We start from the raw sequence: 57,671 nt of genomic DNA on the forward strand, positions 1-57,671 counted from the left end.
TCCTTCAATGAGAGTTCTTATTACGTCATCCATCTATCCAACGCCGCAGGCTCCAAAGATCGTGGGCGGCGCGGAAATATTCGTGCGCCGACTTGCCGAAAGCCTGGTGGACAAGGGTGACTGCGTGGAAGTGATCCGCGCCGCGTCCGCTCCCAACCAAACGATGGAAACGTGCAACGGCATCGACGTTTATTCGGCGCCGGTAAAGAATGTGTATTTCCCGTTCAGCAATCCTCATAGCGCACCGGTTCGGGCGGTCTGGCATGCGGTGGAAGACTGGCAGCAGACCTCGCAACTGGTTGCCGAACGCATACGAGCCTTCAAGCCCGATATCCTGCACTCCAACAATCTCTCGGGATTGACGACGGGGGTATGGAGAACCGCTTCGGACCTGCGCGTTCCGGTTCTTCATACCCTTCACGACTATTACCTGACCTGCCCGCGGTGCTCTCGCTTTTCGAACGGAAGCGCGTGCGCTCACACCTGCGTCAGTTGCAAGATCTTGACGGTCAACCGGCGCAGCACGACAAAGCATCTCGACGCGGTTGTAGGCGTGAGCCAACGTATCCTTGATATTCATACCCAGTTCGGGCTGTTTGGCGATACGCCACTGCGCACCGTCATTCGCAATGCTTCGACCGCCGATGTCGGTGACAAGGCCCCGGAACGTCCCGACGGAGTGGTTACCTTTGGATTTATCGGAAGGTTGACGCAGGAGAAGGGCATCTACAACCTCGTCCAGGCGGTTGCGGCAATTCCATCGCACCTGATGCGGCTTGTCGTCGCCGGCCATGCAACGGAAAGCCAGCGCGCGCATATCAAATCGCTGGCGCCCAACGCCCGAATTGATTTCCTGGGTTTTGTCGCGCCCAGGGAATTCTATGAACAGGTCGATGTCGTGGTGGTTCCGTCAGTCTGGGAAGATCCAAGCCCGCTGGTGGTGGCCGACGCGCAGGCGGCCGGAAAACCGCTGCTCGGGACCCGCTTCGGCGGAATACAGGAAGTGATCGAACAGGATGTTACGGGATGGCTGACGGCGCCCGACCCCGGGTCTCTGACCAGGAGCCTGTTGCAAATCATTGAATCCCCGCGGCAGATTTCCGATATCAGCCAACGGTTAAGAGCCGGACTCAACAAATGGACCTTCGTCGACGTCGTTGCCAGATATCGCGATGCATTCGAGCACGTCAGGCAATCGCGGGGAATGGCCAGATCATGATGGTCCCGGCCATAGCGGCTGAGAGCTACGCCCCGGCCCGATACCCGGGCCGGCCGCCAACTCGCGCCGGTCTGAAATGATCCGCCTCCTCGCGTTCGGCGGCTATGTCTTCCAGAGTGCGGCCGCCATCGCACTCATTTTCGCCATCAGCCATCTCCTGCCGCCCGCCAGCTATACGTCGTTTTCGCTCGCTTTGGCGTCAAGCCAGCTGTTGTGCGTATTCATGTTCGAATGGCTGCAACTTGCCGGCGTTCGTTTTCTCGCGGCGGCTGAGGGTGAGGACGCCGCAAGATTGCGGTCCTCGTTGTTCGCCGCGGGATTATTGAGCGCCGCGGTGCTGGTTTCAGTCGGTAGTGCCGCCTCACTGATCGGCACGCTCGCGCCCCGCGTCGTCGCGCTTGGGCTGGCAATCGCGGTTCTGCAGGGACTCACCGACATGTATTTCATGGCGATCCGCGTATCGGATCGGCTTGGTACGGCGGCCTTCCTCCTGATCCTGCGAGCCAGCCTCCTGCTTGTCGGCGCCGTTGCCGGCGCGAGCATTTACGCAACGGCGGAAGCCACTCTGCTCGGCATCGTATGCGGCCATGCGACGTCCCTGATTGCCGGCCTGTTTGCGCATCGCACGCCGCTGCGATGGGTACCCTATCGTATCATGTTGACGGACTGGATGGAGTTCTCCCGCTACGGAATGCTGGCCGCCGGAGCATCGGTGATCCATCTCTCCGTTCCGGTGATGATCCGCTTCATCGTTGTCAGCAGTTTGGGAGCCGCAGCCTCCACAGCGACCGCCGCCTTTCTGATGGCGATCGATTTGCTGCAGCGGCCATTCTCGGTTCTCGTGGCCGCGATACACACGGTGAGTTATCCTGACGTGGTGATCCAGTTCGAGCGTGGCACCGACGAAGAGGCGCGGCGGGCGACGTCCCGGTTGCTCGACTTCATTCTATGCGCGACAACAGTCATGCTGGGCGGCCTGATCGGCTTCCTGCCGGATGCCAGCCGGCTTTTCGTTCCGGCCGATCTCCTGACGAGCTTCATGGCGGTGGCGCCGGCAGCCGCCGTGTTTTACTTTCTTCATACCCATCTCCAGGCCACGCTTGCGGTGATCCCGCACTTGAGAAAATCCGCAACCAGGCTCGTGGTGGTCGCTGCCTGCCAACTGGCGCTGGTGTCGGTTGTTTCAGCGATTGCAGCCCGGCTGGGCCTGTCGATCGCCGCTCAGGTCGCGAGCGCCGCCGTTGCAACGGCAATCGTCATATTGTGCGGCAGTGGTCCGATCATTCGTTTCGGAGTGGTCCCGAGATGGCTGCTGCTAGGCGCATCGCTTGTTGCAGCCATCCTGATTGGAGCTTTCGCGGCAGCTCCCTCCGAACCCATGCTCTGGCTGGCCGGCAAAATTGTCATCGCAGCCGTGGCCGTCGCGCTTGTCGCCTGGCAGGGCGACTTTCTGTCGGCCAGAAGCGCGGACCAACATCCGGACAAAGCTTGACCCATCACGTCAGAGCGTAATCTTCCCGGCCCTTCCCGGCTCGTTGCGGCAGCGCCGGAGCCAATCCGTAGATCTGCAGCGTTTGATCGACCATCGGACCGACACCGAAATTCTGCTGGGCTCGTGCGATGCAGTTTCGTGCCATCGCCTGCCGCCGGGCGGGATCAGCCAGCTTTTCGATCGCCTCGGCCAGGGCATCCACGTCCTCGAACGGAACGACAAAACCGGTTTGTCCGTTGATGATCTGATCCGAGGCACCGCCGGCCGGCGTCCGGACCGGGACCAGCCCCGTCGCCATCGCTTCGGCAACGCCCAATGGAAACCCTTCAAACCGGCTGGGAAGCACAAACACGTCGGCGGCCCATAGCGCCTCTCGAACGTCGCCCATGAAACCCAGAAATTTGAACGTCTGATTATCCTTTTCATCGCCCGCATAGGCGAACGATTTGATCTCCTTTTCGCGGTCGGCGCCGCCGCTCCCGACAAAGAAGCACTTCAAATCGAGCGGCGGGGGATCGCCGCGGTCGCGCAGCTTTCGCGCCGCCTTGATCAGCAGGTCGTGTCCCTTGACCCATGCGAGACGGGCCGCGAGCAGACACATGAAGTCGCCTTCTGCCAGACCGAATTTTTCCCGAGCTTGCTGCCGGTCAGCTGCCGAAGGCGGACAAAAATGATCGGTGTCAACGCCGCCATAGACTTTTGCAATTCCATCCTTGCGAAGCAAAAGATATCGGCTGAGATGCTCGCGCGATTCTTCGGACATCAGGATCAGCTTGTGGGGAAAGAAGGCGTTGAAGAACAGGATCTGCTTCAGGCTGAACTGCGACTTCGGCGCGTTCTGGGCATTTTCGATATTGCCGAGAACAGACGGGTGATAGGTTGCAACGCAGCGCGCTCCCGTCAGGAGAGACAGCAACTTGCCCCACAACAGCATGCCGAGACCGTGGACGTTGATGACCGTAATCTTGCGTTCCCGGATCAGCTTCAGCAGCCGAAAGAATATCGCCGGCGACGGCAGCTTGCTCAGTCCGGGGATCTCATGCCACTCCCTGACGGCCGCGGTCAGTTTCTTGCGCTTGTATTCAGACTTCTCGTCCGAGCGCACTTCGCCGGAAACCAGATAGATCTGCACGCCACGACCTTGCAGCCCGGTCGCAAGCGTCTCGCAATACGAAGCAATGCCATCGTTGCAATTCACCACTTCAACCAGAAACAGGACATTGGCGCTGCCGGAAGCGACCTTGGTCATCGATTTATCTCTCTGCTCGATCTCGTGAAACATAGGGCGGGTTCTTAGCTTGGAAATCCGTCCTTATCGATGACGGATCTCCCTCGTACGCCTGCATTTTATGAGTGCAAGATGCGGGCCGAACGCATAGCCAATTAAATGCCTCGCGAATTAAAGGCCCGGAATTGGCGGTATACGCCGGCCGGCCTCCCCCTCAAAGCCCTCTTTTTTCCAGTTCGGCGGCCTCTTCCGGCGAGAGAGGAGCTCCCGCAAACCGGGAAACGAGGTACATCGCGATCTTCGGCGTCTTGAGATCGTACATCAGGCCGAACCGGTTTTCAGGCGGGGCTTTTGAGGGTTCATCGAGCAGTTCATAGATGCTGATGCTCTCGACGACGACGTCCTTTTGGTCCCGGAGCGCGGTGAGCGTGTCGTTCAGGCTCTTCAGGCAGCGCTCCGTCATATGGTCGCCGGGCTTGTTGCCATAGTCCGCTTTGTAGATCTCGCCGCAATTGATCTCATTGAATATGACAGGCCTCTTATAGGTGGCCAGTTTCTTGAACAGGTTGAACCGGGGATTGCGGCCATTCCAGGCTCTGTTGGGGTTCTCTCCCAGCACCTCGTAATAGTGGTAGGAAATCACATCGAACCCGACCCCACGCGCGGCCATGAAGTCCAGGAAACCGAACATCGTCGATGTCGTATTCAGGACCTTGCGCAAATGAAGTCCGTTTTCCTTGTTGATCTTGTCGATCGCGTCTGACGCCCCGCGCAGGACGGCTGCCCAATCTTCCATGATCGGCTTTTCAAACTCTTCCGCCGAGCCGCCGCTGCCAAACAATCGCTTGCCGTCCGGACCCTGCGCGATGAGGTTTATCTCGTTCTCCAGTTCCCAGTCCTTGATATCGTGCTTGAACTGGTTGACGAAATCGTAGGTCCGGTTGAACCCCTGGCGATACAGCGCGTCACGGTCGCCCTTCGGATAATTGCCCGCATCCGTGCGATCGCCCCACCGGAAGGCAAAGCCGAACACGGGGTGCAGCGTTATTCCGTGGGCTTTGGCCTGTGCGATCGCACGCCGCAACATCGGGGCTTCGGTCGGTTCGGTGTCCTTGGTCAGATTCACACCTATCCTGAATTGCGTCAGGCCGCGCTCTTTCATGACCTTGAAGGCGGGCCCCAAATTCGCCCTGATGGCGGATGGCCCGTTGGTACCCCACTCCAGGGCGTGCGCGGGCAACGAACTGATCGCGGCAGCAACCAGGACAAGCAGCGAAAGGCTCAACTTCCGCGCGATGGTCGCTGCGGCCGTCCGCTCAAACCCAGTCGCCCTCACAACATTCATCATAATCACCTTCTGTGATGCCTTGTTCTGTGAAGCCTTGGCTTTTCGAGACAAAAGCAAGGACCATGCGAAACCCGATCCACGCATGCCGTTGCTGCAATTTGCCGCGGTAAGGCGTTTGCTTTAGCGCGCCGCAAAAGTCGGGTCCAGTCCGGGAACCGAATGCAAATGTGGCCGGCAACTGGAATTAAACGACCCATTTAATCCGATCGTTTGACCACAACGCGCCAAAACCATGCCCTTTCAGCGCCGTGAGTAACATCCGCGGCAAATTCCCTATCCGCCGGATGCGACGTGAAAAACCAACCTCCGATTAACCGTCACGGATAAACCCGTATTATTTCGATCTCGACCACTCACGACGTGCATGATTGCCTGCCTGGCAAGCAGCCAAGCATTCCAAGTAGGCAGCGCAAGGCAGCCGCCGCCTTCAGTCCGTCATCATGAGAACAGACCACGCTGCCACGATCGAAGCTTGCCGATTCTGGTTCCCATTCCAGACGTCGCGCAAACCGTCGGGAAATCCTTAGCAATGAAAAATCCCCTTGTTGGTTCGACTTTTATCCAAATCAAATACTCAAAAAAGAAAACTGGCGGCTAAATCTCGCACAAATCTCCCCTTCCAACAGCCGGGCAATAAATGACCACATCCGCCGATCAGACTGTCCTCTCCGCAAGTTCCTTCGTGAGTTCCATCGGCGTCAACACGCATGTGGGGTATTCCTGGGGCTCGTACGACAATCTCGCCTTGCTGCAGGACAGCCTCGAGTATCTCGGTGTCACGAAACTGCGCGACGGGCTTACCAACATTCCGGACGCACAACCTGTCCTGAATGGATTGGCTGCGGACGGATATAAATTCGATCTGGTTATTCCGTCCGGCGTACCCGCCGGCGGCAGCGCCGCGCTTCAGAAGTACCTGGCCTCGGTGGAACAGTTCAGCACAGCTCATGCGGGAAGCGTTATTGCGCTGGAGGGCCTGAACGAGGCCAATCTTCAGGCATTCAGCTACAACGGCAGTTCCACCATCGAAGCCGCGGCCCAGTTCCAGGCGGCCTATTTTGCCGCCGTGAACGGCAATGCCGCGCTTGCCAACATCGCGGTCTACAATCTCTCGCTGGGTTACAATGACACGGCCGACTACGCCAAGCTGGGCGACCTGTCGGGCGCTTCCGACTTTGCGAACTCGCACGCCTATGTCAGCACGAGTTCGACGCCCCACGCGGCGCTCCAGTTATTGCTGGCCAACGCCAAGTCCGTATCGTCCGGCAACCCGGCCGTCATCACCGAGACCGGCTATACGACCCAGAGCGATACCCCCTACATCGGCGCCAGCGAAAACGTCCAGGCCAAGTCGATCCTCAACACCCTGGTCGATGCCTTCAAGGGCGGCGTTGGCACGACGTATCTCTATCAACTGCTCGACGCCGGTGCGAGCGGCGTCAGCAACGATCCGGAGATGAATTTCGGCTTGTTCAAAAGCGACGGTTCGCCGAAGCTGGCCGCCACCGCGGTCCACAATCTGACGACCATCCTGAGCGATGACGGAACCGGTGGCCACCAACCAACCACGCAGCTGGGCTACTCACTCAGCAACATGCCCGATACGGGCAACAGCATGGTCCTCGGCAAGAGCAACGGCGCCTACGAACTGGTGATCTGGGCCGAGCCGAAGGTCTGGGACGACGCCACCGACACGGAAATCTCCAACCCTTCTCAACCTGTCACCGTTAATCTCGGAGGCGTGCACCATACGGTCAGCGTCTACGATCCGTTGAGCGGCTCGACCCCGATCGCGACCTATACCGACGTCAGCCAGATCACTGTCCCGCTCAGCGATCACCCCTTGATCATCGAGATCGACGCGCCGGCGTCGCCTGCGCCAGAGCCGCTGCCGACCGATGTCAGCGGGACGGCCGCGCAAATCGCGCTGCAATTGTCTGATTTGAACACCAACGAATCGCTCCAGACGATTACCCTGACCGATACTCACGTGCTTCCGGTCGCGTCCGAATCGACGATGAAGTACATGATCTCGCATTACGGCAATGCGCTTTCAGCCATCCAGGGCGGCTATTCGTTTTCGGTTACGACCTCCACCAGCGCCTGGAGCGTAACCAAGCTCTTCGATTCCTCCGCCAACCTGCAGTCCACCACCACGTCCAACTTCACCGGCGGGTTCATTACCAGCAAATCGACGGTATTTGCGGACGGATCAACCGATAGCACCCTTTATACCGCGGGCGTGGCCACGCAGCAGGTCAGCGTCGATGCGGCGACCGGTTCCAGGGAAACCAAGACGTTCGATCCGGTCTACGGCAAGCTCACCGCCGACCTGGTGCAGCACACGGATGGTTCATCCTCGAACACGCTGTATTCGGCCGGCGTCAAGACCAAGATGTACGTCACCAACGCCGACCGCAGCCATGACAACACCTATTACAATGTCACCGGCCAGAACTATACCACCCAGACCCAGCACTACAGCCCGACCGGACAATTGATCTCGGATAGCCGCTGGCACGCCGACGGCTCGCTCGCGTACACCCAGACAATCACGGGCGACGGCGCCAGCAAATTGACGACGCTGTATGACGCCACCGGCCACAAGACCACGGTCATCGCCTGGAACTCCTCAGTCACCACGACCGGTAAGTACGACTTGTCCGGCAATCTGGTGCAGGAGGTCGTACGCACGGTCACCGGCGATGTAACGACCTCCAACTACAAGGGCGCCGTGCTGTCTTCGGTCTATATCGCCAGTTCCAACGGCACGAAGGAAGCGAAGATCTACGACAGCGCCGGTCGCCTCACCAGCGATCTGATCCAGAACAACGATGGCTCGTCCTCGAACACGCTGTATTCGGCCAACGTCAAGACCAAGATGTACGTCACCAACGCCGACGGCAGCCAGGACAACACCTATTACAACATCACCGGCCAGTCCTATACCACCCAGAAACAGCACTACGATTCAAAGGGCGTATTGACCGCTGATACCCGCTGGCACGCCGACGGAACGCTCGACTACACCAAGGTGATCAGCAGCGACGGCAACAGCAAGGTGACGACGCTGTATGACGCGGCCGGCCACAAGACCACCGTGACCAGCTGGAATCCGACCGCCACCACGATCGACAAATACGATTCGTCCGGCAACCTGGTCCAGGAGATCGTGCAGACCGCTACCGGCAACGTCACGACCTCCAACTATAACGGGTCGGTGCTGTCCTCGGTCTATATCGCCAATGCCAACGGCTCGAAGGAAGCGAAGCTTTACGACAGCGCGGGCCGGCTCTCCAGCGATCTGGTGCAGAACAAGGACGGCTCGTCCTCGAACACGCTGTACTCGGCCGGCGTCAAGACCAAGGTGTATGTCAGCAACGCCGACGGCAGCGACGACAACACCTACTACAATATCACCGGCCAGAGCTATACCACCCGGACCCAGCACTACGATTCGAAGGGCGTCATGACCGCGGAAACCCGTTGGCATGCCGATGGCTCGCTCGACTACCACCAGGACGTCAGCAGCGACGCCAGCAGCAAGGTGACCGCACTGTATGATTCGACCGGTCACAAAACCACCGTGATCCGCTGGAATGCGGCCGCCACCAAGACCGAGAAGTACGACACGTCAGGCAGCCTGATCCAGGAGGTCGTGAAGACCGCGGCCGGCAACGTAACGACCTCAAACTATAACGGGTCGGAGCTGTCCTCGGTCTTTATCGTCAATGCAAACGGCTCGAAGGAAACCAAGATTTACGACAGCGCCGGCCGGCTCGCCAGCGACCTGATCCAGAACAACGATGGCTCGTCTTCGAACACGCTGTTCTCCGCGGGCATCAAGACCAAGATGTATGTCACCAACGCCGACGGCAGCAACGACAATACCTACTACAACATCACCGGCCAGGCCTATACCACCCGGGCCCAGCACTACGATGCCGCTGGCAAAATGACGGCGGACACCCGTTGGCACGCTGACGGCACGCTCGAATATCGCCAACTCATCAGCGGCGACGGCACCAAGGTCACGGATCTCTACGACAGCACCGGGCACAAACTCACCGAGATCACACATCATCCGGATGGGTCCATCGTGACGGACAGCTACAACGCATCGACAGGTGCGTTGGTTCAGGACGTCGTCAAGACGGCCGGGGGTGACGTCACCACCACGAACTATTCGGGCGGCGTCGTCGCCTCGATCTACGTCGCCAACGCGGACGGCTTCAAGGAAAGCAAGCTGTTCGACTCGGCCGGAAACCTGGCCAGCGATTACGTCCAGAACACGGATGGCTCGTCCTCGAACACGCTGTACTCGTCCGGCGTCAAGATGAAGATGTATGTCAGCAACGCCGACGGCAGCGATGACAACTATTACTACAACATCACCGGCCAGACCTACACGACCCAGATCCAGCATATCGACGCCGCGGGCAAGATCACCTCTGACACCCGCCTGCACGCCGACGGCTCGCTGGATTACAAGCAGGTCATCAACTCCGACGGCAGCAAGGTGACCGATCTGTACGACAGCGCCGGATCCAAAACCCAGCATATCCTCAACAACGCCGACGGCACCAAGGACGTCTACAAATATGCCGTCAGCGGCAACCCCGGGGCGACCCAGCACGAAAGCTACACCGCGGGCGGCACTCTCCTGCAGATCGACCTTCAGAACAGCAATGGCACCCACACCGTCACGGCCGTCAGCGCCGGTCAATCGATACAGGGCGGAAACGGAAACGACCTGTTTTCAGCCGCCCCGGGATCGACGACAATCGTCTTCGACCATGGCAATGACCAGATCAACAGCTTCCAGGCCGGCGCCGCGGCCAATCACGACACGATCAAGATCGCAGCGTCGCTGGTGGCCGATTACAGCCACCTTCAGTTTACGCAATCAGGCGCCGACACGCTGATCCACCTGTCAGCCACGGATTCGATCACGCTGAAGAATGTTTACGCGACCAACCTCGATCACAGCAACTTCCTGTTCGTCTGAGACAGCCGGTGCGCTCTCACGTGAGCGCATCGGTTCTCACAAAGCAGGGTCGCGGCGGATTGAGCGGACAAGCCCCGACCGACGGGGCTTTGGAACTCGAGGCAGATAGCCGGGCCGGGTTACGCCCGGCCGGGCGTCACCGAGCCGGTGAAGATGATGTCCTCGGCCAGCAGAGGCAAACGCCGCAGCAGCATCGTCTTCATCATGCCGGCCCGCTTGAACGTCGCCATCTGGATCTCCTCCGGAGAAAACCCGGCATCCAGGGCAACCTTTGCGATCGTGTAAGGCGTAAAGAAGAAGCGATGGTCGGAATTGATCGTTTCGGTGTTGTTCAGGATTCCCTTGATGTTCCCGCCCCTGAACGCATTCGGCACGGTAATGACGATTTTTTCGACGACGTCACCATAGTTCTCTCTAAATCGGCCGAGAAAGGACACCGGATTCGGGATGTGCTCGACGACTTCACCGAACAGGGCAATATCGAATTTCCGTCCGGAGATCTGGTCAATCTTCTGGCCGGACGTCACATCGCCGGACACCATGTTGTCCAGCCCGGAAATCCGACTCGCCTCCCGCACCGCGTCCGCATCGATGTCGACACCGACCGTATACTCGGAGCACTCCGTGATCAGACCATGGAGCCAGTCCCGGTGATCGATCTTCTTCTTGATGAGAGGAACGTGGTCGCAGCATCCGACATGAAGAACCCGCTTGCCGCGGCACATGTCGATCAACACGTCACTTCGGTACCTGACACCCGTCTTGCCGCCGTAAGTCACGGCCATATTCTCGTTGAACTTCGTGCCTGCAAGGTATGGATAAATACCCGTAAAGTCCGTCATGATTGACGACATGCTGATCTCCTCGTCGACTAACCCCCAGTGAACGATCGTCGATCAACGCCACAACTGCGATTTTAACAAGGCCGTCGACGAAACCGAAAATGATCTCTTGACCCGAGTGGCGGCGTATCCTTGCTAGCCGCCGCATTACCTCTAGGAAGAAGACGATGCGGAACGCATCGACTTGGCCGGAATTCCCGCGACGACCGCTTTCGGCAAGACATCCCGATTGACGACCGAGTTTGCAGCTACCGTTGCACCTTCGCCGATTTTGATGGGTCCTATGATGACAGCACCGGCATAGACGACGACACCGTCTGCAATGCGCGGGCAGCCCGGCTGGTTCCAGGCACGTCGCCCCAGTGTCACGTTATGATAAAGCATAACCGCACTCCCGACATGCGAACCTTCCCCAATCACGACCCCGGTCGGGTGTGGAAGCTTCAGTCCCGGGCCGATTTCCGCGAGCAACGAGATATAGCAGCCACGTCGCGCCAGGGAACGCACGATCAGCCAGGCGATACCGTGCCCCCAACGCGTGTTGAAGCGCAACCATTTGGCAGCACGCCACCAGGTGATCACCGTAAAGCCCGGATCGGTTATCAAGGCAACCGCGGCAGCAACGACGCCGGAATTCCCGGTGTTCGCCAGCAAATCTGCCCGCCACGCAGCCTGGGGAGGCTCGCGCCTCACCATTTTATCTGGTTCGACATGTGCGTTCATATCAAGGATCTCTCACGTCGCCGAGGGAACGTCCAGCGGTTGTGCTTCAATTGATCGGCCGAGCAACGATCGCACGCTGCCGCGAATCTGATGCCTGAATGCGACGTAACAGGACAGCACGACCACCAGATACAGACTGGTTGCAAGCAGCCAATGCTTCATGCTTGTCACATCGGCCGACGTCACCGCGAGAGCCACGATGGTCCCGGCCAGGGTCGCGATGGTCGCTGGAAGCAGGGATTTGACGATCGACATGAAAGGCAACCCGGTATTTCGGCTGCCAACCACCAGCATAAAGGTGCACACGATAATCGCCGTGACAAGGTACACGATAGCAACGGCCTTGAGACCGAACGGCAGCGCCACCACGAACGACAGGATCATGGCGATGCTGTTGGCGCTGCTGATCCAGAACTGCAGACGGGCCTTGCCGCGCGCGAGAAGAATCGGACCGGCATAGGCCGCAATGGACTGCGCAGCCCCCGCCGGCGCAAGCGCGCTAACCAGCGGCAATACGTCCTGCCAATGCGGCGAAAGGAATGTCGTCACCGGGTAGTAGAGCCCAAACGTCAGATAGATCATCGCCGGGAAGGTAATCATCGCCGTCACACTCAGCATCGCGCAGATCGCCGCGTTCTGCTCTGCGTGCCGCCCGTTACCGGACATACGGCTCAGCGTCGCCATCAGGACACCGCCGCCCGGCCAAGAAAGGATCATCAACGGAAAGATCATGAACTGAAAGGCCAGGCCAAAGAGCCCGACCGCGGCCGCTCCCAGCTTCGCACCGATCAGCAGATTGCCGATGTTGCGCGCGGCGAAATTGAGAATGTTCGAGGCCAGTATCCAGCTCCCGAAGGAAAGCATCGAACCGACGCCACGCCATCGGAAGTTGAGCCTGATCTGATGCCGCGTAATCGCGTAGAACGCGATCGCGCGAATGATCTGCATCAGGACGTAATATGAAATCAGCGCCCAGATCCCCCAGCCCAGAACGGCTCCGAGGACGCCCACGGACGCGGCGGTGATTGACGCGCCCGCCTCCACCATCGCCACGGTCTGGTAGCGCAACGCGCGCTCGAGCACCGCGCGCGGTCCGAGCGCCGCTATGGAAAGGACGACCGAGACGGACAGCGCGGTCAGCACGCCCGACAGGCCATCCATCTTCACGGCCCCGGCCAGCGGCCCCGCGACAACCGCCAGCACCACCGCACAGCCGATGCCGATCGCCAGCATCATGGTCACGGCCGCTCCGGTCTCCTCGCGCGAGAGCGAGCCTCGCTGTATCATCGCGCTCGACAAGCCAAGATCGGTGAGAAGGGCTATGAAGGCGACAAACGGCAGCGAGAAGGCGACCAGACCGAATTCGGCCGGGGTAACGAAATAGGTCATCAGCAGCGTCATCAGAAACTGGACGACCGATTTCACGATGTTCACGCCGGACATCGAGAGCAGATTTTTCAGGATCATGAAGTCATCCGTACGTTGTTCATGCAGCCGACCCGGAAAGCGCGCCGGCACAAGCAAAGGTCCGCTCCACGTCTGGCGAACGAGGTCGTGATCGTCGGGGATGGAGGTCCGGAAGCCGACATCATGCCTCGACCCTCTTGGGTACACGACCGATCGTTCTGAAAAACGTCAGCAATGGCCTCTCGACCAGCAGGTAGAATGCCACGCCTACCGCCACGCCCCCCGCTGCAACCATCACGAACAGCAGTTCGTTCGGAATACCCAGCGCTTTCAGCTTGGTCGCGGCTTTGGCGAAACCCGAAAGCGCCGGAAAATGAACGAGGTAGATCGAATAGGACGCCTCGCCGAGGAATATGAGAACACGCGGTAATCGCAGCGCCGTCTTCGTCTCGAGTACGACCCCGCCCAAGATCATCAGCATCGCGCCGACGCCGTAGCACCAGGTCGAGATCGCGTTCTTCAAGAGGCCACCGTAGGCAACGGCTATCCATGTGCCGCCGAAAAGGACGATCCCAAGCGTCAAGCAGAGCTTCGGAGATACGGTGTCCCGGCGATCGAACAGCCAGTACGCCAGAATCCCCAGGCCAAAGAGCACATGAGCGGGATGGAAGACAAATGCGAGCGGATAGACCGGGAACAATACGGGTTGCACGAAAGACAACGCCAGCCAGACCGCCCCCGCGATCCAGCCGATCCTGGGGTTCCAGATCGCAACCGCAAAGATGGCGTAGAAGATCATCTCGTGGCGCAGCGTCCAGACCACGTCGATAATCGGCTCGTGCTCTATCGGCAACAACAGGAAGGACGAGAATAGGTCATAAAAGCTCAGATCTGCCTTCATGAGAAGCACGAGAGGAATGACACAGATCAGGGCGACCCAAAGCGCCGGATATATTCTTTGGACGCGACGCCAGACGAAACGGAGGGCGTTGTCGCGATCGCCAAAGTCATTCGCATGCGCCAGGAAAATGACAAAGCCGCTCAAGACAAAGAAATACATGACGCCGGAGTCTCCGGCGTTGAAGATCGGGAATACGTTCTCACCGAGGTACTTGGGCTGGGCCAACGTCCTGGTCGTGTGATGACCCACCACGGCGAGCGCCGCGAAGGCGCGTCCCAGCTGCAAGGTGTCCAGACTGCGTTTTGAGGCCAGCTCCGTCATGCCAGATGCCCCGCTCCATCGGGCGTCCGAAACAGCCGACGTCGAAACGCCGCGTCCAGAAAGCGCCGAAGACGCACCTCGAAGAGCTCGTAACTTATCCCTCCGGCGATAAGTGACAGAACGAAGCCCAGAACCGCAAAGGCAGCAGAGAGCAGCCACAGATCCACGCCGCGTCCGGCAAGATTGGCTCCGATCATCTGCAACGGAAAAAGGGCGAAGGGATGCACCAGATAAAGGCTGTAGCTGATCTTGCCGAGATATTGCAGCGATGGCGCGCTCAACGCCGCCGCAATGCCGGAGTTTTGCGCCAACACCATTCCGAACAGCAGAAGGCCGGGAACGAGGCCGACAAACGGGTGCAGATACTCGATTGATAGATACATCGCGATGCCGCATACCGCACCGGCCAGCAACCCGGTCCACCCCCGCAGCCGGATCGGCATATCCACGGCGCTGAACAGCAGCCCAACCAGAAAATACGCGGCAATCGGCCGAAACCATATGCCCGCCAGAGCCAGCGCTATCAGCGGCAGCGCCAGCATCCAGTTTCTCCGCCGGGCCACCGCTACGAAAACCGCGGCGAACAGAATGTAGAACGCCCACTCATAGCTCAGCGTCCAGGCGTTCTGCTGGCCGATCGGAAGCCCCAGGGCATCGGGCAAGAACGCAAGGTTGACGAAGAACAACTGGACGTAAGTTCCAACATCAATCCCCTTGAAGAATTTGTAGCCGACGATCGGGCCGATGGTGAACAGCGTCAGGTGCAGGATGACGAAGACGGGAAGAATGCGAAGACATCGATCATAGAAGAATTTGGCAACGCTGCGGTGGCGCACCAGGCTGGCCGGAATCAGGAAGCCGCTGATCATGAAGAACAGTTCGACGCCATGTCCGCCCATATTGATGGTCGATCCCAGCCACGGCCAGATCGGCGCCATGAAACCCGCAAGCAGCGGCATGTCGTAGAGATGCACGATCAGGACACTTAGCGCAGCGATGCCGCGCAGTCCCTGGACGGCCGGGAGGAAATCCTGCTTTGGAGCGTTCACCTCTGCTTCCTCCCACACTGAAAAGGAGGCCGGGCAGAACCACGCGCCGGCGCGTGCGAGAAAGGCACTATCAGCGCCGGTGAGTGCCACGAGTCTTTCATCATGCCGGCCGCGATGCCAGGCCATCGATGCCAGGCGCTATCGGTGCGGAAATCGCGAGATCCTGATCGAGCGCGCGTCGCTTGGCGAACATCTGGCTAAACGCGGCACCAATCATGATCAACCCGCTGGCGGGTCCATAGGCCAGCACCGTGATGGTAAAGAGGTTCATTGCGATCGTGCCGGACAGTTTGTAGATGTCCTTGGTCTTCGAGACCGCGGCGATCGCGAAGACCATGAACAGGACGAAGATCGGGCCGAACATCAGATACGTGCCGATATAGAAATTATCGACCGGCACATAGTAGCTGAGCTTGTTCGAAAACAGCTGCTGCGGATAGTTGAAACAGCCGAGGCCGCAACCGGTCACGAATCCCACCGGCATGAGCTCTTGCATATACACAAACGGCAGCTGCCAGCTGTTATTGATGCGATCCTGAAGGCTGAAGAATCCCCGGGAGATGCTGGTGAGGCCGTCGCCCGCGAAGAAGACCATCAGCACGACGGGAACCAGGATCGATGCAAAGGAGAGCATCGCCATCCGGCGCAGCATAGGAAATCTCTCGCGCTCCGGAAGCATTCGAATGATAACCAGGCACAGCAGGTACATGATCATCACGCCCAGCGTGGTCTTGCTGGTCGTGAGCTTGATGGCGTAGAGGCCCACCGGCGCCCAGATGCAGATCCACAGCATACTCTTGCGAGCCGACGTAAACACGAAGGTAATGAACACGAAAAACGCCGCCATGGTGCTGTCGGCGGCGAACCCCGCCAGTCGCGCTTCCGACGCGGCCCACCAAAGTCTGGTCGCCTGACGCGTTGCTCCCAGCGTTTCGTAAGCAAAACCGACCCACGGAAACTGCACGCGCGATGAAAGGAAGATGCCGATAATGGTAATGAAGAAGATCGGGTGGATCAGGGCAAGAAGCTGCTTGTACTGATTGAAATCACGCCTGCAAAAGCAGAACCCCACGAACACCGGCGCGATCATCTTGAACGACGACGCCATGCCGGCGAAGTAGCCCAGAAAGACAAATCCGACGTACAACGCGAACGCGATGTACAGCAGCGTGAGGACAGCGATCAGGCTTTTGCCCTTGATGATGTAGCGCTGGATAAAGGCCAGAATGCACATTAGCGCAAAGATGTCCGGCAGAAACCACAGCACGTCCAGCTTGGTGAGACTGAGATAGTAGCGCAGGGCGCCGGCAAAGGCGTCGCGATAGAAATACATGAGCAGCGCGATCGCCTCGACGTTCCAGATGCCGATTTCCGGCAATTGGCTGTTCAGAGGCAATGGCTCCGGAGCTTTGAAATCCGGACTCGCAAGGGATGACGACGACGACCGGTTCGTCATTGCCCCCCTCCTTCGGCCGTCGCGACGACGCGAGGCCTGCGGGCCAAAAGTCCGACGATGGCTTTCGAACCGGGGATCTCGATATGCGCATAGGTCAGGTTCGACAGCGCCAGAACGGCCACGACGTAGCCCGACAGCAGTAGCGATGCAGCTATTCCCGAACCGAACTGATCAATCATCGGGAAGGTCCGCATGCCAACGCCACGCGAAAAATACTCGATCAGTACGAGCACGAGCGCGTGCACCATGTAGATCGAATAGGATCGCTTGCCGAGCCACACCAGCGGCTTGACCGACAGCAGGTTGGGCAGCCTGCGTCCGGGGAACGCCATCAGCGACCCGAGCAGGACGGCGAATATGACCGGCGCGAGAAAGCTCAGCATCGGCTGCATTCCGACCACGCAGACAATGGCGATGGCCGCGATTGCGGCCCCGATCTGCCAAACCGACTGCACGAACGGGCGCACGGCGGAAGGCACCGACGCCACCGCTCTGAGCGTCAGCACCCCGAGGAAGAAACTCAGTATGCAGCGCGCGATGCCAAAGGTGTGAAAGTCCAGCGCATATTGTCGAAGAACCAGCAGGATAAGGGCCCAGCTGGCCACCGACAGAAACAGCGACAACACATAGATAATGCGAACGTCGCGGAATTTTTGCGCCAGGACCACGACGCCGCCGAACACGAGATAGGTATAGAATTCGGCGCTGATGCTCCAGCTTGGCCCGTTCCAGCTCAGATAATCAACGAATCCGATCGCGTGCAGCAGGAGCACATTTAAAAAGAACGAATAGCCGTTGTTGACCGCCATCTCGGGTGGCGCGAAATGAATGAGGCCGGTGCCCACAAGGCCGAGCTTCATCATTCGAAACGAGAGGAATGCGAGCAACGTAACGACGTGGAGCGGATAGATGCGGGCGAGCCGGCGCACGATGTACTCGCGAAACGCGAAAGTACCGAAGCCGCCTTGCACGTAACTCATCGAAATCACGATGCCGCTCAGAACGAAGAACAGATCAACGAACAGCCAGGCGTTATGGAAGAACGCAAAATCGATCCAGGCCCTGTTCGGCAGGACCGCGGCAAGCGGTTGAGAAATAACAAAATGATGGACCACGACGCACAGCGCGGCGATACCGCGAACGCTGTCGAGCGGGACATAATGTTCTTTGGAGCGATGGCCCGTCACGATCGAATTATGTCCGAATTGTTGCGATGCAGCATAGTGCCTCTCTTCCGGTTTCCGTTCAACCCGAACATTAAAAAACCAGCAAAGAAAACTCGGCGCCGCATGGCTGATCCGCAAATAAATGCTCTCGCCAAAAAGCGGCCGCATTTTTAATCGCCATGCCCGTTTAATCGTCTCGCGTGACAGACCCGGAATAAATACGCCCCCGAACAAGCAGCGCATTTTCAATCGGCCTGTATCGGCATGGATGCCGCCGCGAAGGCAGCGCTTTTTAGACCGTCGTGAAGCCTCGCATCGCTGGCTCTTTGGAAGTCAGATCGATAAATTCGGGAACCTTGGACCAGCCCGGTAGGCCGCCGCCGTTTACCGCGCCCAAGTTCCAGTCAGTTCGGGAATGGGGTTTGGCACCTGCCGTCGCATAAGGGATCAATCAGGAAAATTCTGGGCGGAGCGTCCAATCTCGTCGCGATAGCTGTTTTCGTGCTGGCGCCATTTCCGCTTGGATCGGCGGATTTCGTCTGGATCTGGATCTGGATCGTCTTGCTCGCGCTCAGTCTGTTGACGGCGGATCTGGAAGCCATCGGCAGCGCGGATTTTCGCCTGTTGCTGCCGCTGTTCATGACGGTGGTGCTGATCGGCGCCATCGTCACGCTGCAAACATGGCCCGATCCGCTGCTGGGACGGACGAATCCCGTCTGGAAGCTGCCGCTCGATCTTCTCGGCGCCGATGTCCCTGCTCGCATTTCGATGACCGCAGCCGGTCCGTGGCTCGCACTTGGCTCCCCGCTGCTGGTGTCGCTTGCGTTCGTCCGCGCCTTTCTCCTTGCGGCCGATGCGCCAGCGGCTCAACGGCTTCTGCGAATATTGGCGTGGGCGGGTTTTCTCTACGCTTGCTACGGAATCCTGGCGCAGCTTGCCGACCCGGATACGTTGTTATTCAGGCGAAAGGAGGCCTATCTCGGCTTCGCCACCGGCACGTTCGTCAATCGCAACACCGCCGCGACATTCTGGGGCAGTTGCGCCTTGCTCTTCCTGGTGCCCCTGTTGCGCTCGATACATCGCGGAGACCGGCGCGCTGCCCCGCCGTCAGATCGGCCGCTCGCGTTGCTCGGGCACTATCTCGCCACACCAGCGGCTCTCGCTGTCGGATTTGCCGTCTGCACGCTGGCGACGGCGATGACGGGATCACGCGCAGGGCTGCTGCTGTCGATCTGCGCGTTTCTGCTGGCCGGCATGCTCTATTTGTGGCCGCTTGAGCTCGGCACTTTTCGACGATGGGCGTTGCTGGCGGGAGCCACGGTCGCTGCCGTCCTGGTTCTTCAACTGATCGGCGGTGCGGTGGCAGGGCGGATTCTCACCTATGGCCTGATCGACGATCAGCGGCTGGCCGCCTACCGTGCCGCGATCGCAATCGTCAGCGACCATCCGCTGTTCGGCGTCGGATTGGGCAACTTCGAGGCGGCTTTTGCCGCCTACCGGCCCGCCGAATTAGGCAGCCTCGGGATTTGGGACCGCGCCCACAGCACGCCGCTGGAACTCGCGGTCGAAATGGGCTTGCCGGCGACCATCCCGATCGTGGCGACCGTGCTTTGGTACGTTTACCAATTGTTCCGGGGCAGCCTGCTGCGGCGGCGCGATCGCTACATCCCCATTATCGGAGCCAGCGTCGCCGCGCTGGGGCTACTTCACAGCAGCATCGATTTTTCGCTGCAAATAGCCGGTTACGGTGTTTTCTTCGCCGCGATCACCGGGGCCGCGCTGGCGCAGTGCCTGCCGTCATCATTGCGAAAAAACGGTGGCGGAGCTGTGGCGAGTGAATTATGATTTAATTTAAATCGGCTGTTTTTAATTGCGGTTGGGCAATGACAATGCGTTTGGTGGGTTTTTGTCTCGTGATGCTGGTGGCCGGCGGAACGGCCCCGGTTGCCGCGGCACCGGCCGGTGGCGGATGCGTCCCGAACTCCTCGCTGGTGTCGGCAGAGCGCGCCACATCCTTTCTGGAGAACCCTGAAGCGCTGCTCGCCCAGTTCAAGGACGGTCAGGGCGGCCTCGCCTCGCAAATCCGCGACATGCTGATGACCCGGCCCGAGACGCTTGAAGGCATCGCATCGCTTTCCAAGGCCAGTTCCGCCGATCAAAGCCGTGCGATCGGCGCCGGTCTCGGCACCGCCGCCGCCGTGTGCGTGCTGACGCAGCCGGCCTTTGCCCAGCAAATCCAGGAAGTGGTCCTGAAGGCCGAGAATCCGCCGCTGATTCAAGCCTTCGTGAGCATCACGGGGGATATTCCGACCGAGGCGATCACCGGAGCAGATCCGAACGGCGACACCACCGCCGGCGGCGGACAGGGCACCACATCGACGCCGTCGCCGGGCGCCGTGTCGAGCAATAACAGCACAACTTTCGGCAGCGGCGCTGGCGCGAGCACCAGTACAACGACGCTTTTCACGACAGCAGCGGCCGGAACGCCGTCCGTTCTGACGCCGGTCAGTCCGACCAATTGAGGCCCGTGGAACGACTTGGTGAAACGCCTGGATTGATCGCGAATTAACCAATATCGATCAGGCAGATAACGTCATCTGCGGTTGGATTCAATTTTAACTATCGGCGGAACCTAAACCCAACAACTCCGTGAGACACCGTACCTGCGTCAAGAAAAAGAATGACGGGGGACGACATGAAACTGCTATTTGCACCGATGCTGGCGACCGCAATTGCATTTGCCGGTGGCGCCGCCAGGGCCGAAACCGACGCCTCGACCGACGTGTCGCGGACCAACCGAACGGCCTTCATCGAGGAATTCGACAACACGCTCGCGCCGCTCCAGTTCGTGAAGTTCTGCCTGAACTACCGCGCTGAATGCGATGCGGAAGCCGGCGTGCAAGCGTTGCCGGCCGCCGACCGCGCCATGGAAATGCTGCGCGACGTCAACATTTCGGTTAACGAAGCGATATCGCCGCTGCGCAAGTCCACGGATCCGATGACCGCGCGCTGGACGGTCTCCCCCGCCGCGGGCGACTGTAACGACTACGCGGTCACCAAGCGGCACCAATTGATAGCGATGGGTTGGCCGCAGAGCGCCCTGCGCCTTGCGGTCGTCCTGACCGACAGCGGTCAGGGGCATCTTGTACTGGTCGCGCGGCTTACCGACGGCGACGTCGTTCTCGATAATCTGTCGCGCGACGTCCGTCCCTGGAATGCCATGGGCCATACGTGGATTTCGATGCAGTCGAGCGCCAATCCGCGGTTTTGGGTTGCCGTCGGCAGCCACGGCCAGCGCCTCCAGGCGAACCGGCTTGCATCCATCAGGCCGCAGCTTCAGTGAATATTTATTGATAACTCACGGCTGGTTGCCCTCCCGTGAGCCTGCGCCCGCCATCGATGGCTCCAAGCCACGGGCGGGTTGCAGTTCGTTTCACACGCGCGCTTTATTGGATTATATTCTTATTAATACCTCAAAAATCCTGCCATCCTGAGGCATCGGCGGCCGCCCAGGCCCGCTTCTGGATGAAGGCCGTTATCGGCTGCCGGACGGACGGCGCATTTCGCTGGTCCGGAATTTGCTAGTTCCCCAAAAGTCATGGGGATACTCTTTTGCACTGCACAAAAAGATGACACAGTTCTTTGCCATCATTGCCTTGAACAGGTGATTAAATGCCTGCAGATGTGATTAAACGCCTGAACCGGCGATTAAACACTGAACCGGCGATTAAACCGTATTTTCCCCACCAGCCAGCGGTACATGAATGAACGGTATGTCCTTGATTCGACGACAGACTCTCGTGGCTGGGTTTAGGCTTCTGGCAGGCATAGCGCTGCTCGTGGTGATCGCGGCACCATGCCATGCGCAATGCGCCGCGCTGGCTGAGCGCGTCCCCCCGCTGGCCCTGCAGGCCTTCAGCGCCTCGCCCGGATCGCTGTTGCAACAGCTGCGTAACGACAAGGAAAAACTGGCGGGACGGCTTAGCGGATACCTGATCACCGATCCGTCACTGCTGCCTGCCGTGGAAAAGCTGGTGAACCAATCATCGGACAAGGATCGCGTGGCAATCGGCTCAGGTCTTTACCGAGCGGAGGCACGCTGTCTCACGACCAAGCCTGAAGCGTCTCGGAAGATCAATGATTTCGTGCGCAAACTGGGAGACCGCGCGGTCTTGATCGGCTACTCGGCCGAGTCCGAGCAGTCGGGCGCGGCGGCACCGACCGAGGCTGCGAAGCCAGGCAATACCGGTTCCGGTCTGCTGACAGGTGAATGGAACACCGAGATATCAGATCCGTTTGCCAAGATACCGGTCCCGCTCAGCCAATCCCGCTACAACTGAGCCTGCAGATGTATCAACCCAGAGACCAGATCCAGTCGCTCAAGAAGTACGGCATAGAAATCGGCTCTACGACGCTGAGCGTCGAGCGTGCCGTTGATATCGTGCGCCGGCAGTGGCCGCTGATCGCCTCGATCGTCGCCGGCACACTGGCGCTCGTCGTCATCTACCTGCTGACGGCAACGCCAATGTATACGGCGAATGCCCGTATCCTGATGGATACGCGCCAGACCCAGGTGCTCGACAAGGATACCGCACTCAACAGCAACCTGATCGACACCGGATTTGTCGACAGCCAGGTCGAGATCATCGGCTCGGAGGACCTGATCCAGTCGATCGTGCGACGCCTGCGATTGACGGAGGACCCTGAATTCAACGGGTCCGATCCCGGAATAGTGGCGATCATTATCGGCAAGACGCTTTCCCTGTTCGGGTCCGACGGGCCGCCCTCCAAGGAGCGGATCGAGCGCGCAGCCGTCGAGGCGGTGCAAAAGAATCTCAAGGTCGAACGCGTGCTCACGACCTACGTTCTGTCCCTCAACTACCGTTCCAAGAATGCGGACAAGGCCGCCCGAATCGCAAATGCGATCGCCGACGCCTACATCGTTGGCGCGCTCGAGGCGAAATACCAGTCAACCAAGCGGGCCGGCGAGTGGCTGCAGCAGCGCAGCGCCGAACTGCGCGAACAGGCGACCGCGAGCGACCGCGCCGTCCAGACCTTCAAGACAGAGAACAACATCGTCGGCACCAGCCGCGGCTTGATGACCGAGCAGCAGCTGTCGGACGTCAATACCCAGCTCATTCAGGCCCGCGCGGCCACTGCCGAAGCCAAGGCGCGTCTCGACAGAATCGAGGCGATTTCGGACAAGGATCTGGCTCAGCCGACCGTCACCGACGCCCTCAACAACTCGGTCATCACCAGGCTTCGCGCCCAATATCTCGATCTGGCGGGCCAGTATGCCGATTGGTCAGCGCGCTATGGCAAGACCCATCAGGCATCGGTCAATCTCAACAACCGCATGGAAGAGCTGCGCAAGGCGATCGCCGACGAAGTCCGCCGTATCGCCGACGCCTACCGAAGCGACTACGCCATCGCCAAGAGCCGCGAAGCCTCGCTTGAGGAAAACATGAAAGGACTGGTCGCCCAGGCCGGCAACACCGGTCAGGCGCAGGTAAGGCTGCGTGATCTCGAAAGCGCCGCCGATACCTATCGCAACCTGTACAACAACTTCCTCGAGAAGCTTCAACACGCGACGCAAAACCAGAGCTTCCCGATCAGCGAAGCGCGCATCATCGGCACGGCGGTCAAGCCCGACAAGAAGAGCTCGCCCAAAACCCTGCTGGCGCTGGTCGGTGGCCTGGTCGGCGGACTCTGCTTCGGATTCGGCGCGGCCTTCTCGAAAGAGCTCATGAGTGACGTTCTGCGGTCTCCCAGCGAGGTCGAGGACGAACTCGGCGTGAAGTGCCTCGGCGTGCTCCCCGATCTGCGTCCGCAGAAGCCGGTTGGGAAAAAGGCGCGCCTGCTGCTGCCGATCGATAATTCTGCAGCGAAGGACAAGGACGATTCCCTCTCCCACTATGTCGTCGACCACCCGTTTTCGCGCTACGCCGAAACCTTGCGGAACATCAAGGTTTCCATCGACGTCGCCCGGCTGACCCGCGACGTCCGCGTGATCGGCATCGTCTCTTCGTTGCCGAAGGAGGGAAAGACCACGGTTGCCGCCAATTTTGGTCACCTGATCGCCTTGACCGGTCACCGTACCCTGCTGATCGATGGCGACCTGCACACCCGCTCGCTGACGCGCGAACTGGCACCGAACGCCAAGACCGGCTTGCTGGAAGCTCTCAGGGATCCCCAGTCGCTGGGTCAGCACATCAAGCGCAGCAAGGAAACCGGGTTGGATTTCCTTCCGTCCTTCGTCGTCGCGCGCATGGTCAATTCGGCTGACGTGATGGCGTCCAAGGCGATGACGGATATGCTGGCGACGGTGCGCGACAGCTACGACTACATCATCATCGATCTCGCGCCGGTGATGCCTGTGACCGACGCCAAGGCGATCAGCCACCTCCTTGATGCGATGGTCTATGTCATCGAGTGGGGCCGGACGACGCGCAGCGCGTTGCAGGAATCGCTGGCCAGCTCGGAGGCCATCCAGAAGAAGCTTCTCGGGGCGGTTCTCAACCGGGCAAACCCCAAGATGCTCAAGCGTATCGAGGCCTATAAGGGCTCACACTACAACAGCTACTATGTCGAAGGCGCCTGACGCGGCGCTGCCGTATCGGCCATCCCGCCGCCTCCATCGCCGGCTCATGCTGAGCGCCAATATCCTTCTTGCCGCCGGCGCACTGGTTTGGGCGGCGCGGGTAGTTTCCGACATTGGCGATCCGGCGGTTCCGCTCGTTGCCAGCCGCCTTGCACGCGGCGAGAAGTACGACCCGACCCTCATGCGGGGAATGATTGCCGCAAACCTCCCGGCCGCCGAGCGGCAATGCAATTCGAAGACGCTTCGCGAGTTGCTGCTCCTGCAGATCGGACTAGCCGATGAAACGGTGCGCAGCGCCGATCTGCTGCAGGCCGACGCCGACACCGCCGGCGTCAACTCGCAAAGCAAGGCGCTGATTGCGTGCGCCCCCACCGAATCGCTTGGCTGGCTCGGGATGTACTGGTCCAGCATCCGCCTGGAGGGTTTCGGGCCGCGCGCAGTGGCGCTTCTTGACCAGTCCTATCGCCAGGCGCCCCACGAGGCCTGGCTCCAGCTCATTCGAGCGCCATTGGCGCTGCGGAGCTTCAACGCCCTGCCACCCGCCCTGCAGGACGCGGTCGTACAGGATTTCGAAGACATTTTTCAAGCCCGGCTATATCCAAGCGCAGCCATACTCTATCAAGGGGCAACCGCCAGTGCCCAAGCGAAGCTGCTCGACCGAACCTGTGCCGCTGCGGAAACCGAGCGGCTGGTATTTCTTCATTTCGTGTCCGAGAGCGGATTGCAGATCCGCCACCGTTGCTATCCGGCAGGTCCCGCGCCAGCCGTCGATGTCCGGCGACCGTGAAACGACGTTGCGGGCTACGGCTTTGCGGCACCCCATGCGACGGGCGCGAAATCGTTCAGGCTTCGCTCATTGGATGACTGGCCCTTGAACATCAGCAGGCCGCGGCTTGTGGCGACGATGTCGCCGGCGCGTAAACTGTCATCCTCCAGAATTTTTTGGAATGCTTCGCGGGCAACGTCCGCATCGGACGGCGTGGGCTGGGCAAAACTCCGCCCTTCACGCCTTCTTTCCTCGATGCGCCGGCGTGCGGCCTCAATATCGGCAAGCCACTGTTCGCGAGACATTCTGGGCTCGCCGGGCTGTTCCGACTCCGGCTCAACCTGCGCCATGACACCGGGCGGAAAAACGCCGCCAAGGACCAGTGCCGCAATCAGGACCCTGAATGATGCCAACAGCATCGGAAACTCTTAGACCAAGAGCCCCGAAAGGCAAAGTCGCGGAATCAGCCGGGCGCGGGACGCATCCCGTCCCGCTTAATACGCATCCTGATACATCATGACCATCGCGGTCCGGATGATAATCCGCATATCCAGCCAAATGCTCCAGTTGCTGACGTACCAGACGTCATACTCGACGCGCTTTTCCATCAGGTCGATGGTCGGCGTTTCGCCGCGGAAACCGTTGACCTGCGCCCAGCCCGTCAAGCCTGGCTTCATATGATGGCGATACACATAATTGCTGATCACCTGGTCGTAATAATTGTCATGGGCCACCGCATGCGGTCGCGGACCGACCAGCGACATTTCCCCGCGCAGCACGTTCCAGAGCTGCGGCAATTCATCGATGCTGGTTTTTCGGAGGAAGCGGCCAACCCGGGTCACCCGCCTGTCCTGCTTGGTCGCTTGGGTAACGGTGTGGCCGTTCTCCGCAACGCTCATGCTGCGAAACTTCCAGATCTCGAAAGGCTTTCCGTTGAAGCCGCGGCGGGACTGCCGGAAGATGATGCTGCCCTCTGAATCGAGCTTGATCAAAATCGCTGAGATGATCAACAGAGGCGCCAGCATCAAAAGGGCAATCGAGGCGAGGCCGATATCCAGACACCGCTTCTGCGCGCGTTCGAATATCGAGAGCGGCGGCCGCTGGATTTCGATCGCCATCGTTCCGCTGACGGGCATGAACGGCCGCGAAACCAGATCTGCGATCGGGAAATCAGGCAACAGCCGAATCGGCTGCGGAACCTGGCGCAATCGCTGACTCAGCTTCTGAAGCATCGGCAGTTCGTTCCAGTCGATTGCCAGTAGAAACTCCTCGGCGTTCGTCGTGCGCGACTGCCGAATGATGTTCAAAATCTCGGCATCGAGGGCCGCGTCATCCTGCGTCGCGTTCAACACGAAGTGACGCACGACGTCGAAGCCGTTCTTGCGCAAGTCCTTGAAGCGATTCGAAGTAAAATCGAGCGGTTTCAGGCTGAGCAGCACGACCCTGCGGTCAATCAGGTGACCCTTTGCCAGCGAAGACGCCAAGCCGATGCGCCACGCCGCCCGGTGCGCGCCCAGGCTGACAAGTCCGGTAATCGCGAACACGATGGTCGTACCGCGCGAAAGGCTCGTCGTCGATTTCAGCAGAAAGGCGATGAGAGCCAAAATCGCCAGCGACATCATCCAGACGAATACAACCTTGCGCGCCTGCCACATTCCGTTGAACAGACGATGGCTGTCGTAGACGCGCTGGAAAAAAGCGATGGCGACGAACGCAACACCGACGATCAGGCCCGCACCAATCGTCGCTTCCTGGTCGGCCGGCGTCCCCATGAACTGGCGGTATATGACGCCCGCCGCGAGATAACTCAGCAGGATCAGCAGAAAATCGCCACTGATGAGGAAAATCTGGAAGGGGCGCTGCAGGGATGCGCCACGGCTCGCGATCGTCGCAGAGACGTCTTCGGAACCATATGTTGTTGCAGACATCTCAGGCCCTCGTCACTTCCATCACTGCAACCGCCGAAATCGCCGCAACCACCGAACGTTCTGATTTAAATAACCGGAGGGCAGCGAGCGATGCCGATTAAATCTCGTGGAGGGATTTCCGACAACGCCTTGAGAGAGTGCTAACCAATCGAAGCGAGAGTGTGGCACCGCACCCAAAAAAATCAAATGTATTTTTGCATTGCGTCAATGCGGCAATTAAATGATCAGTCCATGCTATTTAAATATTCAATATGCGCGCCATATACGCAACGGACCATCAAAAACAGGGCAATTTTTTCCTACCCCGTCACAATCCTGATAATCGCGTCATTATGCTGATAATTATGTGACGCCGGCGCAGCACGCACTTCGTGCGCTTATCGAGATCGCGTTTCGGCATCAATGCGGGGATGGGCCAATTGGTGCCAGGCCCAGGAGGACCTCACAACCGTTGCCAGATCCGAGCAACCGGGACGAAAATCGAGATCAGCGCGAGCTGCCGACGGATCCGCGACCAGAATCGGCGGATCGCCGGGCCGACGCGGCTTTGTCACCAGTGGAAGGTTAAGGCCTGTTTCGCGCTCGATGGCCGCCAGCACCTGGCGCACCGAGAATCCAGAACCCGTACCGAGATTGTAGCGGCCGCCCGGAGAGCCCTTCAGCAGGGCATCGAGGGCACGAACATGCGCTGCAGCCAGATCCACCACGTGAATGTAGTCACGTATCGCCGTACCATCCGGGGTATCGTAATCGTCCCCGAAAATCGCAAAGTCGCTGACATGGCCTTGCAGGGTCATCATCGCGCGGGGAATGAGATGGGTTTCCGGATCACGCAGTTCGCCGATTGATCCCGATAATTCCGCACCACAGGCGTTGAAATAGCGCAGACAGAACGAATGCATGCCATAGGCGGTGCGATAATCCGCCAGGATTTGCTCGATCATCCATTTCGAGACGCCGTAAGGGTTCACGGCGACACCCGCGGCGCCCTCACTGATCGGATCGCGACCCGCATTGCCGTAGACCGCTCCGGTACTCGAAAAAACCAGGCGGCGGCATTTCTGTTCGAGCATCGCCTTTAATAGCGACAATGTTCCGCAAACATTGTTCAGATAGTATTTCTGGGGCGCAGTGACGGATTCACCCACTTGGCTGAATGCAGCAAAATGCATCACGGCGACGACCTCGTGGGACGCGATCGCTTCGGCTACTCGCGGCGTTTCACTGACGTCGCCCTCGACAAAAGGACCCCACTTCACGAAGCTGCGGTGACCGGTCGACAGATTATCGAAGCATACCGGGACGTAGCCGGCCTCCGACAAAGCCTTGCAGCAGTGCGCGCCGATATAACCGGCTCCTCCGGTCACGAGAATGGCGGGGCCTTGGGACACTGGTTTCTCCACGAGAGCAGTACTTGGACAGTACTTCGATTCAGGCGCGCGATAGTTGGCTTCAGGCTGACGTTGGCGTTCAGGCTAGCCTGCTGCTTTCGTTTGGCGCCCGACGCTCTGGTACAGGAATCCCCTGCCGGTCAGATCGTCCGGATTGTATACGTTTCGCAGATCGATCACGACCGGAGCCGCCATCTCCTGCTTTAGCCGATCGAGATCGAGGGCTCGAAATTGCTCCCACTCGGTCACGATGACCAGTGCGTCGGCGCCCTCGGCGCAGCTGTAGGCATTTTCGTGATACTCGATGTCAGGCATCTCCAATCGGGCCTGTTCCATGCCCACCGGATCGAACGCCCGGACCGTCGCGCCCAAGTCGCGGAGCGCCGTAATCAGCGGGATAGAGGGGGCCTCTCTCATGTCGTCGGTATTGGGCTTGAAGGTCAAGCCGAGGACAGCAACCGTTTTTCCGCGAAGGTTGCCGCCGAACGGCGCGGCGACTTTGCGCGCCATGGCGCGTTTGCGGGTGTCGTTGACCGAATTCACCGCTTCCAGAATCCGCAAGGGGACGTCGTAATCCTGCGCAGTCTTGATCAGCGCACGGGTGTCCTTGGGAAAACACGAGCCACCGTAACCAGGACCGGCATGAAGGAATTTCGATCCGATGCGGTTGTCCAGGCCTATGCCGCGCGCAATCTCCTGAACGTCCGCGCCGACCTTTTCCGCGAGGTCGGCGATTTCGTTGATGAAGGTGATCTTGGTAGCCAGAAATGCATTGGCCGCATACTTGATGAGCTCGGCGGTACGGCGCCCGGTGTACATGATCGGCGCCTGATTCAGATAAAGCGGCCGGTATATCTCGCCGATCACCTTGCGCGCGCGCGGATTTTCGGTGCCCACGACGATGCGGTCCGGATGCTTGAAGTCACGCACGGCCGCGCCTTCGCGCAGAAACTCCGGGTTCGATGCGACGGCGACATCGGCCGAAGGGTTGACCTGCTCGATGATTCGCTCGACCTCATCGCCCGTGCCAACCGGGACGGTCGACTTCGTGATGATGACGGTGAAGCCCTGGACGGATTTCGCAATTTCACGCGACGCCGCATAAACATAGCTGAGATCCGCGTGACCATCGCCGCGCCGCGACGGCGTGCCGACCGCGATAAAGACAACGTCGGCTTCGCCTACCGGTCCCGCAAGGTCGGTCGTGAAGACAAGTCGGCCTTCGCGCGCGTTGGTTTGGACAACGCGGTCAAGATCGGGCTCGAATATCGGAATTTCGCCGCGCTGTAGCGATGCGATCTTGGCCTCGTCCTTGTCCACGCAGGTGACGTGGTGTCCAAAGTCGGCGAAACAGGCGCCCGAAACCAATCCAACGTATCCCGTTCCCACAACAACAACGCGCATGAGCTGAGCACTTTCTTTTTCCGGTATTTAATTCCCGACAGCGAAGGCTTTAAATTAACCATGGAAGCGGGTCAAACCTGCGTCTTCGATTTGAAGAGTCTGCCCGATGTCCTGGCGCCCGGCGCCAAATCCGGGATTGTCCTGCAAACGCAGCACTCGCACGAAACAAAAGGTCTGGAAGGAAGCGACGCCGGAAATTAAATACGCAACGGCGATCGATTCAACTCGATCCAGAAAATTTACCGCGCTGCGTGCCCGTCGGTGGGCATCTCCCCGGCAACGGGCTGGGATCAGAATTTCAAGCAATTTCAATGGCTAAATTAAGCCAATTTTAGGGGGGCAGCGTTAGGAAACACTGTAGTTTGTATGGAGTAGGTGGTGTGACCACACTGGCCATTTGCAGTACCTTGATTGGATTGGTTCTTGGAATTCGCTTCCGGTTTCTGGTTCTGGTGCCCATTCTTTTTGTTGGATCGGTTTCGCTGGCGGCGATTTCGATGACACAGGGCCAGACCCTGCTTCAGGCAATTTCGGCGATAGCGGTTTTCGCAGCGCTTCTGCAGGTTGGATACGCATGCTCTGCGCTGCTCAAGTCCTTCGCAAGGGCTCCCCGCGCCAACAGGACGGTGCCCCATGCTGCCGCCGGGGTCGTCGTTGTCCGGAAGTCCTGATCCTCGCTAAGGGGCGATTGCGCGTCCACCACAGGACGCACCTCAGCCAGCCTGTCCCCGCGGCCTGATCCGGCGCGCGTCAGTGAGACAACGCCGTTGGGCGGCTTGCGTCGAACACCCGGGACTCCCTCGGCGTCCTGCCAAACCTGTATCAGGATGATATATATTCATCCCAGGCGATTAATGCCAAGGTGAGGATTCGCGTGGCCTCGGGCCCGGAACGCCTTTGAGAGTATATTATCCCGATGTTGTCAGCACTGCGCCACGCGAAGCCGTTGGCGAAGCCAAGGTTGCCGGACGGGGTTCGCATCTACGCCATCAGCGACATTCACGGCTGCGCGCATCTGCTTGATCAAATGCTCCGGGTCATCGACGCCGACGTTGCACACAGCAGGCCACGTCACGCGATAGAAGTCTTCATGGGCGATTACATCGACCGCGGGCCGGATTCGCGCTCGACGCTCGATCTCCTGATTGAACGTTCGCAACGCGGAAACGCGGTCTTCCTGAAGGGCAATCACGAAGCCTTTCTTGACGACGTCTTTCGCGATCCTGGCCGCATGGGGAATTGGTTTCAGGTCGGCGGTCTGGAAACACTGATGTCCTACGGACTTTCCCCGCCGGTCAATCCGGACGCCCACGAGCAGCATGAATTAATGAGAGAGCTATCCGAGGTCATGCCGGCGCGCCATCGCGACTTCCTGGAGCGCTTGCGTCTCAACTTCACGTGCGGCGATTTCTTTTTTGTTCATGCAGGTGTTCGACCGGGCATCCGGCTGGCTGAGCAGCGGGAGGAAGACCTGCTTTGGATTCGAGAGGATTTTCTGCAGCATAAGAGGCGGTTCAGCAAATATATCGTTCACGGTCATACACCGGTTCGAAGTGCTGAGATTTTGGATAACCGCGCCAACATAGATACGGGGGCTTACGCCACCGGGAATTTGACCCTGCTCTCGATTCAGGGTTCCAGCCTGCTGGCAGTCTGAGCATCGCTTCCGGGCGCACTGCCGTCCAAGGCAATTACGGATGGCCAGCTGTCGCGCCGTCCGGGATCGTCAGCCTTTGGGCTCGCCGGATGCGCCGATGGCAGATCAAGGCAATGGTTGCGATTGGCGCCCGACTCATGCCGACGGAAACGGCATCCCCATCAGGGAACTGCGGATTGCTCAGAAGTCAGGCTGGGAAGCTGAGCGTTCTTCAATTACGATTAAAATAATCACGCGCGAAGCCACGGCTATCGGGCGGGCAAAAAAGCGGGAGGATGTCCTATGCGAGTTGGGATCGAGATCAATTTCGCCCTTTGGGGCATGATCATTTGTGCTGTCATCGAGGCGCGTCAGACCTTCGCGCTCCTGTAAACGCCTTGGATGCAGGCGGCGCCCTGGATTGCAGGCGGCGCCTCGCAGGCCTGCTCCAAACGAGCCCGGCGCGAGGTTCCTTGCCGCCGATCCGCGCGATCAATGGCGCTTGGCAAGGCGTACATGCCTCGAATCAGAGCCGGTGGCCTTGAGGCAGAAGCTGATACTGATCCAAGGCAGCAGGCGAGCGCTGGAAACGGCGCAGCGGCCCGCGCCCCGCTTACGTGGGGGACTTGAAGTCCGGAAACCGGCTAAGCAACGCGGCCTTCAAGAACTTGAAATGGGCTATCGTTGTCGCAAGTTCCTGAAGCCGGCGTTGTCCGTTGGAGATCTCGTTGCCGAACAAGGTCTGGTGGTGGCTGTCGAGTGCGTCGCGCTCAAGGTACTCGTCGGTGCCATTTCCGAATGTCACCGCAGCACGGGCCAGCACGTCTTCGACGCGGCGGCTTAGGCCCGATTGCTCCTGCTCCGCCTCGCGAATGGAAGTATCCAACGCGCCCAGAATGGAACTCACCCGTAACCGGTCGGTGTCGAGATCACGTCCGGCCGACCGAACCCTGAAATCCCGGTCGCCCGATCGATCGCCAGCATGCTTTTGCGCGCGGGCCCGTGAGAGCAGCTGAAACATAGTTTAATGCCCGTCCCGTTGGCGCCGCCACGGCAGCATAATGCCCTACGTCACTCGAAGCTGGTTAATAATGATTTAATTCCGGGGACAGCTCTGTGGGCATCGGGCGTCTTCCCTTCAAATGTCGTTGATCTGAGGTCCGGCTCGCACGATCGCGGCAAGCATCGATGCCACTCAAGGTCCCCGTCGGTTCACTGCTCGGATCTGCGCAAGCCGGGATCTGCCGGTCCATGCCGTCCATGCCCATGCTCGCGATGAAGGACGCGATCCTGCTGCTCGGGGAGCTTTCGCCATTCGTCCCGCGAAATTTTTCGTTCATGGCCTTCGACGCGGACGATCAAGAGCTCACCGTCTGAGCGAACAAAGGACGCGACCTCACCGTCCCACAGCTTGGCCAGGAAAATGTCCGCCATTCACGCTCCCATAACTCCGATCGTCCGCGCAGCCCGTCTTGCAGCGCCGACACTTTGATAGTTGATATTTGACATGCCTGCCGCTCGCGCGCGTGGCGCCGATGGAAAGCGATTCGATCGAATCCGAATTCACCCGGCCCTGCATCCTGCCGGTCGGTCAGGAAAGAAGCCAGGTTACCAGGTTCAAAAAGACGGAGCCCAGAAAGTACATCCACACCGCCATTACCAGCAGAATCAGCCCAAGGAATCCTCCCGTGAAAAACTTCTCTTTGGCCCTGACAACAAACGGGATTCTTTCCGGCCGCTGCAGCATTTTCGCGCGCTCTTTTTGTTTGGAGAATTGAGAACGAGGTGATGAACTTGATCAGCTCGTGGCACACCCTCTAGTGGCGCACTGTGTTCAGTAAATGTCGATCGGCTCGGTGATCAAATAAAATCTGATTCTCAATCCAAATGTGGCTTGGGCAGTTGAATTCTAAAATTTGGTCGGAGTAATATCGATTTAAATACCGGGAGCAGGATGACTCCCGCGATATGGCATCTCAGTCCGTTAGCCTTCTCCTCGACGGACAAAACTTCCCGATATTCGCGGATCGATCATGCAGCAGGCGTCCTTGAGCGACAGATATGTGGATTTTGCCAATCACTGCCTGCAGCTGGCCGCCACGACGACCGATGAACAGTCGCGCCGGATGCTGCGCGAGATGGCAACCGAATGGCTCGAACTGGCCGAGGTGGCACTGGCCGGCTAGGCCGTCGATCGGCGAGGCGGCAAGATGATTTCCAGCGTTCGGCCGGCTCGTTTCGCGCCCACTGGCTGCGCGCTCGACGCAGTTACCACTGCGCGGCAGGCGCAGCGTATGAGCCGGCTGATTTGCGATCCGCCGAATGACGTCCGCGGCAGCGAACGTGCGTTGGGGCCGAACTTCTGCTGCGGTCTACCGGGTGCTCGCGCGCTTGCGCTTGACGCGATCAATCAGAAAATCATTCATCTTCTTGCCGGCCTTGAGCTGCAAGACCATCCAGCGCGGCTGCTTGCCTCGACCGGCCCACGTTTCGGACGGGTCGGATGGATTCTGGAATTTGGGAAGCACCGGAGGATATTTTCGGCGAGCGGCTCGCCGTTCCGCCACTTGCCGATCCGGCCGTTTGATTTTCGCCATCATGCCGCTGTTCAGCTTCGCAAGGCGTTGCTCCAGCTCACGTTTTTCGCTCGTTATTTTTTCGGCCAGGATATTGCCGACCTGCTCATGGAGAGCCCACAACTCATCCATGGAAAATGACGAGAGATTGAATTTGCGAAGCTTCATTTCTTCTCCCTGCAATATTTTTTCTGGCGACTTATTTGTTCGCTCAGGTGTATTCCCATTCAACACTTCGCAAAATTACCACATTTGATTATGGGAAATACGGGGTCGCACCGAAAAAATTTTGCGCAGGAGGCAGTTTGGAGGACAAATTTGCCCGCCACAACATCCAATGGTTGCACTATTATTAATACTGCAACCCTTGGACTAGCTGAAGCCGGTGCAAATCGGAATCGGGCCCGACATCGTCCCGATCGGGCCATTTGAATACCAGTGAGTCCGGCACCGGCATTCAGGCGTGCGCGACCGGTGTGCGGCACCCGAAAAGGAGCGCTGCAGGGTTTGGCGTCCATGTGACCGGACCTGTCGGCATGCACCTCGCAATCGCGTGCGGGAAAACGCGTCCCCCGACTTCAGCGACGATCGAACGATGCCCTAACGCATTCGCCAGCTTGCGCGAAGCCTGCCGGGCTCCAGAGGCGCCAGCGCTTGCCGTTGTCGAAGCGATATCGCCCGGCGCAAGGCCAGATTCTCCTCGAGCTGCTGGGCGAGTTGCAAGCGCGTCTCGTAGATATTGCGGAGGGAGGAATCCTGCAGCTGAATTTCACGTCCAAGGTGTTCACCGACGGAAAAATCCTGTTCGTCATCACATAGCATTGGTGAACTCATCTTCTATTCCACTTTGTTTGGCGGGTTGTATTGGCGCATAGTTACGACAAGAAAGAGACAGGCATGCGGTTCCGCGTCACAGAAAATAAAATGCATGTGATGTGCTGGGACGGATCTGACGACAGCGCATTTGACCTATGCAATCAGCGGAGAGGAACTGTGGCTTTCAACTCACCTTTCCGCTGCGAGCCAAGCACTCCAGCCGGTTTCGTGCTTGCGATAAAGCTCCAGCCAGCGCTTTTCTTCGGGCGTTGTTGGTTCGTCATCAAAGCTCCACGCGCCATTGCCTGAGTGGGAATCGAGCGAAAGTTGATCCAGCCGTTCGAACTCACTCGTCTCCTCCACCGTCAGTCCGATGAGGGTGCAGGGTTGAGAGGCACTGGCTTGATATCGTCTCGGAAAGATTCGTTCATTACTCATGCGCACCACTCCCACCAAGCGGCCCGCGCGATGCTAACCTGTTCGTGCACAGGTTTCGTGGTGAAAGAGTCGTCTGTCGTCGGAAGATTTAGGCAGCGCATTGCTTCTCTCATGGGCGATGGAGTTTGGACGGACTGTCAGCATGCAGCGTGCCGCGCGTGCGCACGGAGATGGGCCTGCGCGAATCATTCGCTGGCTGAGAGTTTGCACGCTGCGGTGGCGCAGCAGGCACGCCTTGAGACGATTCCGCGAGTCGCCTGCGTATGGCGGCCACCGATTTGACGCCGCGCGATTCGCCCGCACGAGAATGGCCCGATGGCCGGGATCGGCGACCCGACCCTCGGGATGGGCGACCCCAAAGAAAAACCCTTCCAGATCCATGACCTGGAAGGGCTAACTTGGTTGCGGGGATAGGATTTGAACCTATGACCTTCAGGTTATGAGCCTGACGAGCTACCGGGCTGCTCCACCCCGCGTTAAACCGTTGCGCGCCTTCCAGAAAACCGAACCCGAAGCGAAAGCGGCCAACGCTTTTGGGCGTCGATCGATCCCGTCCAGAGGCTTCCTGAGAAGGCAACCCGGGCAATGCCCCTGGGTGCGAGGGGTATGTATCAACGCAAGCCTGCTTTGGAAAGGCCCATGGTGCGGTTTTTGAGGTTTTTGTGACGCTAAAAACGGCACGAAACGGCCTCGGGAAGCCGCCCTTGCCATCAAAGGCGCAAAAGCGGAACTTTGGCGAAATAAAAGTCCACAAAAACTTCATTATTGGGGGCGGCGCGTGACGGATACCTTCGACTTCGTGGTGGTGGGCGGCGGCTCGGGCGGCTGCACGGTGGCGGGACGGCTTTCGGAGGACCCACAGACGTCGGTGGCGCTGCTGGATGCCGGCGGCAAGAACGACAATTGGGTGGTCACCACGCCGTTCGCACTGGCGCTGATGGTGACCGGCAACATCAACAATTGGGCCTTCAACACCGTGCCGCAGGCCGGCCTCAACGGCCGCATCGGCTATCAGCCGCGCGGCAAGGGGCTCGGCGGCTCGTCCGCGATCAACGCCATGGTCTATATCCGCGGCCACCGCAGCGACTACGACCAATGGGCCTCGCTTGGCAATTCCGGCTGGTCGTTCTCCGACGTGCTGCCTTTTTTCAAGCGCTCGGAAAACAACGCCGATTTCGGCGGCGAATATCACGGCAAGGACGGCCCGCTCGCCGTCAACAAACTGCGCACCGAAAATCCGGTGCAGCAGATCTTCCTGCAGGCGGCGCAGGAAGGCCAATTCCGGATCCGCGAGGATTTCAATGCCGAGGACCATGAAGGCCTCGGCATCTACCAGGTGACGCAGAAGAACGGCGAACGCTGGAGCGCGGCGCGCGCCTACATCCATCCGCATATGAATAGCCGCGCCAATCTGCGCGTCGAGACCACCGCGCAATCCACGCGCATCCTGTTCGAGGGCAAGCGCGCGGTCGGCGTCGAATACCGCCAGGGCAAGGAGTTGAAGCAGCTTCGCGCCCGGCGCGAGGTGATTGTCGCCTCCGGCGCGTTCCAGACCCCGCAGCTGCTGATGCTGTCCGGCGTCGGCGACGGCGCTGATCTCGGCAAACACGGCATCGCAAGCGTGCATCATTCGCCCGGCGTCGGACAGAACTTGCAGGACCATCCCGACTTCGTGTTCGGCTACCTGTCCGACAATCCGAATTTCAACGGTCTTTCGCTCAAGGCCCTGCCGCGGCTGCTCCGCGGTATCAGCCAGTACCGGCGCGAGCGCCGCGGGCCGATGACGTCGAATTTCGCCGAATGCGGCGGCTTCTTGAAAACCCGGCCCGACCTCGACGTGCCCGACGTGCAATTGCATTTCGGCATGGCGCTGACCGACGATCACGGCCGCAAGCGCCACAAGGGCACGGGCTTCTCGCTCCATGTCTGCCAGCTGCGGCCGAAGAGCCGCGGCCATGTCGCGCTCGGCAGCGCCGATCCTTTTGCGCCGCCGTTGATCGATCCGAATTTCCTCGGCCATCCCGACGATCTCGAAACCATGGTCGGCGGATACAAAATCACAAAACGGTTGCTGGATACGCCGGCGCTGCGCGCGCTGCAGAAACAGGACATGTTCACCGCTGATGTGCACACCGACGACGACATCCGAAAGCTGCTGCGCGAGCGTGTCGACACCGTCTATCACCCGGTCGGCACCGCCAAGATGGGCGTTGGCGACCCGATGGCGGTGGTCGATCCCAGGCTGAAAGTGTACGGCATGGAGGGCCTCCGCATCGTCGACGCCTCCGTGATGCCGACTTTGATCGGCGGCAACACCAACGCGCCGACGATCATGATCGGCGAGAAGGCGGCGGACATGATCAAGGCCGAGATGCGGGCGGGTTGATTGGCATCGGCACCCAACCTCGACGTCATTGAGAGGAGCAAAGCGACGAAGCAATCCATTCTTATTTTGGTGCGGCATGGATTGCGTCGCTTCGCTCGCAATGACGGGGATAGTGCCGCTCCAATAAGACTGTCGTCCTCCGCGAAAGCGGGGGACCCAGTACGCCGCGGCTTCTCGGTTCTGTCATTCGCGTCTCTGGAATACTGGGTCGTCCGCCTACGCGGACGACGACACTGGATATGTGGCTGCGTTCTCGCGACGCGATGCGCCCGAGCTTTGCCAGAAACTTCCCGCCCTCTCATCAAGAGGGCGCAGGGAAGACCGGGTGCGCGCTGCACCCGCGGTCTCGCGTGCGGTTAGCACAAAACAAAGTGCACACGAGCATACAGGGCAGCGGAGAACACCCGGCCTTCCCTGCGCAATGGCTTTACGGCTTATGCCGTGATCTCCCCGGAGACGAGTTCTTGGTTGACTCCGTCGCTGCCGGTTCAGCTTGCGCTTAGCCGACGGCTTGACGCCTGCAACGGGCGCCAGGACCACACGGTTTTGCCGTACGCTAAATCCACGCCGTCGTCAGACGTGAACCAGCGTCCATCGCAACCCGTCCAACGTCCGTGACGACGGCCGACGCCCTTCTGAGTAGGACGGGATGGCGATAGATGCGCACTGATTTGGGTCGACCGACAACAGAAATCTTTTTGATTTACAGAAATTTTCTACTTGACACGACTTCCGTAAATCGGAATTGATTTGCCCGTCGGGTTGTTTTGTCGCAGTCGAAGCAACCCCCTCCGTCGTCATTCCGGGGCTCGCGAAGCGAGAACCCGGAATCCATTCGGCGACAGCGCGGGAGGCCTAATGGATTCCGGGCTCGCGCTACGCGCGCCCCGGAATGACAGCGCTACGCCCAACTCACTCCGAACCCGGCCCGGACATCTCTTGTAAAAGACCCAGCGCTTCATCGGCCCTGTGCTCGGGCACGAACAGATGATCGTGGTAATAGGCCGATACCGCATTCACGCTGATGCCGGCTTGTGCGAGCCGGCCGGTGATTGCGGCCAGAAAGCCCACCGCTTCCAGCGAGGAATGCACGGTCAGCGTGATCAGGCGCGATGCGAATTGATACGGCAAACCCGCGCATTCGGCCTCCTCACGCCGCATCACGAGAGTGGTTCCCTCCCGTTCACGGAACAAGTGCACCGGCCTGAGTGCGGCAGGAATCTCCTTGACTGCCGGGATGCTGCAAAACACGAAGACGCCGTCGTGCATTTCCAGCTTCATGTTCCGCAACAATGTTGCAAGATCGCGTTCGCCCGACACAGTTGTTTCCCTTTGAAGAAGCTCCCGTAGGGCGGGTTCGCTTAACCCGCCATCTTGCACGGAGCGATCGGTTAAAGAGGACCCGCCCTGCGCGGCCGTCACTGCAATCCCAGATCTGCCCAGCGATACGAAATGACCAGCTCCCTGGTGCCGCCTGTTTCGATCAATCTTTCGGTCTCTGTTTCCGCTGCCGCGCCCGTGCGCTCGTAAAATGCACGGGCCAGGGCATTTCTGCTCAGTACGGTCGCGGTCATCGCCTTGTAACCATGGCTGGCCGCGTAGTCGGCGCACGCCTCCAGGAGAGCCCTGCCTGCACCCTTCCCTATATAATCAGGATCCAGGTAGATCGCATAAAGCTCCGCGACACCCTTTTCATTGGTTGGTCCGACGTCCGCAAAACCAACCATGACGTCATTGTCAAACGCAGCGAATACGCCGAACGGGTCACCAATGGCCAGATGGCCCCTGCCCTTTTCAATCCAGCGGGAAGCACGGTCTTCGACAGAGAGGCCGTTGAGGTACTCAGCCGTATAGATATCCCGGTAGGTGGACCGGGTGGCCGCGATATGAATCCGGGCAACTTCACCAGCATCATCTGGAGAAGCGCGTCTCACCAAGAAATTCCTGTCCATTTGAAATTCATAGCGAGTAGCCCGCATGAGCGGAAGCGATATGCGGGGAGCTGTAGAAAGATTCCCGGATATCGCTGCGCTCATCCGGGCTACGACGCTGTAGCTCGCTGGGGTTTTTACAGCACGCATCCGCAGCGCGCCGATCGGGCATAGGCCAAAAGCCGGGGATCGGCCCTGGAATGCGCCTCGCAAAAGCGGTCTATGATTTGGGTTACTTTCTCGCTGTAGTCTCGCTGCCAGTGTCCCAGCCCGTGTAGAGCGCTCTCCTGGCAAGCGATCGAGTTGAGATGAAGGATGCGCTCCATGGTACGCAGCGCGCAATCGTGGAGAGTTGGCAGGTCCGGATCATCAGCAAGAGCCAAGCTCGGAAACGCATCCCACCACATATAGCAAACGCAGTTTAGCGTTCCGGCATCGGCTTCGCTTAGGTGAGATAAATTGGGAGCGCACCGTGGCTCGAACAGTTTCGTAAACAGTGCTGCGACAGACTCAACGCAGCGGACACGATTTTTGACCGGCACATCAGTTGAACAAAGCCATCTGTTATCGCCGCTTGCGCTCGTATTCACGAGGTAGGTTAAGCCCTGTGCAATTTGGCTGTCAGCAAATCTCTGTAATGCCGGCTCGGGGTCTTCAAACAGTCGAGTGAGATAGGATACGGCTTCCGTAGGTGGCGGATCCCACCAATCATGGTCCGGATCGAAGTACCAGGGCGCTTGCTGAAAGCGAACTTCGCGACCAAATGCGTGTTCCAGCCAATCATCAAAAGTGAGTTTTTGCAGGCGCATCACGGAAGCCGCGACCAGTATATCAAGAGGCGATAATCTTGTTGCCTCTCATCGTAGAAGCTCTGAAGTCAGATCAGGTCAATCGTTGCCTTCAGCCTTGACCGGCGGCTTCTGCGCGCCCTGAACGCTCTGGCTCAGCGACGCCAGCGCAGTCTTCAGCTCGTCAGAGATGGATGCGATGTCCCTGATGTCTTCGAAGGCCTGAGCGACGCGCTCACTCGCTGATTTCTCGAACGGTTCGAAGCCTTCTGAGATGCGCGTTCCTGCTCCAAGAGCTGTAAAAGCGGCCATAGGCCCGAGCAGGAGGATTGCGGTTCCGACGATACCGATCTTGCGGATGAGAGGGCTTGGCGGTGGCTGCACTAGGCGGTCGTTGGTCATGTCTCCACCTCACGGCGCATAGGCTCGCATCATGCCAATGGTCGCGACCAAACGGTAGATCGGACGCCTACCATTAGGAGGTACTCCCAGGCAGAGGCGCCTTCTTGTCCAACCATCAGAGCGCGCTCAGCACCATGCGCCGGCAACGCGCGAACTCCCACCCCCTGGTAACGCCAGTGACCAGAATGATTTCTTTACGGACGTCGAATAGATCAGACGTGACGACCCCGGAATAAGGCGAGCCCCTTGATACCTACGATTTTAGCGATCGCGAACCCGTTTCATTGACCAGACGGCGGCGCAGGAAACAGACCGCGATATCAACCCATGAACAGTTTCGATGCCGTCGTCTATCTCGCTCTGTCGATTGCCGTGGTCACCGGCTTCAACTCCGGCCTGTTGCGCAGCGCGGTCACGATCCTCGCCTATCTGTTTGCGATGCCGATCGCGGTGGCGACTACCTCGTTGCTGGCTCCGCAACTCGGCGGCAAGCTCGGCTCGCCCCTGATGCAGAATGCGCTGCTGTTCTTCGGAATCTTCCTGATAGCAGGCATGGTGCTCGGAAAGGTGGGGCGCATGGCGCTCGACGACACCGTCGGATCGGCCGGTATCGGCGATCGCCTCGGCGGCGCTGCGCTTGGCGCGGTGCGCGCCGGCCTGGTCGCGATCACGCTGGTGCTGGTTTTCGACCAGCTCGTCCCAAGCGATCGCCAGCCGGCATTCCTGACCGGCTCGCAATTGCGGCCGCTGCTTTCGACGGCCGGGCAAAAGGGCTTCAAGTCGCTGCCGCCTGACGTCACCGCCACCATCGACCGGCTGAAGCGAGAGCAGCGAATTTAGCAGGCAATGGCAGACTGATATGCATTTCGCGCAGCGACGAGCCACTTATCATGGCCGTCGCGATTGGCTACACTGCTCCAATCGAAATCTAGAAAATCACCTGACATAACGGGAGTGAGACAGTGGATCTTGGGATCAAAGGCCGCCGCGCCATCGTATGTGCCTCCAGCAAGGGGTTGGGACGCGCCTGCGCGATGCAACTGGCCAATGAAGGCGTGCACGTCACCTTGACGGCGCGCGGCGCCGAGGCGCTGAAAAAGACCGCCGATGAAATCCGCAAGGCGCATCCCGGCGTCACCGTCACCGAGGTCGCCGGCGACATCACCACGCCGCAGGGGCGCGCGGACGTGCTCAAAGCCTGTCCCGATCCGGACATTTTGATCAACAACGCCGGCGGCCCGCCGCCCGGCGATTTCCGCAACTGGACCCGCGACGACTGGATCAAGGCTGTCGACGCCAACATGCTGACCCCGATCGAACTGATCAAGGCCACCGTGGACGGCATGATGGCGCGCAAGTTCGGCCGCATCGTCAACATCACCTCTGCCGCGGTGAAATCGCCGATCGACATATTGGGCCTTTCCAACGGCGCCCGCGCCGGCCTCACCGGCTTTGTTGCCGGCATCTCGCGCAAGACCGTGATCAACAACGTCACCATCAACGGCCTGCTGCCGGGTCCGTTCGACACCGACCGGCTGCGCGGCACCGCCAAGGGCGAAGCCGAGAAGCGCAAGATCGACGTCGAGCAGGTGCTGGCAGAGCGCGCCAAGCTCAATCCCGCCGGGCGGTTCGGCACCCCCGAGGAATTCGGCGAGGCCTGCGCCTTCCTGTGCAGCGCCAAGGCCGGCTTCATCACCGGGCAGAACATCCTGCTCGACGGTGGTGCGTTCCCGGGCACGCTCTAGTGTCGCCTTCGCAAAGGGGCGCTGGATGAAAGCGGTCTGGTACGAGGGGACGGGCCCCGCGCCCGAGGTGCTGACCTATGGCGAGATGCCGACGCCTGACGCCGGCCCGGGCGAAGTCCGGGTGCGGCTGAAGGCGTCCGGCGTCAATCCCGCCGATGTCGGTCGCCGCGGCGGCAGCTATCGCGCGATGGAGTATCCGCGCGTGATCCCCAACAGCGACGGCGCCGGGATCGTCGATCAAATCGGCGAAGACGTCACGCAATTGAGGGTCGGCCAGCGCGTCTGGCTGTTCAACGGCCAGCGCAACGGCCGCGCCTTCGGCACCGCGGCGGAGTACATCGCGCTCGCCGAGCATCTGGTGACGCCGCTACCGGACAGTCTTTCCTACGCCGCCGGCGCCACGCTCGGAATTCCCGGCATGACGGCGTGGTGCTGCCTGTTCTGCGATGGTCCGATTACGGGAAAAACCGTGCTGGTCACCGGCGGCGCCGGCGCCGTCGGCCACTACGCCGTGCAATTCGCAAAATGGGGCGGCGCAAAAGTGATCGCGACCGTCAGTTCGGAAACGAAGGCCGAACAGGCGCGGCTTGCCGGCGCCGACCTCGTCATCAACTACCGCAATGATGACGTCATCGCCAAAGTGCTGGCCTTCACCGGCGGGCGCGGCGTCGACCGCGTGGTCGACGTCGATTTTGGCGGCAACATCGCCATCACGCTGAAATTGATGGCAATGAATTCGACCATCGCGGTCTACGCCACCAACGGCAATCGCACGCCGCTGGTCCCGATGCGTGATTTTATGGAGAAGTGCATCGCACTCCGCGCGCTGGTGCTGTTCGCACTGCCGCCGCCGCTGCTGGCCGCAGCCCAGGCCGACATCACAAAATGGCTCACGGCGGGCAAGCGCATTCACAACGTGGCCGGGGAGTTTGCGCTCGCGGATACCGCGCAGGCGCATCTCGCGGTGGAAAAGGGCGACAAGCTCGGCACCGTCATTGTCGATTGCGCGCGGTAGCTGACTCCCTCGCCCCGCTCTTCGCGGGGTCGAGACGAGCGAAGCTCGCTCTTAGAGGGTTGGGGTGAGGGGCTCTCTCCACGAACACCTGTGCAAGTTGTTGGACCTGTACCCCCTCACCCGGCGCTACGCGCCGACCTCTCCCCGCAAGCAGGGCGAGGTAAGCAAGAAACGAAACCAAGGAGGAAGCGCCGGATGCACTGGACGATAGGCAAGGTCAAAATCACCAAGGTCGTCGAGCTCGAGACCGTCGGCAGCACCCGATTCATCCTGCCGCTCGCGACCAACGAAGAGATCCAGAAGCTGCCCTGGCTGATCCCGCATTTCGCCAACGAAGAGGGCCGCCTCAAAATGTCGATCCACTCGCTGCTGGTGGAGACGCCGTCGCGGCGGATCATCGTCGACACCGGATTGGGAAACGACAAGCAGGGCCGCAACGTACCGACCTGGAACAACCGCCAGGACCCGTTCCTCGACACATTGACCGCGGCGGGCTTTGCGCCTGACAGCATCGACACGGTGCTGTGCACCCACCTGCATGTCGACCATGTCGGCTGGAACACCAGGCTGGTCGGCGGCCAGTGGGTGCCGACCTTTGCCAATGCCCGCTACGTGTTCGGCAAGGCCGAGTTCGAACACTGGCGCGACCACAGCGACGAGCCGGCACATCTGGCCGTGTTCAATGATTCCGTCAAACCGATCGCGGATGCCGGCAAGGCCGACCTCGTGGCCAGCGACGCCAGGCTTTCGGACGAGATCACCCTGATTCCGACGCCCGGCCACAGCCCCGGCCATATGAGCATCCACATCAAGTCGGACGGCCAGGAGGGGCTGCTCACCGGCGACGTCGCCCATCACCCCTGCCAGATGGCCCATCTCGACTGGTCGTCGACGGCGGATTTCGACCAAAAGCAGTCGGCGGAGACGCGGCGCGAGCTGTTCGGGCGCTTTGCCGACACGCCGACGCTGGTGATCGGCGGGCATTTCAATGCCGGCCACATCAGGCGCGAGGGGGCAACGTTCAAGTTCATCGCGCTGGGGTAGCCCTGGATCGTAGGGTGGGCAAAGGCGCACTCGCGCCGTGCCCACCATCTGCACGGGTGCGTTGGATGGTGGGCACGCGGAGCCTGTCATCGGGCGCGCATTCGCGCGACCCGGTGGCTTTGCCCACCCTACGGATGCCCTACGAATCAAGAGACCTGCAATGCGGGGCGCTTCCGTGGTTGAATTTCCCCGCCCGCTGTTCCATGAAGCATTCCAAGTAAATAAACCCCTGAGGGAGCAGTACAATGAAGCTTGTTCGTTACGGCGCGCTTGGCCAGGAAAAGCCCGGCCTGATCGATAAATCCGGCCAGCTGCGCGATCTTTCCGCGCATGTGAAAGACCTCAACGGCGAGGCCTATGCGCCCGCTTCGCTGGCCAAGCTTGCAGCATTGGACCCCTCAAAACTTCCCGCCGTCGACGGCAAGCCGCGCTTTGGCGCGCCGGTCACCGGCATCTCGAAATTCGTCGCGATCGGCCTCAACTACGTCGATCACGCCAAGGAAACCGGCAATCCGATTCCGCCCGAGCCGATCTTCTTTTTGAAGGCCAACACCTCGCTGAGCGGCCCGAACGATGCGATCGAAAAGCCGCGCGAGTCCAAGAAGCTCGACTGGGAAGTCGAGATCGCCGCCATCATCGGCACCCGTGCCAAATATGTCAGCGAGGCCGACGCGCTCAACCACGTCGCCGGCTACTGCGTTTGCAACGACGTCTCCGAGCGCTACTTCCAGCAGGAACGCGGCGGCCAATGGACCAAGGGCAAGTCGCACGACACGTTCGGCCCGGTCGGCCCGTGGCTGGTGACCAAGGATGAAATCGCCGACGTGCAGAAGCTGTCGATGTGGCTCGACGTCAACGGCAAGCGCTGCCAGACCGGCTCGACCTCGACCATGATCTTCACCATGGCGAAGTGCATCGCCTACGTCTCGACCTTCCTCACGCTGCTGCCCGGCGACATCATCACGACCGGCACACCGCCCGGCGTCGGCGCCGGCATGAAGCCGCCGCAATTCCTCAACGTCGGCGACGTCGTCACCCTCGGTATCGAAGGGCTCGGCGAACAGCGGCAGCAAATCATCGAGGCGTGAGGGGACTCGTGCTTGCTCAGTAGTCGTCATGCCCGGCCTTGTGCCGGGCATCCACGTCTTGACGGTGATCGGCAACAAAGACGTGGATGGCCGGGACAAGCCCGGCCATGACGGAGAAAAGAACTGGTCAGGGAATAACAACATGAAACTCAGCTTCTCTCCCGCCTCGCCATTCGCCCGCAAGGTTCGCATCGCCGCGATCGAGACCGGGCTGATCGACAAGATCGAATTCATTTCGGCGACGGTGGCGCCCGGCACGGCCAACGAGGAATATTCGAAGATCACGCCGCTGAAGAAGCTGCCGGTGCTGATCCTCGATAACGGCGACGTCATCCTGGATTCCTACGTCATCGTCGAATATCTCGACGAGCTTGCCGGCGGCAACAAACTGATCCCGGCCTCCGGCCCGACGCGTTGGCAGGTCAAGACCGATCATGCGCTGCTGCAGGGCATGCTCGATGCCATGCTGCTGTGCCGTTACGAAAAGATGGTGCGGCCGCAGGGGCTGCAATGGCAGGCCTGGTCCGACGACCACTGGAACCGGGCGTGGACCGGCATGGCGCGGTTCGAGAACAAGCCTGACGTACTTTCGCGGCCGTTCGACATCGTGCAGATCGGCCTCGTCTGCGTGCTCGGCTATGCCGATTTCCGCTTCGCCGACTGCGGCTGGCGCAAGGCGTTCCCGAAGCTCGATGCGTTCCATCAGCGCATGCTGGAGCGGCCGTCGGTGAAAATCTCGGTACCGCCGCCGGCGTAATAAGGGAGACGGCAGGATGCGTGAGGGCGGCAGGAGATTGCGGCGCCTCGGCATTGCTGCCGTGCTCCTGCTGTCGGCGTCCGTGGCTGCGCGGGGACAGACCGGCATGACTTGCGGAACCCCTACGGCCCTCGACGATGGATGGGCCATCGCCTCCCCCGAAAGCGTCGGCCTCGATGCCGCGCGGCTCTGCACCATCGCGGCGCGCCTGAAGGAAACGCAGGCCAACGTCCACGCCGTGGTCGTCGTCCGCCACGGCAAGCTGGTGTTCGAACAATATTTCGCCGGCTATGACGAGCCCTGGGGCCAGGGCGGCGGCCAGCACGCGTTCGACGCCACGACGAAGCACGACATGCGCTCGGTATCGAAGAGCGTGATCTCGCTTTTGGTCGGCATCGCGATCGACCGCAAGCTGATTGCGAGCGCGGACGAGCCCGTCGTCAAATTCTATCCGGAATATTCTGACCTGAAATCGCCGGGCTGGGACCAGGTCACGCTCCGCCATCTCCTGACGATGTCATCCGGCATGCAGTGGGACGAGAACCGCCCCTGGAACGATCCGAAGAACGACGAGCCGCATCTCGGCAGCGAGGCCGACCCGATCCGCTACATCCTGTCGAAGCCGATCGCAAAGCCGCCGGACGCGGTGTGGACCTATAATGGCGGCGGGACGGATTTGCTCGGCAACATCCTCGAACGCGTTTCCGGCAAGCCGCTGGAAGCGTTCGCGCGCGAGGTTCTGTTTGCGCCATTGGGAATCACCGACGTGGAATGGATGACCTATGCGAAGAACGGCAAGATCGCCTCCGCCGTCGGTCTTCGCATGCGACCGCGCGATGCCGCCAAGCTCGGCCAGCTCGTACTCAATCGCGGCATGTGGGGCGGGAAGCCGATCGTCTCGCCGGAATGGATCGCGCAATCGGTGCGGCCGCGCTTTCAGGCGATCGGCTATTTCGGCGGACTGTTTTTCTACGGCCAGCAATGGTGGATGGGCCGCTCGATCGCGCAGGAAAAGGAAGTGAAGTGGATTGCCGCGATGGGCCTCGGCGGCCAGCGGATATTCATCGTGCCCGACCGCGATCTTGTGGTGATGACGACATCAGGGCTTTACTGGCATCCGGGCCAAGGCAACGGCGCGCTCGACATGATGGCGAACTACATCCTTCCCGCCGTTCGCGACAGCAAGAACAAGGAAAAGCCATGAGCCTGAAATTCACCGTCGGCGATCTCACCATCCACCGCATCATCGAGCAGGAAACCACCTTCGTGCCGGCGCTGGAGATGCTCCCCAGTCTGACGCCGGAACTGCTGGCGGAAAACCGCGGATGGATGCAGAAGGCCGGCGCACTCGACGCCGAAGACGTGCTGATCCTGTGTTTCCAGTCCTACATCGTGAAGACGCCGCACCACACCATCCTGATCGACAGCTGCATCGGCAACGACAAGCCGCGGCCGCTGCGCCCGAAATGGAACATGAAGACTGACGACACTTATATCAGAGGGCTTGCCGCGGCGGGTTTTGCGGTCGGCGATATCGATTACGTGATGTGCACGCATCTGCATGTCGATCATGTCGGCTGGAACACGCGGCTGGAAAACGGCCGCTGGGTGCCGACTTTCCCGAAAGCGCGTCATATTTTCGGCAAGGCCGAATTTGACTACTGGACCGAGACAAATTCAAAAACACCCGTGCCGCCGTTCGGCGACAGCGTGTTGCCGGTCGTCGAAGCCGGACAAGCCGAGATCGTGCGCGACGATTTTGCGATCGGCGACCATGCGCGCCTGCTGCCGACACCGGGCCATACTCCCGGCCATCTCGCCTTTACTTTCGGCCGCGGCAAGGACGAAGCGGTGTTCTCGGGCGATCTGATGCATTCGCCGCTGCAGACGCGCTATCCGGAAATGTCGGTCAAGTTCGACGTCGACCAGGCGCAGGCGGGCGTCACGCGACGCAGCTTCCTCGAACGCTATTGCGACACCGACACGCTGTGCTGCACCGCGCATTTCCCCTCGCCGTCGGTCGGAAAAATCCGCCGCGCTGGCAACGGGTTTACCTGCGAGGCGATATGAGCGCGGCCCCGGAAACACCTGCCTTCGAGACCCTCGCGCTTGAGCGGGTCGATGACCACGTAACGATCGTGCGGCTGAACCGGCCGGACGCTTCGAACGCGCTCAACACCCAGATGGGCCGCGATCTCGTGCGCTGTTTCGAGGATGTCGCGCTCGACCCCGCCAATCTGCGCTGTATCGTCCTGACCGGATCCGGCGACAAGGCGTTCTGCGCCGGCGGCGACCTCAAAGAGCGCCGCGGCATGACCGACGAGCAATGGACGCGCCAGCACGTGATCTTCGAGCGGATGGTGCGGGCGCTGATCGACTGCCCGGTCCCGATTATCGGCGCCGTCAATGGCGCGGCCTATGGCGGCGGCTGCGAGATCGCAGGTTGTTGCGATTTTCTCTACGCCGCCGAGACCGCACGCTTTGCGCTGACCGAGGTCACGCTCGGCATCATGCCGGGCGGCGGCGGCACGCAGACCCTGCCCCGCGCGGTCGGCGAGCGCCGGGCCAAGGAGCTGATCCTGACCGGCAAACCCTTCACTGCGGCGCAGGCGCACGACTGGGGCCTCGTCAACGAAGTGTTTCCGCAAGCCGATCTATTGCCGGAAGCGCTGGCGACCGCGTCGCACATCGCCCGTAACGCGCCGATCTCGACCCGGCAAGCCAAGCTCGCGATCCACCGCGGCCTGCAATCGTCGCTGCGCGACGGCCTCGCGCTCGAGATCGAGGCCTACAACCGCATGGTCCCGACCGAGGACCGCCGCGAAGGCGTGCTGGCATTCAACGAAAAACGGCCGCCGAACTTCAAGGGCAAATGAATAATTCTTTCGTCATGGCCGGGCATAGCCGTCTGAAGGATGGCGTCGCTTCCGCTCGCCTATGCCCGGCCATCCACGCCTTTCTTCATTTCGAAGCGAAGACGTGGATGCCCGGCACAAGGCCGGGCATGACGGCGGCTGAGAGTGACTAGCCTCAATCGAACAGGTTCGGCGTGTGGTTCACGACCGCGCCTTCGATCGCCAGCATTTTTAGTTTCGTCACCACGCCGCCATTGGCGGAGAAGCCGCCCGGCTTGTTGCCCGCCGCCAGCACGCGGTGGCAGGGCACCACGATCGGACAGGGGTTGCGGCCGAGCGCCTGGCCGACGTCACGCGACAGTTCGACGCCGCCGAGTTTTTTCGCGATGTCGCCATAGGTCATGGTCTGGCCCGGTGGAATGGTGCGCGCGATGTCGTAGACGCCGCGGTTGAATTCGGGCACGCCCTCGAGATCGAGCACGACATCCGCCAGGTCGTTCGGCTTGCCGGCCAGAAGTTCGACAATCCCCTCGATGGCGGCCTGCACCTTCGCTGGCGGCTGCGCCTCATCGATGTCGCCATGGCGTTGCTGCAGGCGGGTGCGGGTTTTCTTCTCGTCGCCCATCGGCAGTTGCACCGACACAATGCCGCGCTCGCCCCACACGATGCCGCAGCGGCCGATCGGGGTGTCGAATATCGCAAATTGCTGTTCGGTCATGATCTCGCTCCAGATCCTCTCGCTCCGATAGCTCGAGCTTGATGCTGGTCCCAAATCTAGGCTTGGAGAATGTTGCTATCCACCCGAATTCCGGCGAAACTTGACGGCATAAACAACTTCCGATGATGTGGGATATTCACCGCGCCGTTCAATGGCCCCGCCCCGCACACCGAGCCCCTTATGCAAACCCTCCCCGTCAACGGCTTCGACATGGCCTATCTCGAGGCCGGTGAGGGCCCGCCGCTGGTCTGCGTGCACGGCTCGCTGTGCGACTTCCGGATCTGGTCGTCGGTGATGGGGCTGCTGTCGAAAGAACACCGCGTGATCGCGCCGTCGCTGCGTCATTTCTTCCCGGATCATTGGGACGGCGTCGGCGATACCTATTCGATCGCGCAGCATGTCGACGACGTGATCGGCTTCATCGAAAAACTCGGCATCGGACCGGTCGATCTGATGGGCCACTCCCGCGGCGGGCACATCACGTTTCGCGTCGCGCAGCGCCGGCCGGACCTGCTGCGAAAACTGATCCTGGCCGAGCCCGGCGGCGAACTCGACGCCTCGCTCGATCCCGCCTACAAGCCGGGCCCCTCGCCGATCGCCACCCGCATCGCGGCCTCCGCGGAAGTCATCGCCAAGGGGGATATCGATGGCGGGCTTGCCATCTTCATCGACGCGCTGGAAGGCCCGGGAGCCTGGAAGCGGCTGCCGGCGACGCCAAAGCAATTGCTGCGCGACAACGCCACCACGCTGATCGGCCAGATGCGTGACTCCCGTCCGCCGTTCTCCAAGGCGGATGCCGAAGCGATCAAGACGCCGACGCTGTTCATCGGCGGCGCCAACACCAAGGGTGCGATTCCGCTGGTGCTGCGCGCGCTCGCCGCGAACGTGAAGGGCTCACGCACCGAGATGATCCCCCGCACCACGCATCCGATGTTCGAACAGGCGCCGCAGAAATATTGCGAGATCGTGCTCGCGTTCCTGGCAGAGGCTTGATCCCATGCAAACGCTTGCCGTCAACGGCTACGACATCGCCTATCTCGACGTCGGCAAGGGCCCACCGCTGGTCTGCGTCCACGGCACGCTCGGCGATTTCCGCACCTGGTATCCGGTGCTCGGGCCGCTGTCGAAAAAACACCGCGTCATCTCGCTCAGCCTGCGGCACTTTTTCCCCGAGCACTGGGACGGCGTCGGCAACGACTATCTGATGGCGCAGCATGTCGACGACGCGATCGGCTTCATCGAGCAACTGAACCTCGGCCCCGTCGACCTAATGGGCCATTCCCGCGGCGGGCACATCGCCTTTCGCGTCGCCGAGCAGCGGCCGGATCTATTGCGCAAGCTGGTGCTCGCCGAGCCCGGCGGCGACCTCGACGCCACGCTCAGTTCAGCCGGTGCGGGCCCGGGTTCGTCGGCGATTGCGGCGCGGATTCCGGCCGCGGTGGAGAAAGTAAAAGCCGGCGATATCGACGGCGCGCTCGACCTGATCGTCGACATGATCGATGGCGAGGGCACCTGGAAACGTCTGCCGGCCGCGCCCAAACAGCAGCTCCGCGACAACGCCTATACCCTGATCGGCCAGGTCGGCGAGAAGCGCCGGCCGTTTTCACGCAGCGATGCGGAATCGATTGGGATGCCGACCTTGCTGATCGGCGGCGGCGACACGCAGGGCTCGCTGGCCCAGATCTGGCGCGTGCTGGCACAGCATATTCCCGGCGCCAAAACCGCTGTGATCCCCGGCGCCCGCCACTGGATCTTCGATTCTGCGCCGCAGGAATATTCCGAGGCCGTGATCGAGTTCCTGGCGGCGTGAGCGCTGCCGGGCGATCACTTTTCATCGAGACGCCATGCGCCGTCCCAATCGGCGGCAGGCGGGTTGGCCTGAAACTCGCCGATGCGTTTGATGAATACCTTGGACGGACCGTCGCCGGGGACCGCTTCGAGCCCGGCGCTGAAGGCGTGGCGCGCGTCGTCCCAACGGCGCTCGCGATAGGCGGCGAGCCCCTTCGAATAGCTGTCCAGCAGCGACACCTGCTCCGGCGTGAGTTCGTCCTCGCGCCCGATGATCTCGAACACCGTCTCCGGCTGGCTCTGGCCGACCACGACCAGGCGGTCGATCTCGCGAAACGCCAATCCGTCACCGGCTGCGGCGATGGTCGGCGCCGAGACGAGGCAATGGCTGCCATAGGCCTTGTTGGCGCCCTCCAGCCGCGACGCCAGATTCACCGCGTCGCCCATCACAGTGTAGCTCATCATGAATTCCGAACCGATGCTGCCGACCAGCACCTCGCCGGTCGCAACGCCGATACGGACGTCGCAGTCGCTCGGCACCGTGCGCACGCCGAGCAATTCGGGAAGCTCCGTCCGCAACGCCGTCCCGCGGCGGGCCATGTCTATTGCAGCGAGGCAGGCAAGCCGCGCCTGCTCGCCGTCTTCGTTGAACGGAGGCCCCCAATAGGCCATGATCGCGTCGCCGATATATTTATCGATGATGCCGTGATGGGTGCGGATCGGCCCCGACATCGTCGACAGATAATGGTTCATCACCTTGACCAGCCCCTGCGGCGTCATGCCCGTGCTGAGGCTGGTGAATCCCTTCATGTCGCAGAACAGCACCGTCATCACGCGTCGCTCGCCGTCGGTTGCGGTCTGCGCCTGCCGGTCGATCAACCCGGCGACGACGCGCGGGTCGATATAGCGGCCGAAAGTCTCGCGCATCTTCTCCTTGTGGCGCAACTGTTCGACCATGTTGTTGAACGCGGACGTGAGCTGGCCGATCTCGTCGCGCGTGGTGACGTCGATCGATCCATCGAGACGGCCGGCCTCGACGGCGCGGGTGCCCTCCAGCAACCGCCGCACCGGCCGGGTAATCCCGGTGCTGATGAAGATCGCGAACATCAATCCCAGTATGGCTGCAAGTCCGGTCAGGATTGCGGAGATCACGATCGTCTTTTGCTGGTCGCGCATCGTCACCACGGCATCGCTGCGAACTTGCGTCAGCATGTCCTTCCTGATGTCCTCGACCTTCTGATTGAACTCGTCGCGCAGCTGATCGGCACGCGCCACAATCGCCTGGGCCTCGGTGAATTTGCGCGCCTCCAGCAGCGGCAGCAGGCGCAGATATTCCTCACGCATGTAGCGGCGGAGATCACCGTTGGCATTTTCGATGCGAGTGTCGATCCGGCCGAGTCCGGCGTTGTCGGAAGCCGTGGAGGTATCTTCGATGATAGCGTTGATCAGCTTGCGCGCGGCCTTCGCCTCCTCGTCAATCTCCTGTCCTTTCGCCTCATAGATCTTCTGCCGTTCGGCCAAGCCGGCCTCGTCCGGCGGCGTCTGCATCCTGGCGATCACCATGCGGCGAAGCGCCAGCGCCTGCTCCAGCGAGCGGACATTCATCCGCGCAAGGTGCCCATAGGCCTCGACATATTTTGTGCTGAGCTCGTCGAGCTGATGGGCGACCTTTCGCGTCATCACCGTCGACAGCACCGATGTGATCGCCATCAGGACGATCAGCCCGACCGCAATGGCAAGGATTCGTTTGCGGATCGACGGTCGCAACATGGCTTGGGGCTCTGACATAGCGGGCGGACCGGAATGGATGGCGGAGACAAACGAAAAAGCCTGGCCGATCGGGATCGGCCAAGCTTGTTCTTTAGCTCGCGCAGGTAAATTAAGCACGAGCCCGCGCACTGGAATTGAGGCCAATGTCCCGGGATTCCGGGCCAGCCCCCCTCGTAACCGCCCCTCAGACCTTCCAGAGGCCCACCGGCTGGCGCACCGCGACGTTGAGCCTGTTCCAGACATTGATGTTGGCGATCGCCAGGACCAGCGCGGCAAGCTCCGCTTCGTCGAACTGCTTGTCGGCCTCATTCCAGATCGCATCCGGCACCGGGTCGGCGCGGTCGCTGATGCGGGTCAGCGCTTCCGTCAGCGCCAATGCGGCCCGCTCGGCTTCCGTGAAGTAAGGCGTGTCGTGCCAGGCCGCGACCGCGAACAGCCGCTCATCGGTTTCGCCGGCTTTCCTGGCGATCTTGGGGTGCATGTCGACGCAGACGCTGCAGCCGTTGATCTGGCTGGCGCGCAGATGCACCAGTTCGAGCAGCTTTTCCGGCAAGCTGTTCTTGGTCAGTTCGCCGAGCGCGTGCAGCGCTTTCATGGCGTCGGGAACGACCATGACGGGGTGGTTCATTCGAGCCTGCATCATTTCTCTCTCCATTCGTGGTTCGGTTTTGACGTGACCGCGCCGATTTGCTGTCACATCGGTGGGGTTTCGTTCGTCATAGCCATGACGAGAAGCGACATGGGAATGTGACCGATGGACGAGAAAAAGTTTCTGGCCGAGAAGTTCGAGGCCAACCGGGCCCATCTGAGGGCGGTGGCCTATCGCATGCTGGGATCAACCGCCGAGGTCGACGATGCCGTGCAGGAGACCTGGTTGCGCTTGAGCCGCACCGATAGCGGTGCGGTCGAAAACCTCGGCGGCTGGCTGACCACGGTGATCGCCCGCGTCTGCCTCGACATGCTGCGGTCACGCAAATCGCGGCGCGAGGAACCGATGGGCCCGGATGTGCCGGAACCCATCGCCAACGACGAACACGAGCGCGATGCTGACATGGCCGATTCCGTCGGCGCGGCGCTGCTCGTGGTGCTGGAGACGCTGGCGCCGCCCGAACGGCTGGCCTTCGTGCTGCACGACATGTTCGCCGTTCCCTTTGAGGAGATCGCGCCGATCGTCGGCCGCACGCCCGCCGCAGCGAGGCAACTCGCCAGCCGCGCCCGCCGCCGGGTGCAGGGCACCCCGCCCGCTCCGGACGCCGATTTCAGCCGCCAGAAACAGATCGTCGATGCGTTCCTGGCAGCCTCGCGCGGCGGTGACTTCGAAGGGCTGCTCGCGGTGCTGGATCCTGACGTGGTGTTCCGTGCCGACCAGGCCGCGCAGCGGCTGGGTTCGCTGCCGGAAATCCGCGGCGCTGCGGCGGTTGCCGAAACCTTCAAGGGCCGCGCCCAGGCCGCCAAGCCTGCGCTGGTTGACGGTGCGCTGGGGGTCGCCGTCGTCCTCGGCGGTGAAATGCGCATCGTGCTGCGGCTGACCATCAGCGGCGAGCGGATATCGGCGGTGGACGCGGTGGCCGACGCGGAAGCGATCGGCACGTTTGACGTGGAGGTGCTCTAAGTCCGAGCGTAACTACCTGCCGGAAGGAGCGGTTCGGACCTGCGCCGCCCCTTCTACGCTATTCCTTCTGCCAGTAACCGGCGCATGACCTCCGGGTCACGTTCAATTGCCAACAACAGTGCCCGGGCCGGTGCATCCGGCGTGCTTCGACGCTGCTCCCAATCGCGCAGCGTGGTGATCGGAAGATGGAAGGCCTCAGCAAATTGCATCTGCGTCATGCCGAGGCGTTGTCGAAGCACCTTTACACGCGACACCCTGCGCATCCCGGACAGTTGCGCTGGCGTGAGCGGCTGGGCGTCGGGATCGGACAGCGCAGCGGCCACGACTTCCTCATCGGTCACGGCATCGAGTCGCGCCCAATCGGTATCGCTCCGAGGTGATGTGCTACCAGGCTTCGTGGTCACCCGCGTAGTATCGGTCTTGTTCATGTCGTGTGGCCTTTCGGGCCATTTACCCCGTTCGTATCACACACAGGCGCGGCAGTACCGGATACCGGTAGTTTCTTAAACAGCTGCTTCCTTGACGGGTACCCTGCGTAGCGCTATACACTCCGAATACGGAATTCCGTATTCTATCTTGGACATCCGGCATGATCCCGTTAGATCCGCTCCCCAACCTGATCGACCAGGTCTATGCCCGGATCCTCGAGGCTATCATCGATCGCACGCTGCCGCCGGGGCAGCGCATCACCCAGAACGAGCTGGCCGAGAAGCTTGGCGTATCGCGCCAGCCGGTTTCCCACGCGCTGCATCTGCTGCACCGGCAGGGCCTGGTGGCCGAGAGCGGCCGCCGCGGCTTTGAGGTCACCGAGCTCGATCCGGCGCGTATCCGCCAGCTCTACGAGGTCCGCGGAGCCATCGACGCCCTGGCGGCACGGCTTGCCGCCGGACGCGTGAAAAACGACACGGCCGGGCGCGCGGCGCTGGAAGCGGCACTGCAGGCCGGCCGGACCATCGGCGAGGACACCCCGCTGGCGCGGCTGATTGCGCTCGACGTCGACTTCCACAGCGCGATCTACCGCCTCGCGGGGAACCCTGCGATCGAGGAAATGATCGCGCCGCAATGGCCGCATATGCGCCGCTCGATGGCCACCGTGCTGGCCGAACTCGATTACCGCGACAGCGCCTGGAGCGAACACGAGGCGATCGCCACACAGATTCTGGCCGGCGATGCCAAGGGCGCGGAGGCTGCGGCTTTGGCGCATGCGCAGACGGCGGGACGGATGACCGAGGAAAGGCTGAAGGCGACGAGCAAGGCGGCGTAGCAGCAACGCCGTCGTTCCGGGGCGATGCGAAGCATCGAACCACAGATGCGCAATTGCGCATCGGGGAACCTCGAGATTCCGGGTTCGCGCGTTGCGCGCCCCGGAATGACAGATAGAGAGAAAAGCAAAAAGGGAGAGAAGACATGAAACTCACGCAAGAGCAGATCGACTATTTCAACCGCGAAGGCTGGCTGTTCCTGCCCGAGCTGTTCAGCCCCGAGGAAGTGGCCTATCTCGCGCGCGAGGCCGTGAGCATCTACGACGCCAACCGCCCCGAGGTATGGCGCGAGAAGAGCGGCGCGCCGCGCACCGCCTTTGCCGCGCATCTCTACAACGAGGCATTCGGCGCATTGGGTGCGCATCCGCGCATGATCGACCCGATCGAGCAGATCTTCGGCGAAAAACTCTACATGCACCAGTTCAAGATCAACGCCAAAGCCGCCTTCACCGGCGACGTCTGGCAATGGCACCAGGACTACGGCACCTGGAAGCGCGACGACGGCATGCCGGAGCCGCGCGCGATGAACATCGCGATCTTCCTCGACGAGGTGATGCCGATCAACGGCCCCCTGATGCTGGTGCCGAAGAGTCAGACCGCCGGCGACCTCAAGGCCTCGCACGATCTCGAAACCACCTCCTATCCGCTGTGGACGCTGGACGAGGCCACGGTGACGAGGCTGGTGCAGGAAGGCGGCATCGTCGCGCCGACCGGCAAGGCCGGCGGCATGCTGATGTTCCACGGCAATCTGGTGCACGGTTCGGCCGGCAACATCACGCCCTATCCGCGCAAGA

General features: G+C 60.6%; 54 protein-coding genes and 1 tRNA gene (1 of these 55 cut by a window edge). 29 read left to right on the plus strand and 26 right to left on the minus strand.

The window, feature by feature from the left end; all coding sequences use genetic code 11:
* Positions 1-7: 7 nt before the first annotated feature.
* Together JQ641_RS01330 and JQ641_RS01335 are read left to right on the plus strand one after the other, a co-directional pair.
* On the plus strand, positions 8-1,219 hold the full coding sequence (locus tag JQ641_RS01330; protein ID WP_211994051.1) for a glycosyltransferase family 4 protein: 1,212 nt from the start codon (positions 8-10) through the stop codon (positions 1,217-1,219).
* Positions 1,220-1,523: 304 nt separating this feature from the next.
* Positions 1,524-2,711: a hypothetical protein gene (locus JQ641_RS01335; RefSeq protein WP_349628475.1), complete on the plus strand. Its 1,188-nt coding sequence runs from the start codon at positions 1,524-1,526 to the stop codon at positions 2,709-2,711.
* Between the two features lie 4 nt (positions 2,712-2,715).
* On the opposite strand, the gene JQ641_RS01340 is transcribed toward JQ641_RS01335, so the two are convergent.
* Both JQ641_RS01340 and JQ641_RS01345 read right to left on the minus strand, forming a co-directional pair.
* Positions 2,716-3,960, minus strand: a complete 1,245-nt coding sequence (locus tag JQ641_RS01340; RefSeq protein WP_211994053.1) for a glycosyltransferase family 4 protein — start codon at positions 3,958-3,960, stop codon at positions 2,716-2,718.
* 193 nt (positions 3,961-4,153) lie between these two features.
* Positions 4,154-5,287, minus strand: a complete 1,134-nt coding sequence (locus tag JQ641_RS01345) for a glycosyl hydrolase 53 family protein (RefSeq protein WP_249150133.1) — start codon at positions 5,285-5,287, stop codon at positions 4,154-4,156.
* Positions 5,288-5,924: 637 nt separating this feature from the next.
* On the opposite strand from JQ641_RS01345, the gene JQ641_RS01350 reads away from it, so the two are divergent.
* Positions 5,925-10,295: a toxin-antitoxin system YwqK family antitoxin gene (locus tag JQ641_RS01350; RefSeq protein ID WP_211994054.1), complete on the plus strand. Its 4,371-nt coding sequence runs from the start codon at positions 5,925-5,927 to the stop codon at positions 10,293-10,295.
* A 119-nt stretch (positions 10,296-10,414) separates the two neighbouring features.
* Here the strand turns inward: JQ641_RS01350 and JQ641_RS01355 are convergent, their stop codons facing one another.
* The 7 genes from JQ641_RS01355 to JQ641_RS01385 form a co-directional block, all read right to left on the minus strand.
* Positions 10,415-11,149, minus strand: a complete 735-nt coding sequence (locus tag JQ641_RS01355) for a methyltransferase domain-containing protein (RefSeq protein WP_211994055.1) — start codon at positions 11,147-11,149, stop codon at positions 10,415-10,417.
* A gap of 141 nt (positions 11,150-11,290) precedes the next feature.
* A complete protein-coding gene (locus JQ641_RS01360) occupies positions 11,291-11,860 on the minus strand; it encodes a serine O-acetyltransferase (RefSeq protein ID WP_249150134.1) in 570 nt (189 codons plus the stop codon).
* 12 nt (positions 11,861-11,872) lie between these two features.
* Positions 11,873-13,327 carry a lipopolysaccharide biosynthesis protein gene (locus tag JQ641_RS01365; RefSeq protein WP_211994056.1) on the minus strand — a complete coding sequence of 485 codons (1,455 nt, stop codon included), beginning with the start codon at positions 13,325-13,327 and terminating at the stop codon, positions 11,873-11,875.
* A 121-nt stretch (positions 13,328-13,448) separates the two neighbouring features.
* A complete protein-coding gene (locus JQ641_RS01370; protein ID WP_211994057.1) occupies positions 13,449-14,489 on the minus strand; it encodes an acyltransferase family protein in 1,041 nt (346 codons plus the stop codon).
* Complete coding sequence (locus JQ641_RS01375) at positions 14,486-15,538, minus strand: acyltransferase family protein (RefSeq protein WP_349628476.1); 1,053 nt, start codon at positions 15,536-15,538, stop codon at positions 14,486-14,488. Before JQ641_RS01375 ends, JQ641_RS01370 begins: the two co-directional genes overlap by 4 nt.
* A 100-nt stretch (positions 15,539-15,638) precedes the next feature.
* A complete protein-coding gene (locus JQ641_RS01380; RefSeq protein ID WP_211994059.1) occupies positions 15,639-16,994 on the minus strand; it encodes a hypothetical protein in 1,356 nt (451 codons plus the stop codon).
* Positions 16,991-18,181 carry an acyltransferase family protein gene (locus JQ641_RS01385; protein ID WP_211994060.1) on the minus strand — a complete coding sequence of 397 codons (1,191 nt, stop codon included), beginning with the start codon at positions 18,179-18,181 and terminating at the stop codon, positions 16,991-16,993. Before JQ641_RS01385 ends, JQ641_RS01380 begins: the two co-directional genes overlap by 4 nt.
* Positions 18,182-18,661: 480 nt before the next feature.
* Here JQ641_RS01385 and JQ641_RS01390 point away from each other — a divergent pair, with 480 nt between their 5' ends.
* The 6 genes from JQ641_RS01390 to JQ641_RS01415 all read left to right on the plus strand — a co-directional run bounded on the left by JQ641_RS01390 (position 18,662) and on the right by JQ641_RS01415 (position 25,548).
* The gene (locus tag JQ641_RS01390; RefSeq protein ID WP_349628478.1) at positions 18,662-20,005 is read left to right on the plus strand and encodes an O-antigen ligase family protein; all 1,344 of its coding nucleotides are present in this window, start codon (positions 18,662-18,664) and stop codon (positions 20,003-20,005) included.
* Positions 20,006-20,076: 71 nt separating this feature from the next.
* A complete protein-coding gene (locus JQ641_RS01395; protein WP_249150136.1) occupies positions 20,077-20,682 on the plus strand; it encodes a hypothetical protein in 606 nt (201 codons plus the stop codon).
* Between the two features lie 173 nt (positions 20,683-20,855).
* Entirely contained in the window at positions 20,856-21,503 is a 648-nt protein-coding gene (locus JQ641_RS01400; RefSeq protein ID WP_211994062.1) for a transglutaminase-like cysteine peptidase, read from the plus strand.
* Between the two features lie 421 nt (positions 21,504-21,924).
* Positions 21,925-22,500: a hypothetical protein gene (locus tag JQ641_RS01405; RefSeq protein ID WP_211994063.1), complete on the plus strand. Its 576-nt coding sequence runs from the start codon at positions 21,925-21,927 to the stop codon at positions 22,498-22,500.
* An 8-nt stretch (positions 22,501-22,508) separates the two neighbouring features.
* On the plus strand, positions 22,509-24,761 hold the full coding sequence (locus JQ641_RS01410; RefSeq protein ID WP_211994064.1) for a polysaccharide biosynthesis tyrosine autokinase: 2,253 nt from the start codon (positions 22,509-22,511) through the stop codon (positions 24,759-24,761).
* Positions 24,745-25,548 carry a hypothetical protein gene (locus tag JQ641_RS01415; protein ID WP_211994065.1) on the plus strand — a complete coding sequence of 268 codons (804 nt, stop codon included), beginning with the start codon at positions 24,745-24,747 and terminating at the stop codon, positions 25,546-25,548. The genes JQ641_RS01410 and JQ641_RS01415 overlap by 17 nt, the downstream gene beginning before the upstream one ends.
* Positions 25,549-25,562: 14 nt before the next feature.
* On the opposite strand, the gene JQ641_RS01420 is transcribed toward JQ641_RS01415, so the two are convergent.
* From JQ641_RS01420 to JQ641_RS01435, 4 genes are all read right to left on the minus strand, one after another.
* A complete protein-coding gene (locus tag JQ641_RS01420; protein ID WP_211994066.1) occupies positions 25,563-25,946 on the minus strand; it encodes a hypothetical protein in 384 nt (127 codons plus the stop codon).
* Positions 25,947-26,021: 75 nt separating this feature from the next.
* The gene (locus JQ641_RS01425) at positions 26,022-27,455 is read right to left on the minus strand and encodes an undecaprenyl-phosphate glucose phosphotransferase (protein WP_211994067.1); all 1,434 of its coding nucleotides are present in this window, start codon (positions 27,453-27,455) and stop codon (positions 26,022-26,024) included.
* Between the two features lie 377 nt (positions 27,456-27,832).
* The gene (gene galE, locus JQ641_RS01430) at positions 27,833-28,846 is read right to left on the minus strand and encodes a UDP-glucose 4-epimerase GalE (protein WP_211994068.1); all 1,014 of its coding nucleotides are present in this window, start codon (positions 28,844-28,846) and stop codon (positions 27,833-27,835) included.
* A gap of 84 nt (positions 28,847-28,930) precedes the next feature.
* On the minus strand, positions 28,931-30,250 hold the full coding sequence (locus JQ641_RS01435) for a UDP-glucose dehydrogenase family protein (RefSeq protein ID WP_211994069.1): 1,320 nt from the start codon (positions 30,248-30,250) through the stop codon (positions 28,931-28,933).
* On the opposite strand from JQ641_RS01435, the gene JQ641_RS01440 reads away from it, so the two are divergent.
* The 3 genes from JQ641_RS01440 (at position 30,179) to JQ641_RS01450 (ending at position 31,907) form a co-directional block, all read left to right on the plus strand.
* Complete coding sequence (locus JQ641_RS01440) at positions 30,179-30,451, plus strand: hypothetical protein (protein ID WP_211994288.1); 273 nt, start codon at positions 30,179-30,181, stop codon at positions 30,449-30,451. The two genes, JQ641_RS01435 and JQ641_RS01440, sit on opposite strands and share 72 nt — an antisense overlap.
* 179 nt (positions 30,452-30,630) lie before the next feature.
* Positions 30,631-30,921: a hypothetical protein gene (locus JQ641_RS01445; RefSeq protein WP_192738235.1), complete on the plus strand. Its 291-nt coding sequence runs from the start codon at positions 30,631-30,633 to the stop codon at positions 30,919-30,921.
* 245 nt (positions 30,922-31,166) lie between these two features.
* Positions 31,167-31,907: a metallophosphoesterase family protein gene (locus JQ641_RS01450; protein ID WP_211994070.1), complete on the plus strand. Its 741-nt coding sequence runs from the start codon at positions 31,167-31,169 to the stop codon at positions 31,905-31,907.
* Between the two features lie 592 nt (positions 31,908-32,499).
* On the opposite strand, the gene JQ641_RS01455 is transcribed toward JQ641_RS01450, so the two are convergent.
* Entirely contained in the window at positions 32,500-32,907 is a 408-nt protein-coding gene (locus tag JQ641_RS01455) for a hypothetical protein (RefSeq protein WP_211994071.1), read from the minus strand.
* A gap of 167 nt (positions 32,908-33,074) precedes the next feature.
* Between JQ641_RS01455 and JQ641_RS01460 the strand changes: the two genes are divergently transcribed.
* Both JQ641_RS01460 and JQ641_RS01465 read left to right on the plus strand, forming a co-directional pair.
* Positions 33,075-33,263, plus strand: coding sequence for a hypothetical protein (locus tag JQ641_RS01460; protein ID WP_211994072.1), 189 nt, complete (start codon positions 33,075-33,077; stop codon positions 33,261-33,263).
* Positions 33,264-33,919: 656 nt separating this feature from the next.
* Positions 33,920-34,072, plus strand: coding sequence for a hypothetical protein (locus JQ641_RS01465; RefSeq protein WP_192738241.1), 153 nt, complete (start codon positions 33,920-33,922; stop codon positions 34,070-34,072).
* Between the two features lie 186 nt (positions 34,073-34,258).
* On the opposite strand, the gene JQ641_RS01470 is transcribed toward JQ641_RS01465, so the two are convergent.
* The 4 genes from JQ641_RS01470 to JQ641_RS01485 all read right to left on the minus strand — a co-directional run bounded on the left by JQ641_RS01470 (position 34,259) and on the right by JQ641_RS01485 (position 36,192).
* Positions 34,259-34,630 (minus strand): H-NS histone family protein, encoded by a 372-nt coding sequence (locus JQ641_RS01470; protein ID WP_192738242.1) that lies wholly within the window; start codon positions 34,628-34,630, stop codon positions 34,259-34,261.
* A gap of 432 nt (positions 34,631-35,062) precedes the next feature.
* Positions 35,063-35,296, minus strand: coding sequence for a hypothetical protein (locus JQ641_RS01475; protein ID WP_211994073.1), 234 nt, complete (start codon positions 35,294-35,296; stop codon positions 35,063-35,065).
* Between the two features lie 171 nt (positions 35,297-35,467).
* Positions 35,468-35,716 (minus strand): hypothetical protein, encoded by a 249-nt coding sequence (locus JQ641_RS01480; protein ID WP_211994074.1) that lies wholly within the window; start codon positions 35,714-35,716, stop codon positions 35,468-35,470.
* 399 nt (positions 35,717-36,115) lie between these two features.
* Positions 36,116-36,192: transfer RNA gene (locus JQ641_RS01485), tRNA-Met, on the minus strand.
* Between the two features lie 302 nt (positions 36,193-36,494).
* Between JQ641_RS01485 and JQ641_RS01490 the strand changes: the two genes are divergently transcribed.
* Positions 36,495-38,102, plus strand: coding sequence for a GMC family oxidoreductase (locus JQ641_RS01490; RefSeq protein WP_211994075.1), 1,608 nt, complete (start codon positions 36,495-36,497; stop codon positions 38,100-38,102).
* Between the two features lie 912 nt (positions 38,103-39,014).
* Here the strand turns inward: JQ641_RS01490 and JQ641_RS01495 are convergent.
* The 4 genes from JQ641_RS01495 to JQ641_RS01510 form a co-directional block, all read right to left on the minus strand.
* Positions 39,015-39,422, minus strand: a complete 408-nt coding sequence (locus JQ641_RS01495; protein WP_211994076.1) for an ACT domain-containing protein — start codon at positions 39,420-39,422, stop codon at positions 39,015-39,017.
* A gap of 98 nt (positions 39,423-39,520) precedes the next feature.
* Complete coding sequence (locus tag JQ641_RS01500) at positions 39,521-40,054, minus strand: GNAT family N-acetyltransferase (RefSeq protein WP_211994077.1); 534 nt, start codon at positions 40,052-40,054, stop codon at positions 39,521-39,523.
* Between the two features lie 116 nt (positions 40,055-40,170).
* Positions 40,171-40,842, minus strand: a complete 672-nt coding sequence (locus JQ641_RS01505) for a hypothetical protein (protein ID WP_211994078.1) — start codon at positions 40,840-40,842, stop codon at positions 40,171-40,173.
* 78 nt (positions 40,843-40,920) lie between these two features.
* On the minus strand, positions 40,921-41,223 hold the full coding sequence (locus tag JQ641_RS01510; RefSeq protein WP_211994079.1) for a hypothetical protein: 303 nt from the start codon (positions 41,221-41,223) through the stop codon (positions 40,921-40,923).
* A gap of 327 nt (positions 41,224-41,550) precedes the next feature.
* Here JQ641_RS01510 and JQ641_RS01515 point away from each other — a divergent pair, with 327 nt between their 5' ends.
* From JQ641_RS01515 to JQ641_RS01555, 9 genes are all read left to right on the plus strand, one after another.
* Complete coding sequence (locus JQ641_RS01515) at positions 41,551-42,063, plus strand: CvpA family protein (protein WP_211994080.1); 513 nt, start codon at positions 41,551-41,553, stop codon at positions 42,061-42,063.
* Positions 42,064-42,185: 122 nt separating this feature from the next.
* On the plus strand, positions 42,186-42,968 hold the full coding sequence (locus JQ641_RS01520; protein ID WP_192738251.1) for an SDR family oxidoreductase: 783 nt from the start codon (positions 42,186-42,188) through the stop codon (positions 42,966-42,968).
* A gap of 25 nt (positions 42,969-42,993) precedes the next feature.
* Positions 42,994-43,983 carry an NADPH:quinone reductase gene (locus tag JQ641_RS01525; protein WP_211994081.1) on the plus strand — a complete coding sequence of 330 codons (990 nt, stop codon included), beginning with the start codon at positions 42,994-42,996 and terminating at the stop codon, positions 43,981-43,983.
* Positions 43,984-44,178: 195 nt separating this feature from the next.
* Complete coding sequence (locus JQ641_RS01530) at positions 44,179-45,027, plus strand: MBL fold metallo-hydrolase (RefSeq protein ID WP_211994082.1); 849 nt, start codon at positions 44,179-44,181, stop codon at positions 45,025-45,027.
* 245 nt (positions 45,028-45,272) lie between these two features.
* A complete protein-coding gene (locus JQ641_RS01535; protein ID WP_211994083.1) occupies positions 45,273-46,115 on the plus strand; it encodes a fumarylacetoacetate hydrolase family protein in 843 nt (280 codons plus the stop codon).
* 142 nt (positions 46,116-46,257) lie between these two features.
* Positions 46,258-46,872, plus strand: coding sequence for a glutathione S-transferase family protein (locus JQ641_RS01540; protein ID WP_211994084.1), 615 nt, complete (start codon positions 46,258-46,260; stop codon positions 46,870-46,872).
* A gap of 16 nt (positions 46,873-46,888) precedes the next feature.
* Positions 46,889-48,076, plus strand: a complete 1,188-nt coding sequence (locus JQ641_RS01545; protein ID WP_211994085.1) for a serine hydrolase domain-containing protein — start codon at positions 46,889-46,891, stop codon at positions 48,074-48,076.
* The gene (locus JQ641_RS01550) at positions 48,073-48,942 is read left to right on the plus strand and encodes an MBL fold metallo-hydrolase (RefSeq protein ID WP_211994086.1); all 870 of its coding nucleotides are present in this window, start codon (positions 48,073-48,075) and stop codon (positions 48,940-48,942) included. The genes JQ641_RS01545 and JQ641_RS01550 overlap by 4 nt, the downstream gene beginning before the upstream one ends.
* Positions 48,939-49,748 (plus strand): enoyl-CoA hydratase/isomerase family protein, encoded by an 810-nt coding sequence (locus tag JQ641_RS01555; protein WP_211994087.1) that lies wholly within the window; start codon positions 48,939-48,941, stop codon positions 49,746-49,748. The genes JQ641_RS01550 and JQ641_RS01555 overlap by 4 nt, the downstream gene beginning before the upstream one ends.
* A gap of 154 nt (positions 49,749-49,902) precedes the next feature.
* On the opposite strand, the gene JQ641_RS01560 is transcribed toward JQ641_RS01555, so the two are convergent.
* Entirely contained in the window at positions 49,903-50,445 is a 543-nt protein-coding gene (locus tag JQ641_RS01560) for a methylated-DNA--[protein]-cysteine S-methyltransferase (RefSeq protein WP_211994088.1), read from the minus strand.
* A gap of 180 nt (positions 50,446-50,625) precedes the next feature.
* On the opposite strand from JQ641_RS01560, the gene JQ641_RS01565 reads away from it, so the two are divergent.
* Entirely contained in the window at positions 50,626-51,438 is an 813-nt protein-coding gene (locus tag JQ641_RS01565) for an alpha/beta fold hydrolase (RefSeq protein WP_211994089.1), read from the plus strand.
* 4 nt (positions 51,439-51,442) lie between these two features.
* A complete protein-coding gene (locus JQ641_RS01570) occupies positions 51,443-52,255 on the plus strand; it encodes an alpha/beta fold hydrolase (RefSeq protein ID WP_211994090.1) in 813 nt (270 codons plus the stop codon).
* 14 nt (positions 52,256-52,269) lie between these two features.
* On the opposite strand, the gene JQ641_RS01575 is transcribed toward JQ641_RS01570, so the two are convergent.
* Positions 52,270-54,003 (minus strand): adenylate/guanylate cyclase domain-containing protein, encoded by a 1,734-nt coding sequence (locus JQ641_RS01575; protein ID WP_211994091.1) that lies wholly within the window; start codon positions 54,001-54,003, stop codon positions 52,270-52,272.
* 184 nt (positions 54,004-54,187) lie between these two features.
* On the minus strand, positions 54,188-54,643 hold the full coding sequence (locus JQ641_RS01580) for a carboxymuconolactone decarboxylase family protein (protein ID WP_211994273.1): 456 nt from the start codon (positions 54,641-54,643) through the stop codon (positions 54,188-54,190).
* A 114-nt stretch (positions 54,644-54,757) separates the two neighbouring features.
* Here JQ641_RS01580 and JQ641_RS01585 point away from each other — a divergent pair, with 114 nt between their 5' ends.
* Positions 54,758-55,615, plus strand: a complete 858-nt coding sequence (locus tag JQ641_RS01585; protein ID WP_211994092.1) for a sigma-70 family RNA polymerase sigma factor — start codon at positions 54,758-54,760, stop codon at positions 55,613-55,615.
* Positions 55,616-55,668: 53 nt separating this feature from the next.
* On the opposite strand, the gene JQ641_RS01590 is transcribed toward JQ641_RS01585, so the two are convergent.
* Complete coding sequence (locus tag JQ641_RS01590; RefSeq protein WP_349628479.1) at positions 55,669-56,043, minus strand: helix-turn-helix domain-containing protein; 375 nt, start codon at positions 56,041-56,043, stop codon at positions 55,669-55,671.
* A gap of 161 nt (positions 56,044-56,204) precedes the next feature.
* On the opposite strand from JQ641_RS01590, the gene JQ641_RS01595 reads away from it, so the two are divergent.
* On the plus strand, positions 56,205-56,879 hold the full coding sequence (locus JQ641_RS01595) for a GntR family transcriptional regulator (protein WP_211994093.1): 675 nt from the start codon (positions 56,205-56,207) through the stop codon (positions 56,877-56,879).
* A 143-nt stretch (positions 56,880-57,022) separates the two neighbouring features.
* Positions 57,023-57,671: the 5' portion of a phytanoyl-CoA dioxygenase family protein gene (locus JQ641_RS01600; RefSeq protein ID WP_192738265.1), read on the plus strand. It continues 152 nt past the right edge of the window; 649 of the gene's 801 nt are visible here — the first part of the coding sequence; it begins with the start codon at positions 57,023-57,025; its stop codon lies beyond the right edge, outside the window.

Origin of the sequence: Bradyrhizobium sp. JYMT SZCCT0180 (assembly GCF_018130165.1) — a bacterium.
GTDB lineage: Bacteria > Pseudomonadota > Alphaproteobacteria > Rhizobiales > Xanthobacteraceae > Bradyrhizobium.

Excerpts from the sequence above, each read along its gene's own strand:
- JQ641_RS01330 (WP_211994051.1), top strand. The coding sequence starts at position 8 with ATGAGAGTTCTTATTACGTCATCCATCTATCCAACGCCGCAGGCTCCA.
- JQ641_RS01340 (WP_211994053.1), bottom strand. The coding sequence starts at position 3,960 with ATGACCAAGGTCGCTTCCGGCAGCGCCAATGTCCTGTTTCTGGTTGAA.
- JQ641_RS01345 (WP_249150133.1), bottom strand. The coding sequence starts at position 5,287 with ATGATGAATGTTGTGAGGGCGACTGGGTTTGAGCGGACGGCCGCAGCG.
- JQ641_RS01350 (WP_211994054.1), top strand. The coding sequence starts at position 5,925 with ATGACCACATCCGCCGATCAGACTGTCCTCTCCGCAAGTTCCTTCGTG.
- JQ641_RS01355 (WP_211994055.1), bottom strand. The coding sequence starts at position 11,149 with ATGTCGTCAATCATGACGGACTTTACGGGTATTTATCCATACCTTGCA.
- JQ641_RS01360 (WP_249150134.1), bottom strand. The coding sequence starts at position 11,860 with ATGAACGCACATGTCGAACCAGATAAAATGGTGAGGCGCGAGCCTCCC.
- JQ641_RS01365 (WP_211994056.1), bottom strand. The coding sequence starts at position 13,327 with ATGATCCTGAAAAATCTGCTCTCGATGTCCGGCGTGAACATCGTGAAA.
- JQ641_RS01370 (WP_211994057.1), bottom strand. The coding sequence starts at position 14,489 with ATGACGGAGCTGGCCTCAAAACGCAGTCTGGACACCTTGCAGCTGGGA.
- JQ641_RS01380 (WP_211994059.1), bottom strand. The coding sequence starts at position 16,994 with ATGACGAACCGGTCGTCGTCGTCATCCCTTGCGAGTCCGGATTTCAAA.
- JQ641_RS01395 (WP_249150136.1), top strand. The coding sequence starts at position 20,077 with ATGCTGGTGGCCGGCGGAACGGCCCCGGTTGCCGCGGCACCGGCCGGT.
- JQ641_RS01400 (WP_211994062.1), top strand. The coding sequence starts at position 20,856 with ATGAAACTGCTATTTGCACCGATGCTGGCGACCGCAATTGCATTTGCC.
- JQ641_RS01405 (WP_211994063.1), top strand. The coding sequence starts at position 21,925 with ATGAACGGTATGTCCTTGATTCGACGACAGACTCTCGTGGCTGGGTTT.
- JQ641_RS01410 (WP_211994064.1), top strand. The coding sequence starts at position 22,509 with ATGTATCAACCCAGAGACCAGATCCAGTCGCTCAAGAAGTACGGCATA.
- JQ641_RS01415 (WP_211994065.1), top strand. The coding sequence starts at position 24,745 with ATGTCGAAGGCGCCTGACGCGGCGCTGCCGTATCGGCCATCCCGCCGC.
- JQ641_RS01420 (WP_211994066.1), bottom strand. The coding sequence starts at position 25,946 with ATGCTGTTGGCATCATTCAGGGTCCTGATTGCGGCACTGGTCCTTGGC.
- JQ641_RS01425 (WP_211994067.1), bottom strand. The coding sequence starts at position 27,455 with ATGTCTGCAACAACATATGGTTCCGAAGACGTCTCTGCGACGATCGCG.
- JQ641_RS01435 (WP_211994069.1), bottom strand. The coding sequence starts at position 30,250 with ATGCGCGTTGTTGTTGTGGGAACGGGATACGTTGGATTGGTTTCGGGC.
- JQ641_RS01450 (WP_211994070.1), top strand. The coding sequence starts at position 31,167 with ATGTTGTCAGCACTGCGCCACGCGAAGCCGTTGGCGAAGCCAAGGTTG.
- JQ641_RS01455 (WP_211994071.1), bottom strand. The coding sequence starts at position 32,907 with ATGTTTCAGCTGCTCTCACGGGCCCGCGCGCAAAAGCATGCTGGCGAT.
- JQ641_RS01460 (WP_211994072.1), top strand. The coding sequence starts at position 33,075 with ATGCCACTCAAGGTCCCCGTCGGTTCACTGCTCGGATCTGCGCAAGCC.
- JQ641_RS01465 (WP_192738241.1), top strand. The coding sequence starts at position 33,920 with ATGCAGCAGGCGTCCTTGAGCGACAGATATGTGGATTTTGCCAATCAC.
- JQ641_RS01470 (WP_192738242.1), bottom strand. The coding sequence starts at position 34,630 with ATGAAGCTTCGCAAATTCAATCTCTCGTCATTTTCCATGGATGAGTTG.
- JQ641_RS01475 (WP_211994073.1), bottom strand. The coding sequence starts at position 35,296 with ATGAGTTCACCAATGCTATGTGATGACGAACAGGATTTTTCCGTCGGT.
- JQ641_RS01480 (WP_211994074.1), bottom strand. The coding sequence starts at position 35,716 with ATGAGTAATGAACGAATCTTTCCGAGACGATATCAAGCCAGTGCCTCT.
- JQ641_RS01500 (WP_211994077.1), bottom strand. The coding sequence starts at position 40,054 with ATGGACAGGAATTTCTTGGTGAGACGCGCTTCTCCAGATGATGCTGGT.
- JQ641_RS01505 (WP_211994078.1), bottom strand. The coding sequence starts at position 40,842 with ATGCGCCTGCAAAAACTCACTTTTGATGATTGGCTGGAACACGCATTT.
- JQ641_RS01510 (WP_211994079.1), bottom strand. The coding sequence starts at position 41,223 with ATGACCAACGACCGCCTAGTGCAGCCACCGCCAAGCCCTCTCATCCGC.
- JQ641_RS01515 (WP_211994080.1), top strand. The coding sequence starts at position 41,551 with ATGAACAGTTTCGATGCCGTCGTCTATCTCGCTCTGTCGATTGCCGTG.
- JQ641_RS01525 (WP_211994081.1), top strand. The coding sequence starts at position 42,994 with ATGAAAGCGGTCTGGTACGAGGGGACGGGCCCCGCGCCCGAGGTGCTG.
- JQ641_RS01530 (WP_211994082.1), top strand. The coding sequence starts at position 44,179 with ATGCACTGGACGATAGGCAAGGTCAAAATCACCAAGGTCGTCGAGCTC.
- JQ641_RS01535 (WP_211994083.1), top strand. The coding sequence starts at position 45,273 with ATGAAGCTTGTTCGTTACGGCGCGCTTGGCCAGGAAAAGCCCGGCCTG.
- JQ641_RS01540 (WP_211994084.1), top strand. The coding sequence starts at position 46,258 with ATGAAACTCAGCTTCTCTCCCGCCTCGCCATTCGCCCGCAAGGTTCGC.
- JQ641_RS01545 (WP_211994085.1), top strand. The coding sequence starts at position 46,889 with ATGCGTGAGGGCGGCAGGAGATTGCGGCGCCTCGGCATTGCTGCCGTG.
- JQ641_RS01550 (WP_211994086.1), top strand. The coding sequence starts at position 48,073 with ATGAGCCTGAAATTCACCGTCGGCGATCTCACCATCCACCGCATCATC.
- JQ641_RS01555 (WP_211994087.1), top strand. The coding sequence starts at position 48,939 with ATGAGCGCGGCCCCGGAAACACCTGCCTTCGAGACCCTCGCGCTTGAG.
- JQ641_RS01560 (WP_211994088.1), bottom strand. The coding sequence starts at position 50,445 with ATGACCGAACAGCAATTTGCGATATTCGACACCCCGATCGGCCGCTGC.
- JQ641_RS01565 (WP_211994089.1), top strand. The coding sequence starts at position 50,626 with ATGCAAACCCTCCCCGTCAACGGCTTCGACATGGCCTATCTCGAGGCC.
- JQ641_RS01570 (WP_211994090.1), top strand. The coding sequence starts at position 51,443 with ATGCAAACGCTTGCCGTCAACGGCTACGACATCGCCTATCTCGACGTC.
- JQ641_RS01575 (WP_211994091.1), bottom strand. The coding sequence starts at position 54,003 with ATGTTGCGACCGTCGATCCGCAAACGAATCCTTGCCATTGCGGTCGGG.
- JQ641_RS01580 (WP_211994273.1), bottom strand. The coding sequence starts at position 54,643 with ATGCAGGCTCGAATGAACCACCCCGTCATGGTCGTTCCCGACGCCATG.
- JQ641_RS01585 (WP_211994092.1), top strand. The coding sequence starts at position 54,758 with ATGGACGAGAAAAAGTTTCTGGCCGAGAAGTTCGAGGCCAACCGGGCC.
- JQ641_RS01590 (WP_349628479.1), bottom strand. The coding sequence starts at position 56,043 with ATGAACAAGACCGATACTACGCGGGTGACCACGAAGCCTGGTAGCACA.
- JQ641_RS01595 (WP_211994093.1), top strand. The coding sequence starts at position 56,205 with ATGATCCCGTTAGATCCGCTCCCCAACCTGATCGACCAGGTCTATGCC.